The organism is Wenyingzhuangia gilva (assembly GCF_030519655.1).
GTDB classification, from domain to species: Bacteria; Bacteroidota; Bacteroidia; order Flavobacteriales; family Flavobacteriaceae; genus Wenyingzhuangia; species Wenyingzhuangia gilva.
In genome coordinates this window covers 1-57671 of the sequence record NZ_JAUMIT010000001.1, presented here as the reverse complement: position 1 = coordinate 57671, position 57671 = coordinate 1, and the positions used below count along the sequence as shown (strand labels likewise).

At 31.7% G+C, this 57671-nt stretch carries 46 protein-coding genes (1 of these 46 running past the window's edge); 19 read left to right on the top strand and 27 right to left on the bottom strand.

Translation table 11 applies throughout. From position 1 onward, the window contains the following. From QVZ41_RS00230 to QVZ41_RS00215, 4 genes are all read right to left on the bottom strand, one after another. Positions 1-603, bottom strand: the 5' end (the start) of a protein-coding gene (locus tag QVZ41_RS00230; RefSeq protein WP_302882548.1) for a prolyl oligopeptidase family serine peptidase. Its footprint begins 1218 nt before the window's first position; 603 of the gene's 1821 nt are visible here — the first part of the coding sequence; its start codon is at positions 601-603; the stop codon falls past the left edge of the window. Positions 604-721: 118 nt separating this feature from the next. Then, complete coding sequence (locus QVZ41_RS00225; protein WP_302882547.1) at positions 722-2089, bottom strand: glycoside hydrolase family 28 protein; 1368 nt, start codon at positions 2087-2089, stop codon at positions 722-724. A gap of 80 nt (positions 2090-2169) precedes the next feature. Beyond that, a complete protein-coding gene (locus tag QVZ41_RS00220; RefSeq protein ID WP_302882546.1) occupies positions 2170-3291 on the bottom strand; it encodes a glycoside hydrolase family 88/105 protein in 1122 nt (373 codons plus the stop codon). A gap of 27 nt (positions 3292-3318) precedes the next feature. Continuing rightward, positions 3319-6048: a glycosyl hydrolase gene (locus QVZ41_RS00215; RefSeq protein WP_302882545.1), complete on the bottom strand. Its 2730-nt coding sequence runs from the start codon at positions 6046-6048 to the stop codon at positions 3319-3321. A 388-nt stretch (positions 6049-6436) separates the two neighbouring features. On the opposite strand from QVZ41_RS00215, the gene QVZ41_RS00210 reads away from it, so the two are divergent. From QVZ41_RS00210 to QVZ41_RS00155, 12 genes are all read left to right on the top strand, one after another. Next, the gene (locus QVZ41_RS00210; RefSeq protein ID WP_302882544.1) at positions 6437-9589 is read left to right on the top strand and encodes a SusC/RagA family TonB-linked outer membrane protein; all 3153 of its coding nucleotides are present in this window, start codon (positions 6437-6439) and stop codon (positions 9587-9589) included. Positions 9590-9595: 6 nt separating this feature from the next. Continuing rightward, positions 9596-11140: a RagB/SusD family nutrient uptake outer membrane protein gene (locus QVZ41_RS00205; protein WP_302882543.1), complete on the top strand. Its 1545-nt coding sequence runs from the start codon at positions 9596-9598 to the stop codon at positions 11138-11140. A gap of 164 nt (positions 11141-11304) precedes the next feature. After that, positions 11305-12693, top strand: coding sequence for a sulfatase-like hydrolase/transferase (locus tag QVZ41_RS00200; RefSeq protein WP_302882542.1), 1389 nt, complete (start codon positions 11305-11307; stop codon positions 12691-12693). A 10-nt stretch (positions 12694-12703) separates the two neighbouring features. Next, positions 12704-13711 carry a family 43 glycosylhydrolase gene (locus QVZ41_RS00195; protein WP_302882541.1) on the top strand — a complete coding sequence of 336 codons (1008 nt, stop codon included), beginning with the start codon at positions 12704-12706 and terminating at the stop codon, positions 13709-13711. A gap of 2 nt (positions 13712-13713) precedes the next feature. Beyond that, a complete protein-coding gene (rhaM, locus tag QVZ41_RS00190) occupies positions 13714-14040 on the top strand; it encodes an L-rhamnose mutarotase (RefSeq protein WP_302882540.1) in 327 nt (108 codons plus the stop codon). Between the two features lie 23 nt (positions 14041-14063). Further along, on the top strand, positions 14064-14219 hold the full coding sequence (locus QVZ41_RS00185) for a hypothetical protein (protein ID WP_302882539.1): 156 nt from the start codon (positions 14064-14066) through the stop codon (positions 14217-14219). Positions 14220-14251: 32 nt separating this feature from the next. After that, complete coding sequence (locus QVZ41_RS00180; RefSeq protein WP_302882538.1) at positions 14252-14932, top strand: SGNH/GDSL hydrolase family protein; 681 nt, start codon at positions 14252-14254, stop codon at positions 14930-14932. Between the two features lie 371 nt (positions 14933-15303). Continuing rightward, entirely contained in the window at positions 15304-18438 is a 3135-nt protein-coding gene (locus QVZ41_RS00175; RefSeq protein ID WP_302882537.1) for a SusC/RagA family TonB-linked outer membrane protein, read from the top strand. A 40-nt stretch (positions 18439-18478) separates the two neighbouring features. Then, on the top strand, positions 18479-20359 hold the full coding sequence (locus tag QVZ41_RS00170) for a RagB/SusD family nutrient uptake outer membrane protein (RefSeq protein ID WP_302882536.1): 1881 nt from the start codon (positions 18479-18481) through the stop codon (positions 20357-20359). 19 nt (positions 20360-20378) lie between these two features. Next, on the top strand, positions 20379-21569 hold the full coding sequence (locus QVZ41_RS00165) for a DUF5000 domain-containing lipoprotein (protein ID WP_302882535.1): 1191 nt from the start codon (positions 20379-20381) through the stop codon (positions 21567-21569). A gap of 24 nt (positions 21570-21593) precedes the next feature. Then, positions 21594-22268: a DUF4998 domain-containing protein gene (locus QVZ41_RS00160; protein ID WP_302882534.1), complete on the top strand. Its 675-nt coding sequence runs from the start codon at positions 21594-21596 to the stop codon at positions 22266-22268. 138 nt (positions 22269-22406) lie between these two features. Continuing rightward, positions 22407-24845 carry a glycoside hydrolase family 31 protein gene (locus tag QVZ41_RS00155; protein WP_302882533.1) on the top strand — a complete coding sequence of 813 codons (2439 nt, stop codon included), beginning with the start codon at positions 22407-22409 and terminating at the stop codon, positions 24843-24845. Positions 24846-24902: 57 nt separating this feature from the next. On the opposite strand, the gene QVZ41_RS00150 is transcribed toward QVZ41_RS00155, so the two are convergent. The 5 genes from QVZ41_RS00150 to QVZ41_RS00130 form a co-directional block, all read right to left on the bottom strand. Next, positions 24903-29219, bottom strand: coding sequence for a hybrid sensor histidine kinase/response regulator transcription factor (locus QVZ41_RS00150; protein ID WP_302882532.1), 4317 nt, complete (start codon positions 29217-29219; stop codon positions 24903-24905). A gap of 156 nt (positions 29220-29375) precedes the next feature. Next, positions 29376-30896 carry a rhamnogalacturonan acetylesterase gene (locus QVZ41_RS00145; RefSeq protein ID WP_302882531.1) on the bottom strand — a complete coding sequence of 507 codons (1521 nt, stop codon included), beginning with the start codon at positions 30894-30896 and terminating at the stop codon, positions 29376-29378. Between the two features lie 15 nt (positions 30897-30911). Further along, complete coding sequence (locus QVZ41_RS00140; RefSeq protein WP_302882530.1) at positions 30912-33797, bottom strand: glycoside hydrolase family 2 TIM barrel-domain containing protein; 2886 nt, start codon at positions 33795-33797, stop codon at positions 30912-30914. Beyond that, complete coding sequence (locus QVZ41_RS00135; RefSeq protein ID WP_302882529.1) at positions 33787-35091, bottom strand: rhamnogalacturonan acetylesterase; 1305 nt, start codon at positions 35089-35091, stop codon at positions 33787-33789. The genes QVZ41_RS00140 and QVZ41_RS00135 overlap by 11 nt, the downstream gene beginning before the upstream one ends. A gap of 172 nt (positions 35092-35263) precedes the next feature. After that, positions 35264-36403, bottom strand: a complete 1140-nt coding sequence (locus tag QVZ41_RS00130; RefSeq protein WP_302882528.1) for a hypothetical protein — start codon at positions 36401-36403, stop codon at positions 35264-35266. A gap of 101 nt (positions 36404-36504) precedes the next feature. Here QVZ41_RS00130 and QVZ41_RS00125 point away from each other — a divergent pair, with 101 nt between their 5' ends. Beyond that, positions 36505-37089, top strand: coding sequence for a HupE/UreJ family protein (locus QVZ41_RS00125; RefSeq protein ID WP_302882527.1), 585 nt, complete (start codon positions 36505-36507; stop codon positions 37087-37089). A gap of 5 nt (positions 37090-37094) precedes the next feature. After that, a complete protein-coding gene (locus tag QVZ41_RS00120; protein ID WP_302882526.1) occupies positions 37095-37598 on the top strand; it encodes a DUF6702 family protein in 504 nt (167 codons plus the stop codon). 72 nt (positions 37599-37670) lie between these two features. Here the strand turns inward: QVZ41_RS00120 and QVZ41_RS00115 are convergent, their stop codons facing one another. From QVZ41_RS00115 to QVZ41_RS00100, 4 genes are all read right to left on the bottom strand, one after another. After that, the gene (locus QVZ41_RS00115) at positions 37671-38189 is read right to left on the bottom strand and encodes a YceI family protein (RefSeq protein ID WP_302882525.1); all 519 of its coding nucleotides are present in this window, start codon (positions 38187-38189) and stop codon (positions 37671-37673) included. 16 nt (positions 38190-38205) lie between these two features. Next, positions 38206-38919: a pirin family protein gene (locus QVZ41_RS00110; RefSeq protein WP_302882524.1), complete on the bottom strand. Its 714-nt coding sequence runs from the start codon at positions 38917-38919 to the stop codon at positions 38206-38208. Positions 38920-39022: 103 nt separating this feature from the next. Beyond that, positions 39023-39880 (bottom strand): AraC family transcriptional regulator, encoded by an 858-nt coding sequence (locus tag QVZ41_RS00105; protein WP_302882523.1) that lies wholly within the window; start codon positions 39878-39880, stop codon positions 39023-39025. A 38-nt stretch (positions 39881-39918) separates the two neighbouring features. Further along, a complete protein-coding gene (locus tag QVZ41_RS00100; RefSeq protein ID WP_302882522.1) occupies positions 39919-41022 on the bottom strand; it encodes a PAS domain-containing sensor histidine kinase in 1104 nt (367 codons plus the stop codon). 219 nt (positions 41023-41241) lie between these two features. Here QVZ41_RS00100 and QVZ41_RS00095 point away from each other — a divergent pair, with 219 nt between their 5' ends. Next, a complete protein-coding gene (locus QVZ41_RS00095) occupies positions 41242-41532 on the top strand; it encodes a rhodanese-like domain-containing protein (protein WP_302882521.1) in 291 nt (96 codons plus the stop codon). Positions 41533-41628: 96 nt separating this feature from the next. Here the strand turns inward: QVZ41_RS00095 and QVZ41_RS00090 are convergent, their stop codons facing one another. From QVZ41_RS00090 to QVZ41_RS00050, 9 genes are all read right to left on the bottom strand, one after another. Next, the gene (locus tag QVZ41_RS00090) at positions 41629-41922 is read right to left on the bottom strand and encodes a hypothetical protein (protein WP_302882520.1); all 294 of its coding nucleotides are present in this window, start codon (positions 41920-41922) and stop codon (positions 41629-41631) included. Positions 41923-42053: 131 nt separating this feature from the next. Continuing rightward, entirely contained in the window at positions 42054-42683 is a 630-nt protein-coding gene (locus QVZ41_RS00085) for a response regulator (RefSeq protein ID WP_302882519.1), read from the bottom strand. Continuing rightward, a complete protein-coding gene (locus tag QVZ41_RS00080) occupies positions 42676-44340 on the bottom strand; it encodes a sensor histidine kinase (protein WP_302882518.1) in 1665 nt (554 codons plus the stop codon). Before QVZ41_RS00080 ends, QVZ41_RS00085 begins: the two co-directional genes overlap by 8 nt. Positions 44341-44522: 182 nt before the next feature. Continuing rightward, the gene (locus QVZ41_RS00075; RefSeq protein ID WP_302882517.1) at positions 44523-45329 is read right to left on the bottom strand and encodes a TPM domain-containing protein; all 807 of its coding nucleotides are present in this window, start codon (positions 45327-45329) and stop codon (positions 44523-44525) included. 6 nt (positions 45330-45335) lie between these two features. Next, entirely contained in the window at positions 45336-46046 is a 711-nt protein-coding gene (locus QVZ41_RS00070) for a Bax inhibitor-1/YccA family protein (RefSeq protein ID WP_302882516.1), read from the bottom strand. Positions 46047-46051: 5 nt separating this feature from the next. Continuing rightward, positions 46052-46489: a TPM domain-containing protein gene (locus QVZ41_RS00065; protein WP_302882515.1), complete on the bottom strand. Its 438-nt coding sequence runs from the start codon at positions 46487-46489 to the stop codon at positions 46052-46054. A gap of 2 nt (positions 46490-46491) precedes the next feature. Then, positions 46492-47070 (bottom strand): LemA family protein, encoded by a 579-nt coding sequence (locus QVZ41_RS00060; RefSeq protein ID WP_302882514.1) that lies wholly within the window; start codon positions 47068-47070, stop codon positions 46492-46494. A gap of 72 nt (positions 47071-47142) precedes the next feature. Continuing rightward, the gene (locus QVZ41_RS00055; RefSeq protein WP_302882513.1) at positions 47143-47472 is read right to left on the bottom strand and encodes a MerR family transcriptional regulator; all 330 of its coding nucleotides are present in this window, start codon (positions 47470-47472) and stop codon (positions 47143-47145) included. Then, positions 47472-48443: a M23 family metallopeptidase gene (locus QVZ41_RS00050; protein WP_302882512.1), complete on the bottom strand. Its 972-nt coding sequence runs from the start codon at positions 48441-48443 to the stop codon at positions 47472-47474. Before QVZ41_RS00050 ends, QVZ41_RS00055 begins: the two co-directional genes overlap by 1 nt. 126 nt (positions 48444-48569) lie before the next feature. Between QVZ41_RS00050 and alaS the strand changes: the two genes are divergently transcribed. Genes alaS through QVZ41_RS00030 form a run of 4 tightly spaced genes read left to right on the top strand, consistent with a single transcriptional unit; the run spans position 48570 to position 53541 of the window. After that, entirely contained in the window at positions 48570-51179 is a 2610-nt protein-coding gene (gene alaS / locus QVZ41_RS00045; RefSeq protein WP_302882511.1) for an alanine--tRNA ligase, read from the top strand. 36 nt (positions 51180-51215) lie between these two features. Beyond that, positions 51216-51419: a YqaE/Pmp3 family membrane protein gene (locus QVZ41_RS00040; protein WP_302882510.1), complete on the top strand. Its 204-nt coding sequence runs from the start codon at positions 51216-51218 to the stop codon at positions 51417-51419. Positions 51420-51473: 54 nt separating this feature from the next. Then, entirely contained in the window at positions 51474-52424 is a 951-nt protein-coding gene (locus QVZ41_RS00035; protein WP_302882509.1) for a GSCFA domain-containing protein, read from the top strand. Further along, positions 52417-53541, top strand: coding sequence for an AMP-binding protein (locus tag QVZ41_RS00030; RefSeq protein ID WP_302882508.1), 1125 nt, complete (start codon positions 52417-52419; stop codon positions 53539-53541). The genes QVZ41_RS00035 and QVZ41_RS00030 overlap by 8 nt, the downstream gene beginning before the upstream one ends. Positions 53542-53570: 29 nt before the next feature. Here the strand turns inward: QVZ41_RS00030 and QVZ41_RS00025 are convergent, their stop codons facing one another. The 5 genes from QVZ41_RS00025 to QVZ41_RS00005 all read right to left on the bottom strand — a co-directional run bounded on the left by QVZ41_RS00025 (position 53571) and on the right by QVZ41_RS00005 (position 57466). Beyond that, entirely contained in the window at positions 53571-54977 is a 1407-nt protein-coding gene (locus QVZ41_RS00025) for a sialate O-acetylesterase (protein ID WP_302882507.1), read from the bottom strand. A 44-nt stretch (positions 54978-55021) separates the two neighbouring features. Next, positions 55022-55354, bottom strand: coding sequence for a hypothetical protein (locus QVZ41_RS00020; protein ID WP_302882506.1), 333 nt, complete (start codon positions 55352-55354; stop codon positions 55022-55024). Positions 55355-55372: 18 nt separating this feature from the next. After that, positions 55373-55738 (bottom strand): hypothetical protein, encoded by a 366-nt coding sequence (locus QVZ41_RS00015; RefSeq protein WP_302882505.1) that lies wholly within the window; start codon positions 55736-55738, stop codon positions 55373-55375. Beyond that, positions 55731-56018 carry a hypothetical protein gene (locus tag QVZ41_RS00010; RefSeq protein WP_302882504.1) on the bottom strand — a complete coding sequence of 96 codons (288 nt, stop codon included), beginning with the start codon at positions 56016-56018 and terminating at the stop codon, positions 55731-55733. The genes QVZ41_RS00015 and QVZ41_RS00010 overlap by 8 nt, the downstream gene beginning before the upstream one ends. 113 nt (positions 56019-56131) lie before the next feature. Further along, positions 56132-57466, bottom strand: coding sequence for a hypothetical protein (locus QVZ41_RS00005; protein WP_302882503.1), 1335 nt, complete (start codon positions 57464-57466; stop codon positions 56132-56134). Positions 57467-57671 lie beyond the last annotated feature (205 nt).

Sequence of the window (57671 nt, the reverse complement as noted above, 5' to 3'; positions counted from 1 at the left end):
GATTAAGATAGAAAAATCTGGTCTTGCACTTGTTTTATCTGATTTGTAAACTTCATCATTATAATGTGTAGAAAGGGTAGAAGCCAAGTGTCCTCCCGCAGAAAACCCAATCACTCCAATTTTATTTGGATTGATGTTCCATTCTTTTGCATTTCTTCTTACTGTTCTAATAGCTTCTTGTGCATCTTGTAAGGGACCAATGGTTTTGTCCTTCATAATAATATCTGTTGGCAACCTATATTTTAATACAAAAGCTGAAATACCAATAGAGTTAAAGTATTTAGCAATTTCAATCCCTTCTTTATCAAAAGATAAAACAGAATATCCACCACCAGGACAAATAATCACAGCTGTGTTTTCATCAGAACCATTATCAACTATATAAGGAGTAATGGTTGGATCTGTTACCTTTCTAATCCCTGTTCTGTTTCCATTTTTATCTAATCTAGGTTCTTCCTTATAGTCTTTGTTCTTTTTAGAGTTGGGAACTTTGTCCCATAAAGGAATTTGATTTTCTTGCGAAAATGTGTTTGTCGATATTCCTGCAAAGAGGGCTAAACTAAAAAGCAGTACTTTGTTAAGATTTTGGATTGTTTTTTTCATAATATTCTGGTATTACAAATAGTAATTGATTTTTTGCTATTAGTATGATTTTGTGTTTGTGTTAATTTTGAACGATAAATATAATTAACATATATTGGTTGATATTTGTTATCCATATTTATTTTATTTCATGAAAACCAATAAGATTCTCTTGAATATGTTTTTCGCCTTCAATCACCTCACATTTGATATTCTTTAAGTTGATATTTTTAATAGGCTCTTCTTTTTGTCCTTGAATATTGGTCACAAACTTTACATCCTTTGTTTCAAAATTTTCAAGATATATATCACTAATAGGTGTTAATCTTCTTTCGTAAGTTGGTACCAAATCTCTCCATTGATACAATACATCTGTTTCAATTCCTAAAACACCAAGGTCAATTTTACCGCATTTAATATTGGTAACATGAATGTTTTTAACATAACCACCTCTACGTTCATTGGTTTTAATAAACACCAAGTGACCTAACTTTGCACCATCAACAACTTCGCAATTGTCCATAAAAACATTTTCAATTCCACCAGAAAGTTCACTACCAATAGCCAATAATTGATGTCCGTTTTTTACCAATAAATTTCTAAGCACTAAGTTTTTGGTAGGTGTGTTTAAACGCCAAGCATCTTGGTTACGACCAGATTTTACTGCAATGGCATCATCACCTTGATCAAAAACACAATTTTCAATCAACATATTTTGAGACATTTCAGGATCTACACCATCATTGTTGTGTCCATGAGCATAAACCTTAATATTTCTAATCACCACATCTTTTGATAAATAAGGATGAATCGTCCAAAACGGACTATTTTCAATACTAATTCCTTCTAATAATATGTTTTTTGACCTGTTGAATTGTATGAATTGAGGACGTAAATGTGCAGTGTCATTTACCATTTGTCTTTCTTCAACCAAAGTGTTTTTAGCACATAGGTTGTATAAGCGTTTTAAACTATTCATATGTGGAGCAGGCCTTGCAAACCATTTTGTCCAAACATCCATTTTGGCTTTAAGTTTCCCTTCACCAGTAATGGCGATGTTCTCACATTCGTAAGCATAAATTAAAGGAGAATAATTGTAGCATTCCATTCCTTCCCAAGTAGTATGAACTGCTGGTAAGTAATCCTCAGGTTTTTCTGAAAAAAGTAAAGTTGCTCCTTTATTTAGATGTAAATTTACATTGCTTTTAAAATGTAATTTTTTGGTAATCCATTCTCCTTCGGGAATCACAACAATTCCTCCTCCAGCTTTATTAGCTTCCTCAATAGCATTGTCAATAGCCAAAGCATTTTTTTCTTTATCACCTTTAACTGCTCCAAAATCTACAATAGAAAAAGTTTCACAACTACTGAAATTAGGGATTTGAATGATAGGCATTTCAAAAGGAGCGTCCACTTTAATTTCATCCAAAGTTATGGCTGTTTTTTTGTGATTGCATGCGTATAGTAAAGTTAAAAAGGTTGTTAAAAGAAAAATAACTTTTTTCATAGTGAATTTGTTCATTGGGATGTATAAAAAAAACTACTACCGAAAACGTATCGATAGTAGTTTTTATATGAGTGATGTCATTATTTAATTCTGTAAACTTCAGCTCCTGCTAAAAGAAAACATCCTAAGCCGTAATCTTCAAAATCAGGAATCTTGTCATAAGATAAAGGTTGTCCATCTTTAGGTTCTTTACCTGTTGATTGTAAATATCCTAAAAATCCGTTTTTATGTAGTCCGTCTTCAATCATGGCATTCCAAGCTTTTTCAATTACTGGTAAATAAGTTTCTTTATCTAAAATTCCGTTATTTACACCGTAAGCCATACCGTAAACAAATAACGCTGTTCCAGATAATTCTTTTCCTCCATAATGTTTAGGATCGTGTAAACTTACGTTCCAAAAACCATCTTTTCTTTGGATTGGAACTAAGGCTTGTGCCATAGATTTTAAATCTATGATGTACTGTTCTCTGTGTGGAGCATTTTCTGGAATAATGGTTAATACTTTTGCCAAAGCAGCAATTACCCATCCGTTACCACGGCTCCAGTAAGAATCTTCACCATTTGGTTCTGTGTATGGAGGATCAAAGTCAGCATCTCTCCACCAAAGACCATCTTTAGGGTTGTAAAGTCCGTGATCTCCGTGTTTGTCTCTGGTATACATGTACATATCGTACATTTTTTCATAATAACGATCATCGTTTTCTAAAACTCCTAATTTAGCAAATACAGGCATTCCCATTTGGATGGCATCAATCCAAGACCAATCATCTAATTGAGGAGTGTTTAAAAGCATATTTATACATGCTTTTGTGTTTTTTAATTTTTTAGGATCAGGTTCTAAATTATATAAATCGATATAAGTTTGTGCAGCACAATAGTCATCAGCATTTCTGTTGGCATTTCCATTTCTAAATCCCCAGTCGTGGAATTCAGCCCAGTCGTATGCATATTTGTAATACTCTTCTTTTGGGTAAATTTCATACAAAGCCATTAATCCTTCATAATAAACGCCACGAGTCCAAATATTACTTGGGCGTTCTTTGTTGGTAATAATGGTTTTTCCTACATCTTGCCATTTGTTCATAAAGTATTCATTGGCAAGTTGCATTTTTTCTAAAACCTTCTTTTTGTCAGAAATTTGACTAAAAGCAGTTTGAAGACTCAGGACAGAAATACATACAAGTAAGAGGTGTTTTTTCATGTGATATGTTTTTAATATTTGTGTAATTTAATTTTTTGTTAATGGAGTTAAAGTGATAGGGCCTAACAAACCTGATGGCATTGGTTTCCATTTGGTAGCATCAAATTTGTTATAATCTTTGTCTACCATATTAATTTCATAGAAGTTTTTCCATTCTTCACCTCTCATTTCTTTAGCTCTAATTCTGTTTGCAGATAAGTTTGTCACTTCTAAAGTAATGATGTTTTCTCCTTTTTTAAGCGATCCAATATTTATTTCAAAAGGATTAGACCATAAGGCTCCAACGGATTTTCCGTTTACCCAAATTTTAGCACTTTCTCTAACATTACCTAATTTTAGTAACCAGTTTTGAACGTTTTCATCAGGATTTTGAATGGTGATTTGATATCTAGCTGTTCCAGAAAAACCTTCTGCTTCTTTGCTTAAAGTTGTCCAAGAAGTTAATTCAGAAACGGTTTCAGTTTTTGGTAAACTTGGCCCTCCTCTTAAGAATGAAATATCCCAGTCACCTTCAATTTTATAGGTTTTGTCAGTCGCTTTAAAATATGACCAATTTTTAATATCAGAAGTGTCTTCAGATTTTAAGAATAAAGATTGTCCTGGTTTTATTTGTACTTTAACCAATGTAATATTTCCTTGTTTTTTTGTTTGTGCTTTCCCGTAATCAGAAGTGTTAGGATTGAAAATAATCACTTCTTTGTTGTATATATTTACAGGGATATATTGATCTACTGCTTTGGCTGTGTGATTTACCAAATAGTAGATTTTATTTCCGTTGTCATCTCTTCTAATAAATTTCAATCCCGTTTCTACTAGTTTTTCAGGTTGAACATTTGCCTGTGTTAAATCAGCAAAAACATCATTGGTAGGGTAGATGATAGATTTATTTTTGACTAGTAATTTTTGTAGTTTTTTGTTTTCTTTTTGATAGTCATTAAATCCAGGAACAGAACTTGGTAAACCTTCAAAAATAATTTTAGCTCCTTGTTTTTTCAGATTTATTAATTTTTCTAATGTAGCTAATGGCATGTTGGTACAAGCTGGAATAATTAAAGTTTTGTAGCTTCCTCCAGGTAAATGAATCATTCCATTTTTAAAAGTTGCTTGTTTGATGAAGTTGTCAGAAATAAAATCCATTCCATAACCTTTGTCCATCAATTTTCTAGTAGTATCATAAAAAGAAGTTCCGTGTAACCATTTTTTTAAAGAGTGAATTTTAAACTCAAAAAATAAAGTTCCGTCTAAGTTTTTACCCCAAGTATCATAAATAGGCCAGTATAGTAAATTTTCGTTGTCTGGAGTTCCCGATTGTAATAAAGATTGACAATTAGCGATATAAGAAAATAATTGAGCTTCTTCTTCACCAATAGTCAGATTAGGGTTAAAGTTTACCGAGGCATAAAATTTCCAACCTGGCCAAGCAGCTCGCTTTGGAGAATAAGTAGTTCCGTGTAAAAATACATGGTTAATTCCGTTTAAAAGTAAATCTTCTACTTCTGGTTTACATTGAGAAACAGCAGTTTTAAAATGATCTCTTAGCCAAGTAAAGGTTTCTGATGAGGTTAAAGGTTTTCCTGAAATGTGTCCTGCCGAAGATGAAAATTTAAGCATTACAGGATCCGCATCTCCATCTCTGATATCCTCTTTTTCTCTACGTAAACCCGGAATGTCATAAGGCATAGAACCAAAAGTTTCACATTCTGGAATATCAGCAGAAGCGTACAAGTCGATTAAATTACCCGGAGAACCATGGGCTTGTAATTTAGATTTAAAACCTTTGTTATTTCCCCATGCAGTCCAATGATTGTCAAAGTTTTTTAACAAATCAGAAATGGTTTCTCTATAATCGCTTTTAATTCTGTTTCCTTCTTCGGTATCATTTTGATCCAACAACAAAGGAATGTGTGGTTTTAAATCGTAACCTCTAAACTTTTCAAAAGCTTCAAAGAATTTTGCAGTGTAATTAGTTCCGTATACTTCGTAACTATCGTTAAAAATAGATCTTATTTTTCCATCAAACCCAACCAAGGCATCATCAAAAGGTTTTACATATGTTTTTAAAGCATCAACTGAATAATGGTCAAGTGTAAATCCACTACCACCCGGAGCAGCTCTTTTTACTTTTTGTCCTGTTTTTCCTTCAAAAATGGCATAAATAGTATAATTGTCTTTTTTAGCTTTCCATTTTAAAGAGTTGTTTTTGAGTTCACAAGTTAAATCTATAAAGTCGCCCTTTTCGCCATATGCTAAAACGTATTGCAGGGTAGCGTTCTTTCTGTCTCTTTCGTTTGTGACTATAACATCTTGATTAAAAACAGTTCCTTTTTTAACTTCATACTTTTCAGTGACCAATTTAGTAGCTGCATATTGAGGTGTTACTTGTGGTCCTCCATAAGGCCAACCGGTTCCTAACGTTAAATCTACTTGCATGTCTAAACTATCAGCAATTTTAATGGTATAGTCTAGCATTTTTATCCATTTAGGAGATAAGTAATCAATAAAATTATCTTCCTCTCCTTTTACCCCATATATAGGGGCTATTTCTACTCCGCCAATACCTACATTATGTAAATCAATTAAATTTTGTTTCAAATTATCTTCATCAACGGCACTACCCATCCACCACCAACGCGTCCATGGTTTATTAATGTTGGTTTTTTCTGTCCAAGGAGTTTTAGAAACTGTTTCTTGACCAAAAGAATTAAAGGTGAAAAAGACTCCGAAAAGTAAAGGGATGTGGCTTAGTTTTATTTTCATTACTACTTTGATTTTTTTTATAAAAGATATGTTTTATTTAATAACAATTAAATAATTATATGGATAGAATAAGAATATAAAACTATTAAAGATAGTTTTATATCGTGTCCTGTTCTTACCTGTAGTTTAGTTTCTGAAATCATAAAAGAGTTGTATTGTCTATCTAAGATTTTTCACTAAAATGTTTTTATCGAATTATTTATTTTGTTAATTTTTATATAATATTATGTTGTTTTTTTTATTAATTATTCAGTGTTGAAACTGATTGTTTATCAAGTTAGTAACTGTGTAAGTGTGTTTTTAACACCGTTTTGTTACAGGTCAGTACGGGATACCCTACTGGTTTGTAAAAAATATTTTTGATGATTATTAACTAAAATTATATAATATGAAAAACAAAAAAACACTGTTTATGGGGGTATTAATGTATGTTTTGATACATACATTAGGCTATGCCCAGCAAAAAAAAGTTACAGGTATTGTTTCAGACTCCTCAAATCTTCCTATGATTGGGGTTAATATTGTTATTAAGGGTACAAATACGGGTACTGCTAGTGATTTTGATGGGAGATTTAGTATTGATGTTTCTGCTGGTCAAACATTAGTTTTCTCCTACATTGGTTATGAGGTTAAAGAGCAAGTTATAGGTGCTGCTAATGAATATAAAATTAAAATGAAGCCAAGCAATACGGCCTTAGATGAAGTTGTTTTGGTTGGTTATGGTACTCAAAAAAGAATTATGACTACAGGAGCATTATCTTCTATTAAGACGGATAATTTTGTTGAACGACCGATATCTCGAGTGGATCAAGGGTTGGTAGGTCAAATTTCTGGGGTAAGAGTTAAACAAACTACTGGTATGCCGGGAGAGCCGTTTAGTATAAATATTAGGGGTACAGGATCCATATCAGCGGGAAATGAACCTTTGTATGTTATTGATGGTTTCCCTATACATACAGAGGGAACTTCAAGTAGTGGAAGTTTTTCTAATGGAAGCCCGTTGGATAATATGAATCCTAATGATATAGCATCTATTGAAATTTTAAAAGATGCAGCAGCTGCTGCTATTTATGGTTCCAGAGCATCTAATGGAGTTGTTTTAATAACAACTAAAAGAGGAAAAACAGGAAAACCTAAGTTTACATTTAATACTTACTCAGGTATTTCCAAAGAAGTAAAAAGAGTAGATGTATTAACAGCAGAAGAGTGGATAGGTAGAGCTAAAACAGTTATTGATCAGCAATGGAGAACATCAGGGATTCCTGGAGCTTTAGATACACAAACCATTGATGAAAGAAGAGCTATATATAATCAAAATCAAACAGCAAATGGTAAGCCAATACTAGCTCCAGATGAGTTTAATACCTCATATATGTATGATCCTAGATGGGATATGCCTGGTCACCCGGGATTAGATTATGTAGATTGGCAGGATAGAATTTTTAGGCTGGGAGAATTTAATAATTATCAAATATCTGCTTCGGGGGCAACAGATATGATTAATTATTATGTTTCAGGAAACTATCAGAAGAATAAAGGATATGTAATAGGTACAGATTATCAGTTATTTTCAGCAAGAGCTAATATTGATGTAAAGTTGTCAGATAGGTTTAAAGTGGGTGTAAATATTGCTCCATCGTATTCAATTAAGAATAATCCAGGAGTTGAAGGTAAAGATAATACCTTGCATAAAGCACTTAGTGCAACTCCTGTTTTTGAAAGTACAACAAATGCTAGTGGAGATAAATATACTACTAGATATGCATGGGGAAGTAGTACAACAGATATGTTGTCTAGATTGTCTAGAAAAGGAGAAAATTCAATGTTTAGAAACATTATGTCAGCATATTTAAGTTATGATGTAATTAAGGGATTAACAGCAAAATCTACATTAAACTTTGATAATTCAGATAATACTACTGAAAATTACAGTCCAAGTAGTAATTTAAATAGTATTAGAGGTAGTTATAATACATATAGAAGACAAAACTTCGTAAATGAAAATACATTGAATTATAGTTTTAATATTGCTGAAGATCATCATTTTACTGCTTTAGCTGGTATGTCTTTCAATTCATATAAAATAACAAAAGCTAGTTTGTCTTCAGGTAATTTATATAACAGTTATACAATCGAAACTTTGCCTTCAGGTTCTTTGGGTAGTACTAACTCAGCTAAGAACACACAAGTTTCTTATTTCGGAAGATTACAGTATGATTATCAAGAAAAGTATCTTTTTTCAGCTAGTATGAGAAGAGATGGTTCTTCTAAATTTGGATCTCAGCAGAGATGGGGATCTTTTCCTTCTTTGTCTTTAGGATGGAGAGTAACTCAAGAAGATTTCATGAAGAGTGTAGATTGGTTAAGCGAATTAAAAATTAGAGCTAGTTATGGGGTAAATGGTAGTAATAATATAGGTAATTACGCTGCTTTTTCAACTCTTGGAACTTATAATTACGCTTTAGGAAATGGAACAGGTCAAGGTCAAGGAGTATCTGGTATACCGAATCCTTATTTACATTGGGAAGAATCTAAGTCTAAAGATTTTGGTTTAGATTTTGGTTTGTTTAATAATAGAATTACTGGGATATTTGATTATTATACTAAATTGAATAGTGATTTATTACTTCAAGTACCAGCACTAGCAGCTTCTGGATTTACAAGTTACCTGTCTAATATTGGAGAGGTTGAAAACAAAGGATGGGAGTTTGAATTAACTACGAGAAATGTTATTAGTAAAGATTTTGAGTGGAAAACATCTGCAAATATAAGCCATAATGAAAATAAAGTTTTGGCATTAGGACCAGATCAAGATAAGATTGAAATTTCTTCAAGTTATGGAGGTGGAGTTCCTTTTATTAAATTAGAAGTAGGAAAGCCTATGTACACTATTTTTACCGTAGTACAAGATGGTGTGGTTACTCAGGCTGATATCGATAATGGAGGGACTACTTTTGGAGGGAAACCTTTAGTGCTAGGGGACCCTAGATATGTTGATCAAAATAATGATAAAAAAATTAATACTGATGATCGTGTAGATGTAGGAAATCCATTGCCAAAGTATACTTGGGGAATTACAAATACATTTAAGTATAAAGATTTTGACTTAAATATTTTAGTTCAAGGTCAAAATGGTGGTTATGTTTATGGTTTGTTAGGAAGAGCTATTAACAGAACTGGTATGGGCTATGGAGAGAATACGATTAATCTTGATCCTGCGGTAAGAGGAAACTGGAAGACAAATTTCGGATATAAGCCTAATACAGACTGGTTGTATAAGTCAGACTATATTAGTGTTAGAAATATAACTTTAGGATATAGTTTAAACAAACTACTTGCTTCGGTGTCTAGGATTGATAACGCAAGAGTGTACGTAAGTGCAGAAAATTGGTTTTATTGGGATAAATACGATGGAGGATATAACCCGGAAGCGGTTAATGTGTCTGGAAGTAGTGATAGTAGGTTCCCAGTCCCTGCGGACTATGGAGGTACTCCATTGTCTAGATCACTTGTCTTAGGGCTTAATATTAATTTTAATTAAAAAAAGATGAAAAAGTATATAAAAATAATTGTCAGTGTTTTTGCTTTTTTAGCTTTGTTTTCTTGTGAAGATGAGCTAAATCAAATCCCTCTTTCTCAGGGAACAACAGAGAATTTTTATTCTACCGAGAATGATTTTATTCAAGCTAGAAATGCAACCTACTCCATAGCGTTTCATGGAACTGGGACTTATGGCTATGCAAACAGATTATTAAACTTAAGTGAAACAAGATCTGATAATCTATATGGTGTTACTCAGGCATCTAGAGCTTGGGAAGGGATAAATAATTTCTTTACCTCTATTAGTTCAAATTCTTTGGTTAAAGAGGCTTATGTTAGTAATTATAATGCTATTTATAAAGCTAATCAGTTGATAGAACAGATAGAGCTTAAAGGTGATGTTATTGTTGATGATAACGAGAGAGATAACATGAAAGCGGAAGCACATTTTTTAAGAGCATTTTGTTATTTTGATTTGATAAGATGGTTTGGTAAAGTGCCGTTGATTGATAAAACATTATCTCCACAGGAAGTTGCTACTATTGGTAGAGCAGATGTTTCAAAGATTTATGAATTAATTATTTCTGATTTGGAGCTCGCTATTGATAAACTTGCTCCGTCGTATCCAGATGCTGAATTCGGTAGGGTTACAAAATATGGTGCAAAAGGAATTTTAGCTCTTGTTTATATGACTCGCTCAAGTGATACGTATGCTATTGAGGGGGCTACATTAGGTTTAGATGAGTGGGATAAAGCTTATCAGCAATTGAATGATATTAAGAATAGTCAATTGTTTGAATTTGGGACTGATTATAATTCTATTTTTCGTGTAGAAGGAAATTTAAATAAAGAAAATGTTTTAACGATTCCATATGCAGAAGATACAGGTAATGGAGTTGGAGGTAATTTTATGATTGAAGTAGGTGATGATAATTATTTTCATTCGTTAGGGTTGAATGATCAGGGGTCTTTGGAGAGAAGGCCTGTTTCAGTAACTTTTAGAAATTCATTTGATGCAAATGATGAGCGTGCTAGTTTCGGAATAATAGATGATTTTGAGGTAACAAATGCTTCAAGTAAATATTTTGGTACATATACAGATAGAACATCGTTTATAAAGTATATTGATATTAACAGATATGGTAACGGAAGAGAAGACTGGGGAGTAGATTTTATGGTAATTAGATATACAGATGTTTTAATGTTAATGGCTGAATGTACATTACATGGAGGTGGTGGAACTCAGGCAGATGTTGATGATATTGTTAATGATGTAAGAGAGCGTGCTGGTTTAGCAAGAGATGCTAGCGGTGTTACATTAGAGCAATTGTTTGAAGAAAGAAGAAAAGAATTCTTTTCTGAAGGGTCAAGGTGGTTTGACTTAATTAGGTCAGGAAATGCAATTACAATTATGAATGACTGGAAGACAAATGAAGATTTGTCTAACAGTATTGGGGTTATAGATAAAAACTCATTGTTATATCCAATTCCGCTGCAAGAATTGTTAACAGCACCTGATTTGTATGAGCAAAATCCAGGATACGATAACTAAATCATTTTTAATAGAATTTATAAACGCTATGATATTTGTATCATAGCGTTTTTTTATGCAGTATGGTACAGGATACAACATTAATCCTATTAGTATAGTTTTAAACTCCTGTTTTAAGGTTTTATCTTGAAATAATATTTCTTAATTAAAATAATATAAAACATATGCTTAATATTTTAAGGAGTTTTAATTTTTTAGGTCTAGGTTCTATGATGGTTTTGATGTTTGCTTGTCAGCAGAAATCAAAAAACAACAACTCAATAATTTCTAAAAAAGGTCTAAATGTTTTGATTATTATTGCAGATGATGCAGGTTGGAACGATGTTGGTTACAATGGTTCTGAAATCAATACGCCTAATATTGATGCTTTAGCTGAAAAGGGAGTCAAATTGAATCGATTTTACGCAAACCCTACTTGCTCACCTTCTCGAGTGTCTTTGTTAACAGGAATGCCTTCTAGTAGAATAGGTATTGTAGCGCCTATTAGCGGAAAAAGTAATAAAACTTTGCCAGATTCAATTACTACTTTACCACAAGCATTAAAAAAATACAATTACGAAAATGCTTTGTTTGGTAAATGGCATTTAGGTTTGGATATTTCCAATGGTCCAAATGCTTTTGGTTTTGATTATTCTTATGGATTTCTTCATGGTCAAATAGATCAATATACACACAGATATAAAAATGGTGATGCAAGTTGGTATAGAAATAATAACATGATTGAAGAAGAAGGTCATACCACAGATTTAGTTACCAAAGAAGCCATTGATTGGATCACAAAAAAAAGAAATGTTACCAAAAATTTCTATATTCAGTTGGCTTATAGTGCTCCTCACTTTCCTTTGCAAGAAGAAGATAAATGGAAAGAACCGCATCTAAAAACAATAAAAAACGACTCTAGAAGAGATTTTGCAGCAGCCATGTCTCATTTAGATCATAGCATAGGAAAAGTATTAAAAACGTTAAAAGATCAACATTTAGAGGAAAATACATTAGTGGTTTTTATGAGTGATAATGGAGCTATGGAAAATTGGAATCCAACGTATCAATATGATGGTAAATTTAAAGCAAATGATGTGTTAGGAAGTAATTATCCCTTAAAAGACTGGAAAGCCTCAAATTATGAAGGCGCTATAAGAGTTCCTGCAATTGTGTATTGGAAAAATCATTTAAAGAATCAAGAAAATTGGAATTATATGTCTGTTAGTGATCTAATGCCAACGATTTTATCGCTTATTAATAAAGAGATTCCAAAAGATGTAGAAGGAGTCAATGTTTGGTCATCAATAGCAGATGCTAATGTTAAAACAAATCATGATATTTATGTAAGAGGTCATAAGCAAGAAAGTTTAATTCATCAACCTTATAAGATTGTTAGAACAAGACATAAAGATGGTTCTCCAGCTTTGTATCAATTGTATAATATTGATGAAGATCCTGAAGAAAAACAAGATGTAGTCAATAAAAAACCAGAGGTGCTGGCAAGGTTAAAAATATTATTGCAAAATCAATTTATAAAAGACGATAAAACAGTAAATGTTGAGCTTAAATAAGGTTTTTAAAATGTATAAAATATCATATAAAGTTACTTTGATGTTCTTGTTGTTGATGTCTTCTGTTTCAATACAAGCTCAGAGTCCTAAAAAAAATGTTGCCGATAAACCATTGTTTAGAGATCCTGTTTTTGATGGGGCAGCGGATCCTTCCATTATTTGGAGTGATGAAGAACAAAAATGGTTGATGTTTTATACCAATAGAAGAGCCAATGATACTTCTATTAAAGGAATTGATTGGGTTCATGGAACTAAAATTGGTGTTGCAGAATCTACTGATGGTGCGCACTGGACGTATAAGGATACTTGTAGTATTAATTATAATTTAAAAGAGGTTACTTATTGGGCTCCCGAGGTGATAACGTATAAAGATACATATCATATGTATTTAACCATTGTGCCTGGTATATTTAAAGATTGGTATCATCCGAGATATATCATTCATTTAACCAGTAAAAACTTAATGGATTGGGACTATCAATCAAAATTAACATTAGCTTCAGAGCGTTGTATAGATGCGGATGTTTTTCAGTTGCCTGATGGAATTTTTAGGATGTATTACAACAATGAAAATGATGGTAAATCTATTTATTATGCCGATAGTAAAGATTTGTATCGCTGGGTGGATAGTGGAGTAAAAGTAATTAAAGATAGAGGAGAAGGTCCTGTGGTTTTTACATGGAAAGGAAAAAATTGGATGATGAACGATGCTTGGAGAGGTTTGGGAGTTTATGCCTCAGATGATTTTGTTAATTGGAAAAGACAAGAGAAAAATATATTACAAACACCAGGAACAGGAAAAGATGATCAGGTAAAAGGAGGGCATCCAGATGTTATTGTAAAGGATGATAAAGCTTATGTTTTTTATTTTACACATCCTGGTAGAACTCACGAAAATGAAGGGGAAGATAATACAGAAACAAGAAGAACCTCTATTCAGGTAGCGGAATTAGAATATGTAAATGGAAATATTATGTGCAATCGTAATTTACCAGTACAAATAAATTTAAAACCATAAAAATGAAAAAAGATATTGTTAGGAATGCTTTTAAAATGAAGCTAAAACCGGGATTTGAAGCAGAGTATAAAAAACGTCACGATGAGATTTGGCCAGAATTAGAAACTTTATTGTCTGAATCAGGGATTCAAGATTATAGTATTTTTTTAGATGAAGAAACTTTAATTCTTTTTGCTGTACAAAAACTTAATAAAGACTTTGATACAAGTTTATTGCCAAACCACCCTATTGTAAAAAAGTGGTGGGCGTATATGGGAGATATTATGGATACAAATTCTGATAATTCCCCTGTAGAAAAACCATTAAAAGAGGTTTTTCATATGGATTGATATCTATAAGTGTTGACGAAACTATGCTTACCGCTGCAAGACAAAAAGATGGTAGTCTTCCATACATCAATAGTTTTAAATTATCTCCTAACAGCAAAGCACTTAATTTAGGTTTAGATATTGGTTTTCCTTTTTCGGGAATAGCACCAGACTTAGGATGTTTTGAACGAAAACACTAACTTTAAAAATTATAAAAAATCATAAAAAAAGAATGAAATTACAATTTAAAACACTTTTATTAATAGCCTTTAGTATTGGTAATTTTTGCTTTGCTCAAGAATTAAAATCTGTCTCTATTTTAGGAGATTCGTACTCTACTTTTGATGGATATATTGAGCCTAATACAAATAAAACATGGTATTTTAATAATACCTCCCAAAACACCGATGTTGTAAGTGTACAACAAACTTGGTGGCATAAGTTTGTGAAAGAAAATAATTATAAACTAGAAAAGAATAATTCTTTTTCAGGTTCTACTATTTGTAATACAGGTTATAGAAAAGAAGATTATACTTTTTGTTCTTTTATCACTCGTATGAAAAATTTAGGTTCACCTGATATGATATTAATTTTTGGTGCTACTAATGATGCTTGGGCAGGTGCTCCAATAGGAAATTACCAGTATGCAGATTGGAAAGCAGAAGAATTATACAGTTTTCGTCCAGCAATGGCTTATATGTTAGATTATATTACAAATAGACATCCGAATGTTGAAGTTTATTTTATTTTAAATTCTGAATTAAAAGAAGAAATTAACGAATCAGTAAAAACCATCTGTAAACATTACAATGTTGATTGTATTGAATTAAAAGATATAGATAAAAAATCGGGACATCCTTCTGTTAAAGGAATGGAACAAATTAATACACAAATTACAGCGTTTATTAAGTAGTAAAATAATTTAATACTATAAAAAAAGCTCTAATCGAAAGATTAGAGCTTTTTTTATTGATATAATTATAGTTGTGTGTTTTTGTTGATATATCTATACTTAAATAGTTATTTTGTTAAGGATTTGTACGTTTTTCCTGTTTATTAAGTACGATATTCTTTATTAAAAAAATCATTCTACAGTTAATTTGCTCTCATAACATTTTAATTATTTAACTAAAAACAAGAGTATGGAAAACAATGTAAATTTTTTCAAGGATGTAAAATTAAAAGCATTCAAACGTATCATGCTACAGTTTGTACAATAGAGTATAAATCAAATTAAATCTTGAATCAATAAAACAAACTAAAACTAAATTAAACAGATAAGGCATGAAATTAAAACAGAATATCAAGAGTTATTTCTTTTTACTAGGAGTGTTGTTTGCTTTGCCAATATACGCGCAAAGCAAGTCTAGTATAAAAGGAATTGTTACAGACAAAACAGGGATGCCCTTGCCAGGAGTATCCATAATTGTTAAAAACACATCTATTGGAACTACTACAGATTTTGATGGTAAGTATGAGTTTTTAGTTCCTGATGATGCAAAAACTATCACCTTTACCTATGTCGGAATGGTGAAGCAAGAAATTAATATTAATGGAAAATCTACCATTAATATTATCATGAAAGAAGACACAGAGTCTTTAAAAGAAGTGGTGTTGGTTGCTTTTGGTCAGCAGAAAAAAGAAGACATGATTGGGGCAGTGTCTACTATTAATGCTAAAGATTTACAAAAAATATCAACTAGTAACCTTACCACCGCTTTGGCAGGTCAAGTTGCCGGTGTAATTGCTTATCAAAGAAGTGGTGAGCCAGGAGAAGACAATGCAGATTTTTTTGTTCGTGGAATTACAACTTTTGGGTCTCAAGCCAATAGAAGTCCTTTGATTTTAATTGATGGAATGGAATTAACAACTACAGATTTAGCTCGTTTACAGAAAGATAACATCGAAAGTTTTTCGGTCTTAAAAGATGCAACAGCAACTGCTTTGTATGGAGCTCGTGGAGCCAATGGAGTAATATTGGTGCAAACAAAACAAGGGGTAGAAGGTCCTGCAAAAATTTCTTTTCGTATAGAGAATTCAACATCATCACCAACAAGAAATGTTCAGTTTGCAGACCCAATTACTTTTATGAATATGCATAATGAGGCTGTTGTAACAAGAGATCCTTTAGGGCAAACATTGTATTCTCCTCAAAAAATAGAAAATACTATTAGTGGCAGCAATAAATATTTTTATCCTACCAATGATTGGCAGCAATTATTGTTTAAAGATCAAACAAACAATAGACGTATGAACTTAAATGTAAGTGGTGGTGGAAAAGTAGCCAGATATTATGTTTCAGGTTCTTACAATACCGATAATGGTATTTTAAAAACACATAAGCGCAACAATTTTAATAGTAACATTAAATTGAATAGTTACACTTTACGATCTAACGTTAATATTGATGTTTCTCCATCAACAGAGTTGGTAGTAAGGTTAAACGGTGTTTTTGACGATTACACTGGTCCTTTAAATGGAGGTTCTGATGTTTATAAAATGGCAGTTCGTTCTAATCCAGTATTGTTTCCTGCTTATTATCCAGTGGATGAGGATCATAAATATGTAAAACATATTTTATTTGGAAATTATGGAGATGGAAATTACTTAAATCCCTATGCAGAAATGGTAAGAGGCTATAAAAACTATTCAAGATCAAGAATGTTAGCTCAGTTTGAAATGAATCAAGATTTATCGATGTTAATAGAGGGGTTAAAGTTCAACACCATGGTAAATACCAACCGTAATTCTTACTTTGACGTAAGTAGAATGTACAATCCGTTTTATTACGAAGCAGGAAATTATAATAGATTTAATAATACTTATACGTTAACTCAATTAAACCCTGATACGGGAACCGAAACTTTGGGAGAGCCTCAAGGAGGAAATAAAACAGTAAGTTCTACTTTTTATTTACAAAGTCAGTTTGTTTATAATAGAAATTTTAACGATAAACATCAAGTAAACGGTTTGTTGGTATATCGTATGCAAGAGAGTTTGACTAGTGATTTTAGTAGTTTACAAACCTCACTGCCTTCTAGAAATTTAGGAGTTTCAGGTAGAGCTACTTATGCATATGACAATCGTTATTTTGCAGAATTTAACTTTGGATATAACGGATCTGAAAGATTTCATCAATCTCAACGTTTTGGGTTTTTTCCATCAGCTGGTGCTGCCTGGACTATTTCTAATGAAAAATTTTGGCAACCTTTTAAAGAAGTGGTAAACAATTTTAGATTGAGAGGGTCTTATGGTCTTGTTGGTAATGATGGTATTGGATCTTCGGCTGATAGATTCTTTTATCTATCTGAAGTTAACTTAAATGATGGAGATAGATCAGCAACTTTTGGTAGAGATAATGGGTATAGTAAAAATGGAGTTCGTATAAGTCGTTATCCAAACCCCGACATCACATGGGAAATTGCTCGTAAATCTAATATAGCAGTAGAGCTAGGTTTATTTAATAAATTAACAGTTCAGGCAGATTATTTTAGAGAACGTCGTACTAATATTTTAATGGAAAGAGAAGCGATTCCAAGTACTATGGGATTACAAACTTCTATCAAAGCAAATTTAGGAGAGGCATCAGGAAGTGGAGTAGATTTATCAGCAGATTTTCGTCACAGTTGGAGCGATGGAACTTGGTTTTCTGCTCGTGCTAATTTTACATATGCTACCAATAAATTTGAAGTATATGAAGAACCGGAATATGATGAATATTGGCGTTCTAGAGTAGGAAAATCACTTCAACAAACCTACGGTTATATTGCAGAACGTTTGTTTGTAGATGATGAAGAAGCACTAAACTCTCCAACACAAAACTTTGGAGGAAGACCTGTTGGTGGTGGAGATATTAAATATACCGATATCAATAACGACGGTGAAATTACCGAAGCAGATAAAGTAGCTATTGGTAACCCAACGCTTCCTGAAATTGTATATGGTTTTGGATTTTCATTTGGATATAAAAGCTTTGATGTATCAGCCTTTTTCCAAGGTTTGGCAAACGAATCTTTTTGGATAGATCCAGTAGCTATATCTCCTTTCGTAGCTTCAGGAGGTGGAGAAAATCAAGTATTACAAGCGGTAGCCGATAGTTACTGGTCTGAAAGTAATAGAGATTTATACGCATTTTGGCCGAGGTTAGATACTGAGTTAAATGAAAACAATACACAAACTAGTACTTGGTTTATGCGTGACGGATCTTTCTTAAGATTAAAGCAGGTTGAAGTAGGGTATAATTTGCCAGAAAAACTTAAAAACACATTAGGGATGTCAACATTTAGAGTCTATTTAAACGCCTCAAACTTATTAACGTTTAGTAAGTTTAAAAAATGGGATGTTGAAATGGGAGGAAATGGTTTAGGATATCCTGTACAGAGAACCATCAATTTAGGAATGAATATCAGTTTTAACTAATAAACAACCATTCGTTTTAACTAATTAAAAAATGAACATAATGAAACATAATAAAATATGGAGTTTAGTTGTTGTTGCTTTTACCTTGCTTTGGTCTTGTGACAGCTATTTAGATGTAGTTCCAGACAATCTGGCGACTATAGACGATGCATTTAGTTTACGAGTAAATGCTGAAAAATATCTTTTTACTTGTTATTCTTATATGCCTAATCATTCCGATCCTGCGAGTAATTTTGGTTTGGTTGGAGGTGATGAAATCTGGGCTTTTAATTCAGCTCCAGGTTCTTCAAAAAACTTTGAGCATAGAATTTTTGATGTTGCCAAAGGAGGACAAACTAAAATAGATCCTATTGGAAATGAGATTTGGGATGAAATGTATAAAGCCATTCGTGACTGTAATATTTTCTTAGAGAATATAGAAATCGTTCCAGATATGGATGAATTAGAAAAAAGAGAATGGATTGCTGAAGTAAAATTCTTAAAGGCTTATTATCATTTTTATTTAATAAAACATTACGGGCCTATTCCTTTGGTAAATGAAAGTTTGCCCATTGATGCTTCTATCGATCAAGTTCGTGTTTCTCGTCAACCGGTTGATGATTGTTTTAATTTTGTAGTAAACCTTTTAGATGAGTCTATTCAAACATTACCTACAGAGATTACAGATCCTATTAGTTCTTTAGGTAGAATTACTCAACCTATAGCAATGGCTTTAAAAGCAAGAGTGCTATTGTTTCATGCAAGTCCTCTTTTTAATGGAAATAGTGACTTTGCAGCCTTGATTAATAAAGATGGAACACAATTGTTTAATCAAACTAAAGATGATACAAGGTGGGTTACTGCAGCTACTGCTTGTAAAGAAGCTATTGACCTTTGCGAAAGTTTAGGATATCAACTCCATGAATTTCAAAACACCATTGGAAAGCCTTTATCTGAAGCGACCCTTACTCAATTAACTTTAAGAACCGCGATTACTGAAAAATGGAACACAGAAATTATATGGGGAAATACGCAAAGTATGGTGAGTAGTTTACAACGTTTTGCAACGCCTTTTGTGGATGAAACAAATACTGAAAACTCGCAAATTAGACATGAGTTAGGTGCTCCTATAAAAATTACAGATTTGTATTATACCAAAAATGGAGTGCCTATTGAGGAAGATAATACTTGGGATTATACCAATAGATATGGTATAAGAGCAGCAACAGTTAATGATTATCCTAATGTTGAAACAAATTATGAAACTGCTAATTATAATTATGATAGAGAAAATAGGTATTACGCAAACATTGGTTTTGATGGAGGGATTTGGTATGGACAAAGAAAATATGACGAAGGTGATTTGTTTTATATAAGAACCAAACAAAGTCAACAAAACAACAGTAATGCAACAGGTAGTTATATTAAAAAATTAGTGCATTATGAAAATGTTCAGACCCCAGCAACTAGTTATTCTGTGAATGCTTATCCTTGGCCAGTAATTCGTTTAGCAGATTTGTATCTAATGTATGCAGAAGCTTTAAATGAAGCAGAAGGACCATCACCAGAAGTTAAACAATACATAGATAAAGTTAGAGAGAGAGCTGGTTTAGAAGGTGTAGACGATGCTTGGACTAATTTTTCAACCAACGCATCAAAGCCACAAACTAAGGAGGGACTTCGTTCAATTATTCATCAAGAAAGAGGAATTGAACTTGCTTTTGAAGGAAAACGTTATTGGGATATTCGTAGATGGAAAACAGCACCTACCATTATGAATAATGATGTGTTAACTTGGAATTTATCACAAGAAACAGCTGAACTATATAGTAAGCCAAGAGTAGTGTTTACTCAGCAATTTGGGATTAAAGATTACTTTTTACCTATTAAGGATAGTTATATTATTCGTAATAGAAATTTGGTGCAAAATTTAGGTTGGTAACCCACAAAAAAGACAAATTATGAAGAAAAATTTAATATATATATGCGTTTGCTTTTTGTTGATGGCTATTAGTTGTCAAGAAGAAGGACGAGAAGATTTAATTAGTAAATCTGGAGAAGCTCCAGGGGTTATAAATAATATTAATATAACACCTACACCAGGAGGAGGAATAGTGACTTATGATGTTCCTGATGAAGATAACTTTTTATACGTAAAAGCGGTTTACGAAGCACCTAAAGGAGAAATTAGAGAAGCCAAATCATCTAAATATGCAAATGAAATTGTTTTAGAGTGCTTTGGAGATACAGAACCACATAATGTAAAATTATACAGCGTAGGAAGAAATACCAAGGAATCTGAGTTTGTAGAAAAGAGTTTTACTCCTTTAGAAGCATCAATTTATAATGTTGCTGCATCTTTAGATATTAATGCAGTCTTTGGTGGAATTGAAGTTTTATATGAAAACAATGATGAGGCAAACGTAATTATAGAAGTGATGGTTGATACCATTGGAACAGCTAAAGAATATGTTCCTTATGATAAGTATTATACAAAGTTAAATAGTGGTAGATGGGTATTAAGAGGTTTTGAATCTGTGGAAACTAATTTTGCAATAACAGTGAGCGATCCTTGCGGAAATACTACAGAAACTATAAAAACAACTTTAACACCATTATTTGAAATAGAAATTCCTAAAGATGATTTTGCTGATTTAAGATTACCAAATGATTCTAGATCATTACGTTCTAAAAACCCTATTACACATTTATGGGATGGAGTTATTAATTCTAATAGTAACTTCTGGGCATCAGATCAAAATCAAGACCCTATGCCAAAATGGATTTCTTTAGATTTTGGTAAAAAGTATAAGTTAAGTAGGTTAAAACTATGGTTCCGTGGAGATGGAGAATATACAGATGGAAACTACCCAACTGATTGGGAAGTATATGGATCTAATGATCCTAATCCAGATGGGTCATGGGATAGTTGGACGTATCTACATCATTTTGGAGAACCATATAAACCATCAGGATTACCACATAAGCAACGCACTCAAGAAGATATTGATTATGCAAGACAAGGTATAGATTATGAGTTTATTGATATACCAGACGGTTACCGTTATTACAGAATTAAGTTTAATGAAACTACAGGTAAGGGGGCGTTTATTATTATTACAGAAATGACTTATTGGGGTAAAGAGGAATAGATGTTAAACTTAATGCAAAGTAAAATGAAAAATAAAATAAAAAATATAGTATTAGGAATGCTCGCATTATCGGTGTTTTCCTGTCAAGATCAAACGGAGATTTATGAAGGTTTTGTGAATGAATTTTCTGATAAAAATTATCCAGGAAAGGTTTTATATCCAGTTTCATATGCTGGTAAAAACAGAGTTAAAATAGGAGTTTTAACGCCTAAAGATCCGTCATCAAAAGAAATGAGAGTTTTTTGGAATTTTTATACAGATTCTATTTCAGTGCCTATTACGGCAACTAATGCTCTTAAAGAATTGATCATAGATAATTTAGATGAAAAAGCATATTCTTTTATCCTAAAAACGTACGATGATGAGGGAAATATATCTGTACCTGTTGAGGTTTTTGGAACTGCTTATGGAGCAAATTATCAGAAATTAATTTCTAATAGAGAATTAAAGAGTTCTAGTGTAGATGGAATAACAGGTGCGTTAACACTCACTTTTGGAGATGCTGATATTTCTAACGGAGCTGTGGAAACTAGAATAAGATATACAGATACTTCTGATGGTGAATCAACAGCTGTATTACCTGCTGCAGACAAAACAATTACAATTAGTGATTATAAATCTGGAGCAGAATATGCTACTTATTTTTTACCAGAAGAAACTTGTATTGACACTTTTAATACTGAGTGGGATGGTATTTAAAAAGTAGCTAAATACTTACTAGATATTAAAATTAAATTTTGGGTTTAATGGCATGGTAACTCATAACCATTAGGCCCATAATTTAATCTTTCAATTCTCTATTGATGAGAATATACATTTAACCCCTATGAAAAATATATGAAATATAATTATTTAATATTTTCTTGCTTCTTGTTTATTTTTACTAGCACAATACGTGCTCAAAAATCAATAGGTGATTATGAGAAAATACTTTTAGAAAAAGAAAATCAATTAACCATACAAACAAAAAATGCTTTAGTAATTATAGAGTTTTGTACTCCTTCTATCCTTAGGTTTAGAACTACCTGGAATGGTGTTTTTGAAAAAGAAGAACATTGGATGGTTTCTAATTATAATTGGAATCCGGTTAATTATCAATTAAAAGAAACAGAAAAAGAAATCAACATTAACACAACATTATTGCAAATTAATATTCACAAAAAAACATTTGCAATTCAAATTTTTGACAACAAAGGAAATTTATTGTCTTCTGAGTTTAATCAAAACAAGAAAAATTATTTAGGAGCTTATCAAGAAGATAAAAAAGTGGGAACTGTAAAACAATTACAGGAAAATGAACATTTTTTTGGTTTTGGAGAACGCATGGATTTTTTAGACAGAAGAGGAAAAAAAGTAACATTAAATGTAGGAAGAGGTATTGGAAGACCTCACATAACAGGTGCTTATAATGTTTTAGAGGCCAATTATAGTCCTATTCCTTTTTTTATGAGTACCAAAGGGTATGGCGTTTTTTTTCATAACGCATATCCAACTACGTGGGATATGGGAGCAAGTAATAATGAAATTTACAGTTTCCAGGCAGAAGGTGGAGCCTTAGATTACTATTTTATTTATGGGCCAACGTTTACAAGTATTTTAGATGGTTATACTTCTATTACAGGTAAATCACCTTTATTACCAAAATTTGCATTAGGCTTACATGTAGGAACATATAGTGGTGGAACTTGGGGACAAGAGAAAAATACTTCTACAGATTATGTGGTAAATCTTGCTAAAAAATTTAGAGAGTTACAAATTCCGCTAGACGTATTACATTTAGACTCTACTTGGCGAATTTTTGGTAAAAGTGGGGGAAAAGGAGCGACGACTTTTGAATGGAGAGAAACTTTTAAAAACCCAGAGAAAATGTTTTCAGACTTGTATGATTTAAATTTAAATATGGTAGGATTACATTTAAGACCGAGATTTGATAACGGAAAGGAATTACAATTGTTAGATGAAGCTAGAAAAAAAGGATTTGTATATCCAGAAGATGATAACCCCGGTGAATTTGTTAATTTTTTCGATCAAAAATCAGTAGACTGGTGGTGGGATAATGGTGTGAAAAGAGTTGCAGATCAAGGAGCCATGTTTTTAAAAACAGATGAAGGAAGCGCTTTTGGCCGTAAAGCAAATGAAAGTGATAAAGTAGGACCCAAGGGAGAAAATATAAAAGAATTACATAATTTATTTCCTATAGCTTATGCCAAAGCTCCTTATGAAAAATTTCAAGAGCACAATGGAATAAGAGGAATGAACCATACCCGAGAAGGGTATGCAGGTATTCAGCGTTATCCTTTTATTTTTGCAGGAGATTGGCCAAGTGAGTGGCAATATTTTGAACCAGTAATAAAAGCAGGTCTAAATATTGGGCTTTCTGGAGTAGGAAATTGGTCTCATTGCATGGGAGGATTTGAGCATGTGGCAGATCCTGAGTTATACATTCGTTGGTGTCAATTTGGATTGTTGAGCCCTATTGCACATTTGTTTGGAATGGAGCATCCTAGTTATAAAGAACCGTGGTCATATGGAGATGAAGCTCAACGTATTTTTAAGCAATATGATGAAATGCGTTATAGCTTAATTCCGTATTTATATAGTTATTCTTATGAAATGTATACCAAAGGAACTCCATTAATGAGAGCGTTGGTTTTGGCTTATCAGAATGATATAAACGTATATAATATTACAGATCAATATTTATTAGGAGAAAGTTTAATGATTTGTCCAGTAACACAAAAAGGAGCACAAACTAGGGTTGTATATTTGCCTGAAGGAATTTGGACAGACTATTGGACAGGAAAAACTTATGAAGGTAAAAAAGATTATAATGTTCTATGTCCTATTGATCAATTGCCAATTTTTGTAAAACAAGGAGCCATAATTCCAACCCAAGAACTTATAAATTATGTAGGAGAAAAAGAAATGACTCAGTTGACTTTGGATGTGTATCCAAATGCATCAAATACTTTTACGCTTTATAATGATGATGGTAAAACCTTAGATTATAAAAAAGGAAAATTTAATACAACTTTATTCATTTCAAAAATTTCGGAAAAAGAAATTGAATTTACAATAGAGGCTACTAAAGGAAAATTTAAAAGTACTGTATTAGATTATATAGTAAGGTTTCATTTAAAAGAAAAACCAAATTCTATAAAAGTAGATGATAAAATATATGAATTGGATTCTGATAAAATAGCATTTAAAGATGGTGTTTTATCAGTGTCTGTAGAGAGAAACAGTAAGGAAAAAACAGTAATAGTGGTTAAGTAAATAGTTAGTTTAATTGTTGACAATGGTTTTATGCGAAAGGATAAAACCATTGTTTTTTTATGACTGTGTTTTGTGTTCTACCTGATATGTTTTAGGAGTTTGTCCAAAGTATTTTTTAAAGATTTTAGAAAAATAATTAGCATCATTAAAACCACAAGTAAGGCTTACTTCAGCAATGGTGTAATTGGTGTTTTTAAGTAATAATGCTGCCTTTTTCATTTGAATGGTGCTAATGAATTCATGAGGTGTTTCTCCTGTAATCTCCTTCATTTTTTTATAAAAAACAGTTCTACTCAGTCCCATTTTAGACAAAATTAAGTTGATACTAAAATCTGCTTCTCCAATAGTTTCTTCTACAATCAGTTTTACTTGTTCTATAAACTTTTTATCCTCATCGGTATTGGTTAAAATATCCATAGATAGTTCAGGATTTTTACTAAAACTCTGAATAATAATATTTCTTTGATTAATAAGAGCATCAATTTTTAACTTTAAATATTTAAAATTAAAAGGTTTGGTAATGTAATCATCCGCTCCAATTTTTATTCCTTCTATTTTTTTATGTTCTGATGAATTTGCGGTTAAAAGAACGATTGGAATGTGACAGGTATTAAAGTTTTCTCTCAGTAATTTAATGGCTCCAATACCATCAACCAAAGGCATCATAAGGTCACAAACAATAATGTCTGGCACTTCTTTAATAGCCGCTTCAACACCTGTTTTCCCGTTTTCTGCTGTAAAAACATTAAAGTATTGTTGAAATTTTGTTCCTAAATAATCTCTCATTTCATCATTGTCATCAATAATTAAAATAGAGTATTGTTTGTTTGCGTTTTCTGTTTTAAAATCTTTTTGAACTTCTAGTTTAGGTTCATAAAAATTACTTTCGTTCACTACAATATCACTTACCTCAATATCTTCACCTTTATAATGTTTTTTATGTATTGGTAATAAAATATTAAAACAAGTACCTTGGTCTATTTCACTAGTAACTTCAATAGTTCCTTTATGACAGTTAACAAGTTCCTTTACATAGAATAGACCTATTCCCGAGCTGTTTTCGCTTTTTCCAAAACGCTCAAATAAATGTTTTTGATCTTCTTTTGAAATTCCTTTTCCTTCATCTTTTATTTTAATTTTGATGTACTCATTGTTGTTAATCAATTTTAAAGAAATTTTAATAGACTTGTCCGAAGGGGTAAACTTAATAGCGTTAGAAAGGAGGTTATAAACAATTTTTTTCAGCATTTTAACATCAATATGACCAACTATGTTTTCACTATTGGTTTTAAATGATAAATTTATTCCCTCTTTGGTAGCTAAAGGCATAAATTGATCATGGATGTTTTTAATAAAATCAACAATGTTTGTGTTGATTAATAAAAGCTTCATTTTTTCTTCTCTAATTTTTCTAAAATCTAGAATTTGCTCTACCAAATTTAATAGGTAAGTGGTGCTTTTTTGAATTTTTTTAGTACTTAACTTAGTTTGATTAGAAACTTCATTGTCATCAATAATATCTTGTAAATGACAAGAAATTAAAGTCAATGGCGTTTTAAATTCGTGAGATATATTGGTATAGTATACTAATTTTTTCTCGTTTAGTTTATCGGCAAAGACAATACTATTTTTTGCGGAAATTTGCCTTTTGTATAAATATAAAAAAGCAAAAAAGATACTTCCAAAAAACAAAACCATTAAGAAATAACCTAAATAAGATTTAAAAAAGGGTGGTTTAATATTTACATTAAACTTAAGTGTTTTTGGTAATTCAAGACCGTCACTATTGGTTGCTTTTAATAAAAATGTATAATTTCCATGTGGTAAATTTTGATAAATAGCGGTATTGCTAGTTAAAGGAGTACTCCAATTTTTATCAAAATGATCTAGTTTATATGAGTATTGAATTTTTTCTGGGTTTTTAAAATCTAAAACAGAAAAGTCAAAACGAATGGTATTTTGAGTATAAGATAATTCGACGTTGTCTATATATTCAATATTTTTTTGAATAATATCCGATTTTCTAGGTATTTGTTCATTTCCGTTTACAAAGAATTTAGAAAGTACTAATGGATATGCGGTAGTATCTTTGGTAATGTTTTTAGGATTAAACGTTAAAAAACCTTTGTGGTGTCCAAATAAAAAATCACCGTTATTTAGTTTGTTAACGCAGCCTTCAGTAAAATAATTTAAACCATATCCTTCAACAAAAAAATTCTCAAATTTATTGCGTTTTGGGTAATATTTGTTAAGTCCTAAACTGGTGCTAATCCATATGTTTTTGTCGATATCTTCTTGCATTGCAAAAATCTTATTAGATGACAATCCATTGGCCACACTTAAATGAGTAAATTTAAATTTTCGGTCCTTAAAATCACTATAGTTTAGGATGTTCATTCCGCCTCCCATGGTAGAGAGATAGATGCTATTGTCTGATGCTTGAAAAATGTGATCGACAGAATTATAGGTTAAAGATGAAATGCTGTTTTTGATATTTTTAATAGATATAAACTTTTTGTTTTTTTTGTTTAATTCATTAGACATTAAAAGATTAATTCCATCTGAGGTACCAATCCATAGGTTATGATCTTTGTCAAAAAATAAACAACGGATGTAATTACTTAGTAGTTGATCTGATGATTTTTTTTGAGTATAGGTTGTTATTTTAGGATTGTTAAAAGGGGTAGACATTTGTGCCAATCCGTAACCATGAGATCCAAACCAATAGTTTTTATTATGGTCTTGAATAATAGCATATACATCGTTTAAAGCTTTTGAATTCTTTGATTCTATATGGATTATTTCAAGATTTTTAGGAGCTGTATCGGTAATGCTTTTAATCACAAATAATCCTTTTCCTTTAGTACCTATCCACATGTTATTTAGGTGGTCTATATACAGGCTATATACATTAATGTTTTTGAATTTTTGTTGATTTTCTTTAGACAGGTCATCAGGAAAAGTGAATTGTAAATCATAATTTGAATAACAAAAAATTTTACCCCCTTTACTTCCTAGCCATAAGCGACCTTTTATATCTTCAACAGAGGCACGAATTTCATTTTCAAATATATTAATAGGATTATTTATGGGTTTGTGCCATATGAAGTTTTCATTGGTAAGGTTAATTTTGTTGATACCACCATACATGGTTCCTACCCAAAGATTTTTTGAGGAATCTTCAAAAATAGACAATACAATATTAGAGGAAAGACTTCCTATTTTTTCTTCGTTTGATTTAAATTTTGAAAAAGTATTGTTGTTTCTATTGTATAAAAACAAGCCTCCACCATGAATTCCAATCCATAAATTTTTATTACTGTCTTCTAGAATTTTTTGCTTATCAGAGTCTCCTAAAAAAAATCTTTCTTCGGCATCTAAATCATAATATTCTATTTTTTTTGATCCTATGGAGTATTTAAAAATTCCTCTTTTCTGAGCGATTAGCCAAGTGTTGTTAAAAGAATCATTGTAGAATTTAGAAATTCCATTAAAATTTTCATGATAAATCAATGAAGATTCATCTTTAGGAATGTTATATTCCAAAAGAAACTCATTAGAACCTAAAAGTAAAATATCATCGTTATATTGATTAATTGATATAACGGAATTGCTTTTTAGTTTTTTATTGATGCTAACAACCGGTATGAATTTATTTGTTTTTGGGTTGTATTTGATAATTCCTTTAGAAGTTGTTCCAAACCAAATATTATTTTTATGAGTATTAAAACTAATAAAGCTTGTGTTTTGATAATAGGTATTGATGATTTTTTCACCTTTAGAAAATTTTATTTTTACAAGACTGTTTTCAGTTCCTATCCACATATTTCCTAGCAAGTCTTCAAAAACAAAATGAACATCATTACTTGTTAAACCGTTCTTAGTATTAAATATTTCTGCTTTTAATTGATAAGAATTTTCTATATAAGATATTTTAGTGCAACCATTGTTTCCCCATGCCCACATATCTCCGTTTGAAGTTATTCTAAAGCCTTCAACAGGAAAATCCCTTTTAAGTAAGTGTTTATTTAGGTTTAACACTTCATTGGTAATAGGGTTTACTCTTTGTAGATTTAAGTCATCAGCCCAACACCAAATAAACCCTTTTTTATCTTCACTAATTTTAACCATTCTACTGTTGGTTAAACTAGTAGTGTCACCAGGAATAGAATTGTAGTTTTTAAAACTTTTTCCATCAAACCTACTAAGACCATTTAAAGTTCCAAACCATAAATACCCATGTTCATCTTGAATAATATCTCTTACAGAATTGTCTGGTAGTCCGTTTTTTATATCAAGTTTTTCAATATAAATATTTTGAGCATTTAAAAAGAAGGAAAGTAAAAAAAGTAGATAACAGAATTTATTTTTCATAGTATTAAACAATATTCTTTATTAGTTGATGTTGTTTGGGGTAATGATTTTTTGCAGTAAAGGAATAGTTTTATTTGTTGATAAAATATGACTAAAAAAGCCTTTTAAACAAGTCGTTTAAAAGGCTTTTTATAAAGTTTGTTTTTTTACATTAGCCTATTTCTCATAAAAACTATTGATAAAAAATCGCAATCCAATTTCTTTATTGTTTTTAAGATAATCTGCCAGGGTAGTGGCAATAAAAGTAGCTCCTTTGATATTTGTATGAGTATGATCTTGAGGAAAGAATTCTTTTACTTTTTCTTTTCCTAAAGCTTCATAACCTTCAGCTACCAAATTGTGTAAGTCAATGTAATAAGCACCTTCTGCTTCAGCAGCTTGTTTTGCCCAACCTACATAACTATCATTTCTCCTTTCTACTTTTCCGTTAGGCCATTCGTTTCTTGGGGTTAAACTTAAAACTATAGGAATGGCTCCTTTTGCTTTAACCTCCTTAATCATGTGTTTCATGTACCAACCATAGGTGTGTACAACTTCAACAAGACTGTCTCTATTTACTTCTTGACTTTCATCTCCCATTCCTTTTAAAGAACCTCTGTATTTGGCTTTGTCAATGTTTCCGGCATCATTATGTCCAAATTGAATAAAAACATAATCACCAGCTTTAAATTGTTTTTTAGCTGCTTCCCACAAACCTTCATATTCAAAAGTTCTAGTACTCCTACCTCCTCTGGCTTTGTTGTAAATATTCACACGCATGGTATCACACAAAGATGGAAATGCAACACCCCAACCGATGGTATTCGGATTACTACTTTCTGCCATAGTAGAATCTCCAATTAAATAAATATCTGTTTTCTTAGGAAGTTTTATGGTTGGATTTTCAAGAAAATATTGTTGGATAGAATTATCAGTTTTTTTTAATTCATTTACAATAATAGAAGCGGCTAAAGCAGCTCCTTTTGCTGAGGTATGTGTATGATCTCTTTTGTAAAAATAAGTTCCAGTTACTTTACTTTCTCCCAGTTTTTCTAGTTGAGACGCCATATTATCATTCAATTCAATAAATTGAGCTCCTGTTTTTTCTGCTACTTGTTTTGCCCATAAACCGTAAGATTCATTATTTCTTGGTATTTTACCATCTTTCCAATCGTTTCTTGGAATTGGAGACATAATAATTGGAATGGCTCCTTTTGCTTTGGTTTCTTCAATCACTTTGGTAATGTACCATCCATAAGAATGAACCGTTTCGTGTTTACCAGTAATCATGTTCACAATCTTTTCAGATTCGTTTCCAATTCCTTTAATGGTCCCTCTCGCTCTTTTATTGTCGTTTAGAGGACCATTATCGTTGTGACCAAATTGAATTAATACATAATCACCTTTTTTAAGTTTTGCTTCTACAGCATCCCACAAACCTAAAGCTTGAAATGTTCTACTACTAGTTCCTCCTAGAGCATGGTTTTCAATATTTACTTTGGTTTTGTCTAGATACTGACCAATAAAATCACCCCATCCCCAAAGACCGTTGTAACCATCTCCTTTACCATTTTTTACAGTAGAATCTCCTACTGTATAAACAGTGGGTTTGCCGTTTTTTGTTGTAGTTGTTTTGTCTGTTGATTTACAACTAGCAAATAAAGCTGATAAACAAAGTATTGTTAATAATTTTTTCATGTTGTATTTTTATCATTAATTATTTCTAAAATCGAACCATAAAGTCATTGGAATACCATGGTCACCACTTTTGATTCTGATATTTGTAGGTTGACTTTCTGGACCTTGATCACTTAAACTTTTAAAAGCTCTCATTCCTGGAATTTCATACATAAAAGAAATGTTTCCTTCAGGAAATCTAGGTTGAGGAAAAACTTTTGAAATGGCTTTTTTAGGTAAATCTGGCGTAAATAATCTTAAAAATAATTTATCAGATTCGCTAAAAAACTGAACATCTCCATTTTTTGTTCTAAGATTTGCAGCAATCATATTGGCATGATAACCTTTAAACTCTGGATATACCAAGTTTTCAAAACTTTCACCAGTAATGGTCTTGTTGTAGTCTTTTTCCCAAAGTCCCATTGTGGTTCCTTTAATTCTGTTTTTCCAAACATGGTAAGGTCCATTTCCAAACCATTTTATAGATGCTACACCTTCTTCTGGAAAATCAAAAGTAAGACCAAATTCACTAATAGCTCCTTGAATAAAAGCATCGTCAAAACCGCTACTTCTACCCGCATATTTTAACATTAATGCATCCATTTTAATTCTACCATCATTGTACATCGTCCAAGTAATATTGTCTAAACCTCCTGCGTATTTAATATAACAAACTGCTGAATCTTTGTATTGCTCTGTGGTTACTTTGTCAACTTCAAACTTCATTCCTACAGGTCGAGGACCATTGTTAAAAGGAACATTTCCTTTTTCGTTTTTAATACTGATGATTTTACCAGTTTTGTTATCTAATTTCAATGTCACTTTTTTACTACTTAAAGTAACTTCATTTTTAGATTGAGATACTTTTACCTTTTTTCTTTCTTTTTCTGTTTTGATGAATTTATTTGCAAAATAAGGAGCTTTGTGTATTGGCCATGACCATGTATAAATTTCTCTACCAAATTTATCATTTGCAGTAATTTCTAACCAATCTCCTTCAAAAAAATCATCAGGTAAATCAAACTTAATTTTTCTAGTTTCTCCTGGTTCAATACTTCCTGAATTAATAGTGTTAGAAGCAGTAATTACAGCTTTATCTTTGTTGTAAATAACATCATTACTAGTTTTTAACACACGATATTCAAGTTTACACTCATCAAGGTTTGTATAAATGTATTCGTTACTTACCATAAAAGAACCATCAAACATAGAGGTTACTTGTTTTGGTTGAAACTGAATTGGAGACCAAACTTCTTTTACAGTAAAGAAACTCCCTTCTTTTTCTCTATGAGGTCCTAAAACACCATCGGCAGCAAGGTTTCCTTTTGAATCAAATTTTTGTTCTCCTGTCCTGTCGGTACGCAATACAGCTTCATCTAACATCGCCCACATAAATCCACCAGCAAATAAAGGACTTTGCTTGTAACGATTCCAAAAATCTTCTAAACCAGCTCCAATACCATTGTCATAGGTTCCATGCATAAATTCGGTAGGAAAAAACACGTTTTCACCATTGTTAAATCTGTGCATTCCTGTTAAATAAGTAGGGTAGTGGTGTGTATCCCAACCATCAAAATCAGACCAAGGGTGAATGACAATTCTATTTTGAGGATCGTATTGGTGGAAAACGTGATCAATTTCGTAGTTCCATCCACCTTCATTTCCATGGTCCCAGATAATAACTGATGGATGGTTGACATCTCTCTGCACCGTTTCTTTAATTATTTTAGTTCCCGTTTTGGTATCATATCCGTTTTGCCAACCTGCAACTTCATTCAACACAAACAAACCTAAAGAATCACAAGCTTCTAAAAAATGAGTGTCAGGAGGGTAATGACCTCTAACTGCGTTCATATTCATATCTTTAATTAAGTTTACATCTAAAATACTAATGATTTTATCAGTACTTCTTCCAGACTCTGGCCAAATGGTGTGTCTGTTAATTCCTTTCATGATAATTTTTTTACCGTTTACGTAAATACCATCTTTTTTAAGGAATTTTATAGTTCTAAACCCGATTTTGGTTTTAGAAGTATGAAGTGTTTTTCCATTGTTTTTAAGTGATAAACTTAACGTGTATAAGTTTGGAGATTCTGGATTCCAGTTTTTTACACCGTCCCATTTTGCTTTAATGGTTTGTAAATCATCTTTACTGTTGATAGGCAAAGTGATTGCAGGGAATTTTTCATCACTTCCGATAGGATTGATTTTTGCTTCTATAATACTATTTTCTGGAATGTTTACCAATTCTAAATCAGCAGTTAAAGAACCATCCATTTGAGCATCAACCGCTACGTGTTTGATGTGAGAGCTTGGAGAAACTGTTAACCAAACAGGTCGGTAAATTCCGCCAAACAACCACCAGTCTGTTTTACGTTCTGCATTGTTTACCGTGTTGTTGCTAGAGTGTTTAGAAACATGTACTTCTAAAAGATTTTCAGCTCCGTAGTTTAACAAAGATGTAATGTCATATTTAAACTCATAAAATCCACCTTGATGAATGTCTCCAGCCGATTTTCCGTTGATTTTCACTTCGGTATCTGTCATTGCACCCGCAAAAACAATGGTTACATTTTTACCTTTGTAATCGGCAGGAATGTTGAATTTGTATTTATAAAAACCTTCTTCTTTACTTGGTTCTTTTTGATCTAATTCTTTGTACCATCTACCATAAGTATAAGTTCCAAATCCTTGTAATTCCCAGTTTGAAGGAACATCAATGGTTGTGCATTTTTTACTGTTATGTCCATCAGTACACATAAATTCCCATTTCACAGGGTTTTTAAAGTCTTTACCAGATAAGTATATTTTTTCTGATTCTTGGGCTACAGCATTGATACAATAAAGTAATGCAAAAGCAAATAGCGTAGCTATTTGCTTTGTTTTTGTTTTGTTAAAAGTCATATAATTATTAATTACCATCAGGTGTTTCTATTTCAAATCTTGTGCTCATTGGCACAGTCCAATCACTTAGTTGATTTGGATTTTCAGGATTGTATTTAGGAATGTTAGGTTTGATGTACTTAACAAGTCCTATGTTTAATTGTTGAATACCCAAGACTACAGATTTTGCAATTTCATTAGCTCCAAAACTATTGAAATGAGTGTTGTCTTCTAAAGCTTTTGATTGTCTAGGAAAGGTATTTGCAGGATATTGTACAAATGCTTTTCTAGAAGGTTCATCTCCCCAAGCTTCGTACATTTTGGTGGTCATTTTGGTAATGTCAATCAAAGGAACTTGTAATTCCTCGGCTACTTTTCTCATCGCAGCAGGATAATCACCATGTGTTGGTTTTAAAGTACCATCATTATTAAATGCTCTTCTTTGCGTTGGTGTACACAATACTGGTATTCCACCTTTATTCCTAGCTTCTTCAATAAATTCTTTTAATAGGTTGGTATATAATCCCCAAGCACCATTTCCTTCTCCCTTTATTTTTTCATCATTGTGACCAAATTCTATAAAAATATAATCCCCAGGCTGCATTAAACCTAGTATTTTCTTTAATCTTCTACCTCCTTTAAAAGATGGTAAAGATGCTCCTGATTCTGCATAATTTGCAAATACAACATCAGAGGTAAAATAATTGGTGATGAATTGTCCCCAAGAAGCCCAAGGCTCATGATCTTGGTCTGTAACGGTTGAATCTCCAGCTAAAAACACATTGATGACATTAGAAGCGGGAGTAATTTTTATGCTTTGTATAGCTGGCTCTCCTGAAAACTCTAAAGTTAGCTTGTTGTCCCAATTTAATTGTCCTTTATTACGATTCTTAACAGCAATATTAGTGTGTTCATCTATTTTAGGAGTTCTAACATTAACTGTAAATGATTGATGAACAAATTCTTTTTTGTCTGTCTTAACTTCTTTCAACATCAATCTTCTAGATTCTGCTTTTACAGACGTAATAGCACTTTTTTTTCCTCCTAAAACCACATCAATAGTATAGTTTCCTTCAGGAAGTTTTACAGAAAAGTAAATAGAAGTCTTACCTGAAATATTTTTCTTTTCAAATGTTACTTTTTCAGCAGATCGATAGTCAAATCCATACCCCGTTTTCTCATTGTAGCTAATAGGAGTGTTGATGTTTATTCCAGATTTTGATTTTATTGTTTTACCAAAATAGAATTCTTGGCTTTGTTCTTTTTGTTGTGCGTTAACATTTAAGATAGAAATCCATAAAAAAGCAGAAAAAAGATATTTAAAGTATTTCATTGAGATAATTTTTAGCAAACTAGTGTTAATGTTGCAAAAATCCATCCTGCACTATGATGCTATGTTAAGGTCTTTTTTACCAGAAACTTATGTTTAAATATAAAAAAAACAAGAGTATTGTGCTCCTGTTTTTAATACTATTTTAATATTGTATTTTATACAAACTAAATAATTACTTAGTAAAGTTATAGTTAGGGTTTGTAAAACTCTTTAAATTTTCAAAAGGAATAATTGACCAATAGGTATCATCACATTTTTTATTTGTAAGTGTTTTACTTTCTAAGTAAAGTCCTTTAGTGGTTAGCTTCCATATAGGAAACTGCCAAGCTTTAACACTGTTGTAGTTACATTTGATAGCTTCTGTAGGATTTATTTTTTCAGGATAAAGACTTGTTAAAATTTCTAATATTTTAGGTCCAAAAACTTTGTAACGGTACTGCATCCATTTGTATTCTCCAGAAGATAGTTGGGGCTGAGGTTGTTCACCAAACCAAAATAAATCTTCTAGTTTTGGAGCTATTCCATCAATCAATTTAAATGTATGGTACTCTGTGGCGTTACTTCCTTTAATACCAAAGCAAGATCTATTTGTGTTGGTTGTAAAACTAATAAAATCTTGATTTAAAAAAGTAACCTCATAATCAATCGAGTATTCCCCATTACTTCCTAAATAAACACATGAGTATTTTGTGTTGATCATTTTTAAGTGATTGGCTATTAGTTTATTATTGATACTGTCAGCCTGAATTTTATATTTACGACTATTTATAATTCTAAAAAAAGAAATTCCAGTTACTGGATCCGTCATTTTTCGGATACAAGCTCCTTTAGATATTTTTTGTTTTTTACCTTTTTTAAACTTAACGTCTTTTGTTCTATATGCAGTAAATGGATCTACTTCATATTTTTTAATCGCTTCAAAATATGGGTGATTTAACTTTTCTATATCAATTGGTTTTAAGCTAAAAGCAATTTTTTCTTTATTTTCATAAGTCCATGTTCCTGTCCAAACGTTTTTTTCTTTTTCAATTAATTGTACTGAGTCTTTGGTAATATTTTGTTTTTTTACGGGATCCCAATATTTTGATATCAAATTAATTTGGCCATTCTCTAATATTACACCTTCTAATAAATGATTGTATAAGTCGTTTTGAGTAAAATAGCTCGCAACACAGTCGTTTCCGTACTCATCAATTTTAATGGCAAGTTCTGTTTCCCCAACTTTTCCTTGTAAGTAATATGTTTTTTCTCGGTGTGCATAAATGTTGTGAACACATAGAAAAAACAAGATTCCAATAATGGTGTTTTTCATTTTTGATATAATCATTTAGATTTATAAATTGAAATAGAGTTTTATTTGGGGTAAAAAAAGAGTAATTTCCCCGCCAAATTAATTAAAATATTCGTAATTAAATGGATGGATTTGTCTTTTATTTAAAGCAGGGAGTAAATCATATTACAGATTTAGAAGGAATAGACCACATGGCGTTTATCATCACGCTTTGTGCTGTGTACAAAATAAAACAATGGAGGCAAATTTTGGTTTTGGTTACTGCATTTACCATTGGTCATACCGTAACTTTAGCGCTTTCGGGTTTAAAACTTATTTCTGTGAACCAAGAATTGGTAGAAACTTTAATTCCGGTAACCATATTATTAACGGCCGTTTATAATATTGTAAAAAAGACAGATCATTCAAAAGGGGGAATACAATTGAATTATTTATTAGCACTGTTTTTTGGCTTTATTCACGGTATGGGTTTTTCAAATTTTTTCCGTTCTATGATGATGGGAATAGATGATGAATCTATAATTTTTCCTTTGTTTTCCTTTAATGTAGGAATAGAATTAGGTCAACTAGCTATTGTGGCTTGTTTGTTGTTAATTAATATTATATTAACCACTATATTTTCTGTAAAACATCGAGATTGGAATTTAGTGATTTCTGGTGCAGGTGGGGGAATAGCACTTACGATGATTCTTAAACATTTGATTTAAAAGTTTTGAAAAATATTTTATTAGCATTTTTGGTTTTATTTGGAGTTTCCAATTTATGGGCTCATACCATAAAAATGACCACAGGAAAACTTGAGTTAAACACCCAAAATAAAACATGTAAGCTTACGCTAAACTTTTTTATTGATGATTTTGAAAGTGAATTAATCAAAATGTATCCTCAGCCTCCATTTGATTATAAAGTTCCAAACACTCAAATGCAAGAAACTATTGAAAGCTATGTTTTAAATAATGTAAGTATAGAGCTTAATCAGGTGTTGGTAAATTTAAGTATAACCTCTATTTATAAAACGGAAGATAATGTTTGTCAAGTAATTTTTAATGGACAATTAAACGAACATCAAGAATATGATATTGTTACTGTTAAAAACACGTTGTTGTTTTCTTCTTTTGATAAGCAATCAAACATTTTACACGTATATGTTGATGGAGAAAAAAAACAGATTTTTAGATTTTTTGCTGGAGTACCTGTAAGAACAGAGAGATTTTAACTTAACTTTTTTTATAAAAACAAAAGGTGATACCTTATGTAAGCTATCACCTTTTTGATATATGTACAATAATTATTGTTTAATAAATTGTGCATCAATCACAAGTTTTACTTTGTCAGAAACCACAACACTTCCAGCTTCTGTAACAGCACTCCATGTAAGGTTAAAATCTTTTCTGTTGATTTCTCCAAGAATTTCAAAACCAGCTTTTGTTTGTCCGTAAGGATCTACAGCCACTCCGTTAAGTTCTACGGCTAAAGAAACTTCTTTGGTAACATCTCTAATGGTTAAATCACCTATCAATGTTTCTCCGTCAAAAGACTTAGATTTAAAAGTCATTTCAGGATATGTTTCAGCATTAAAAAAATCATCAGATTTTAAGTGCGCATCTCTATCTTTATTTTTAGTATTGATAGATTCTATTTGAGCCGTAAAATTAAAATCGGCTCCTTTAAAATCTTCACTTTCTGTTTCTAAACTAGCATTAAAATTTTCAAAGTGACCTGTAACAGTTGAGATCATCATGTGTTTTACTTTAAATGCAACTTCTGAATGTGTTGGGTCAATAGCCCATTTTGTTAAATTTTTCATCTTAATTATTTTTTGATTAAATATTCATTGGTACTTCCATTAGTAATATTTGGGCATCTTTTGCTGCTGTTATTTTAATGGTTTCGGCATCCCATACTCCAAAACCATCTCTTCTTTCTAACTCCTGACCTTCAATGTTGGCTGTTCCTTCTAAAACAAAGAAGTAAACACCATTTTCTTGTTTATGAATTTTATATTCGGTCTTTGTTTGTTCATTAAATTTTCCAATACTAAACCAAGCATCTTGATGTAACCAAACACCTTTATCATTTTTATTAGGAGAAAGAATTTGATAAAATTCATTTACTTTTTCTAAATCTTTGGTAGATATTTGATCGTAACGAGGGTGTACTTGTTGTTGATTTGGGAATACCCAAATTTGTAAAAACTTTACATCATTTACTTTGCTTTTATTGTATTCGCTATGGAAAACTCCTGTTCCAGCACTCATCACTTGTACATCACCCTCTTTAATTACGGTGGTGTTTCCAATACTATCTTTGTGCTCTAAATCACCTTCCAATGGAATAGAAATAATTTCCATGTTATCATGCGGATGTGTTCCAAATCCCATTCCTTTAGCTACATGGTCATCATTTAAAACCCTAAGAACTCCAAAATTCATTCTTTCTGGATTGTGGTAATTTGCAAAACTAAATGTATGATGTGAGTTTAACCACCCATGATTGGCATGTCCTCTTGTATTTGATTTATGTAATATGCTTTTCATAACTGTATCTCTTTAACTCTTGTTATTTTCTATAACAAAGATCTGGAAACTATACAGTTTAGAGGATGTAAAAAAACGGGAAGGACTTATGAAAATCCGATATTTAATGATTTTCCTTAAATTTTGATGGAGAAATCCCTACTTGATGTTTAAAAAAAGCACTGAAATTTGCAGGTTCAGAAAAACCTAACTCAAAACCAATTTCTTTGTTACTTAGGTCTGTAAAATAAATCAAACGTTTTGCAGCCACTATAATTCTACTCTGAATGTGTTCTTTGGCTGTTTTTCCTGTTTGGGTTTTTACCAATCTGTTTAAATGATCGGGAGAAATGTTTAGTTGATTGGCATAATCTGTTGTGGCATGCCATTCTTTATAGTGTTGATTGATTAGGGTTTTAAACTTACGTAAGGTAGAATCTATACTTTGATAATAATCTGAGGGTAAGGAGCATGCATTGTTGCATGCTATTAAAATTAATTTTAACAAAGCTCCAATAGCTTCATTTTTATAGGTGAATTGGGAATTGTATTGGTTGTAGATTTCAGTTAAATAAAGGTTGATTTTTTGATGAATGTCCTTATTTAAAAACAAAGGAGGACTAGATCCAAAGTCGTTAAAAAGATTTAAATCGTCTATAAAAGAAACAGGAATATTATTTTCAATTAAAAACTGATTGGAAAAAACCAAAGCGTAACCGTAGGATTTTGAGGTTTCTATAATTTGATGAACCTGACCTGGAGCAACAAAATAAACTTGATTGGCTTCTAGATTAAATTCGTTAAAATCTATAAAATGTTTACCCTTAGCTTTATTGGTTACAATTACTGTAAAATAATCATGTCTGTGTGGCGTGTCGGGTTCTCCTTTTCTTTTGGTATAAATATCTTCCATTTTGGAAATTCCAAAACTTATGTGTTCGTCTTTTTTATTTATTTGATTGTATGTTTTTAATTGATTCAAATGAGATTTTTTATAAATATACAGAATCGTGTAGTGATTTATTCTTTAAAAGTTAACGTAAAAGTAGTTCCAACATTTATTTTGCTTGCTACCTCAATGCTACCTCCTAAACTTTCTAAGTGACTTTTTACCAAAAATAATCCAATTCCTTTGCTATCTGAATGATTATGAAAAGTTTCATGCAATTTAAAAATATCCCCCTTTACTTTGTCCATATCAAAACCAATACCGTTATCAGCAAAAATAATTTGAGTTTTTCCGTTTACTTTTTTAGAAGTAATAGATATGATAGGTTTTCTCTCTATATCTGAATATTTAATAGCATTTGAGAGGAGATTTAAAAAGATGCTTTGTAAATAAAATGAACTAAAAGTAATGCTAGGAACTTCTGAAAAATCAACAAGTAATTTTGCTTTCGAGTTTTTTATAGATTCACTAATAGATTCTTTTACAATATTTAAGGTGTTGTTTAGGTTTAGTTTTTGTAAATCTATGTTAATTTTTTTCTCTGTATTTAAAGTTTCTATATGCTTGTTTAAAGTCTGTTTTAAATTTAAAACAGAAGTGTAAAAAACTTCAATGTATTTAAGAGTTTGTTTGTCCTCAATTTTAGGAAAGTTCATCAAGCCAAACAAAGAAATAATATTGTCTATGGGAGATCTTAAATCATGTGAAGTTGTGTAAGCAAATTGTTTCAACTCAGTATTTAATCTCGTAAGTTCTATCAGTAAAGAATTTCTTTTTTCTTCTAATTCTTTTATTTGCGTAACATTTTTGGCAACAGCATATATTAACTCATCCTCTGGTTCGTATACAGAAGTCCAAGACAACCAAATTGTTTCACCGCCTTTTGTGATATACCGGTTGTCAAAATTAATCATGGGTATGTTACGGCTAATCTCGTGTCTTAATTTTGAAGTCAATTTTCTGTCATCGGGATGTATATAGGAACTAACTGATGTGTCTAATAATTCCTCTATACTATAGCCTAATGAATTAGCAAAAGAGGGATTTATTTTTTTTAGAATTCCTTCTGGAGATGCAATGCAAAGAATATCTGGAGTGATGCTGAAAAAACGTTCAAGATCAAATTCTTTTTTTGATTTTAATTCTTGAAAAGAAAAGTCGTGATTACTATTCATTGATGGTTGATATTGCTAAGGTTGATAACTAAAACAATTTATTAAAAAAAAGATAATTTTAATTTATAAAATCACAATAACTTTATATTAATGATTATTTCAATAAGACTAAGTATTTGTATGTGTGATATGTAAATCAATTTGTAATGTATGAAATTACATGGTGTTTATACTAAAACAATTATTAAATTTGTTTACGGAATTAAAAACAAAAAGATAATGAGTCAATTTGATAACGAAAAAATTCAAGAATATTTAAAAAATGGAGCAGTAGTATTAGATGTAAGAACAGATGAGGAATATGCAGAGGGGCATGTTGCTGGTTCAGAACACATTGTATTACAAACTTTGCCAGGAAAAGTAAATGTGGTAAAAGAGTATGCAAAACCTGTGATTGCTGTTTGTAGAAGTGGGGCAAGAAGCCAACAAGCTACAGATTTTTTAAAACAACATGGTGTAAATATTATTAACGGAGGTCCATGGGAAAATGTGGATCAATACGTAGGATAAAACATAACGGTTTTATATATAAAAAAGCTCTTTGATATAAAATCAAAGAGCTTTTTTTGCGAACTAAATCAACGTTTACTAATTATAAAAAAAATACTAATCTCTCCAAGGTTTGTAATTTTTTGCCTCTGGTCCTTGAAGTTTTCTTCTTTTGTTATCTGTAACAATTGCTATTGTTTCGGAACTTTTTTCATCTTTCCAAGGCTTAAAGTTTTTAGCTTCAGGTCCTTTTAAATCTTTTTTAGAACTTTTATTTACAACAACTGTAGCTTCAGTTTCGTACTTCCAAGGCTTGTAGTTTTTAGCCTCTGGTCCTTTCAATTCATTTTGTTTTTGAGCGTATACACTACTCCCAATCATCACTGCTAAAATCCATACTAAATTCTTCATAAACACTATCTTTTAATGATTTATCTATGATAAAATTACAAGCAATTAAAGGATTTTGAAATATGAGAAAAACGGTATTTTTATATGGTGTTTATACGTGGATGTTTGTACGTGTTTATACTTATTTTTTGTTATATAATACCTAAAGTACTGGCCTTGTTAATCAACTCAACTGTGTTTTTAACCTCTAATTTTTTAAGCATATTAGATCTGTGAGTTTCTACTGTTCTTGTACTGATGTATAATTTTGAGGCTATTTCTTTAGTGGTTAGTCCTTTTGATAATAACTCTAAAATTTCTAATTCTTTTTTGGTTAATTTTTTAATGCTTTTTACTTCAGCCATACTGTCTATCATTTTTTTAGACAATTCTTGGTTGTAGTATTTGTGACCGTTGTATACTTGTTTAATAGCATTTAAAACTTCCTCTTCATCGGTGTTTTTAAGCAAATAGCCATAGGCACCATTTTGTGCACATTTGGCAATATAGTTACCATCATCATGCATAGAAATAGCAATAGACTTGATGTCTTTATATTTTTTTCTTAAGGTTTTTAACACTTCAAATCCATTCATGTTTGGCATGGAAAGATCTAATAAAATAATATCAGGAATCATTCCTTCTTTTAAAACATTAATTAGTTCTAAACCATCTTCTACGTTGGTTAATACATTTAAAAAATCGTGTTTGTTTAACAAAGCAGTCAATCCATCTCTAAATAATTGATGATCATCTGCAACAATAAGATTGATTTTATTCATGAGTTAATGGAATTTCAATTTCTACATTAGAGTTTTGTGGTTCACATTCAAAACTAATAGAACCATGTAAAATTTCTACACGTTCTTTGATATTAATAATACCGGATCCTAAATTAACAGTTTCTGTGTTGTAACCAATACCATCATCAAAGTAAAAAATAGATAGATAATCATCAAACTCTGTAATAGAAATTCTGATTTTATCTGCATTGGCATGTTTTACGCTGTTGTTAATTAATTCTTGACTAATTCTAAAAATAGAAATGGCAATATTGGTGTTTATTTTTGAGTGTTTTGTTTTAATAGAGTTGTTAAAATCAATATCAATATTAGTCGTGTTCTTAATTAGTTTTACAAATGTTTTTAAAGTTTCACCCACTCCAAAATCTATTAAAGATGGTGGCATTAGAGCATAAGTCATTCTTCTAATTTCAGCAATGGTATGATCTATTAAGGATTTCATTTTTTCTTTTTCCTCAACTTCAATCTTCATGTTTTCTACAAAAAACCTAAGACTGGTTAATAAAGGACCAATTCCATCATGCAATTCTTGAGCCAATCTTTTTCTTTCTGTTTCTTGTCCTTCAATTAGAATTCTTTTTTTATTGGTGTTGGCTTGTGCCACTTTGGTTTGATATTCTACCAACTTATCTTTCATTTTAACCAATGAATTTCCAAGAATATCAGCATCGGATTTCGGTTTGTAATTGCTGTCCAACTTCATTTCTCCCACTTCTTGAGAAAAGGTAATGGCTCTGGTTAAAGATTCTTTTAAAGAGTTTAAAGCTTTTAAAATATCGTTAATTTCTTTAAAGTGCGTTTTTTTACCAATACTAACATTGTAATTACCTTCTGTCATAGCTAACAATTGAGTTTCCATGGTTTTTAAAGGTCTTGATAAAAATTGAGTAAAATAGATTCCAAGCAACAAAGCAATGATAAGAATGGAGCAAGCAATTAATAACAATTTCATTTTCATGTCTTGCAGAGGTAGCATGACTTCTGCAACATCCATTTCTGATAAAATAGCCCAATGGATATTAGAAATATCAATGCGATGATAGGCACTATAAACGGGAACTTCTCTATAATCTTTATAAATCCCATTTTTTAAAATATTGTTAAAAGCATTCTTAACACTTTTGGTGTTGGCTTTAATTTCATATGGTGGTTTGTTAGGTAAAAATCTAGAGGCAGATCTTAACTTATAATCAGTACCTACTAAATAGGTTTCTCCACTTTTCCCCATTCCGGTTCGCTCCAATAAAATTTGTTGAATATTGTCTCCAGAAATGATTTTTAGACTAGTAATAGCCTCCTTTTTAAATTTTACAAAACCAATGGTTAAAGTTCCGTTTTTAGAAATAGGTGTAAAGTCATACATCCCTGTTTTATCAATAGTAAAAGGAAGTTTTTTTAAATCATTTAGATCAACATTTTGTAAAGTATCTTCTCTTATTTCTGTAAAATGATACCATTCTGTATCTAAATATTTTTCAATTTGAACTCTTTTTAATCGTTCAATAGAACTTAATTGAGATAAAATTTTCTCATCCAAAGTTTTTTCAAACTGATTGTAAAATGATGCAGATAAAGAAATTACAACTACAAAAAGTAGCGAATTTATAATGATGATGATCCAAGTTCTAATGTTCATTATTGAATGTATTGGGAGGTAAATAAACAACTTTACGAATGTACATAAATTTAATATTTACCAAAGGAAGAGTTTTTTAAAACTAGGAATTTTTACAAGTTGAGGTGTATTGTACAATTTAAAAGCTCCTTAACTTAAATAGTTAAAGAGCTTTTAAAATTGTATTTTTTTGATGTATGATGTTACCAACCTCCGCTGGCACCACCACCTCCGAAGCCTCCGCCTCCAAAGCCTCCGCCGCCAGAGAAACCTCCACCGCCACCAAAGCCTCCAGAAGATCCTCCTCGGTAACCTCTGCTACTTCCTAAACTACCTAACAAGATAGCGGTAAAAATATCTGAAGAATCTAAACCACCTCCTCGGTTGTTAGAACCTCCGTTTCCTTTACCAGAATTATTCCCTCTACTCATAAAAAAAATGACAGCTCCTACAATAATAATAAGCGCAATAATGCTTCCTTTTCTGTTTTGTGTAGATTTTTGTTGATCAGCCTTATATTCTCCTGCCAATATTTTAATGATGACATCGGTAGCTTGATTTAAACCACTATAATATTGTTGTTTTTTAAAGTTTGGGGTGATAATGTCATCAATAATTTGTTTACTTAAATAATCAGTAAGTAAGTGCTCAACACCATAACCTGTGGCAATGTGAATTTTTCTTTCGTTTGGAGCAATTAAAATAAAAACTCCATTGTCTTTATCTTTTTGACCAACTCCCCATTCATGCGCTTTTTCAGTTGCCAACATGGCAATATCATTGCCGTTTAAACTTTCAATAGTGGCAACAACAATTTGTGTTGATGTTGTGTCTTTATAGCGAATTAACTTTTGCGATAAAGCTTGTACTTCTTGGTTTGATAAAATATGAGCATAATCGTAAACCCCTTTAAAAGTAGTTTCTTTTTTAGCCAAAGGCTCTTGTGCTTGTGTAAGTACTGTTGAAAAAAAAGCCAGTCCAAGGACTAGCTTTGTGATGTGTTTTAACATATAATTTTATTTTCTATCTCCAAACAAACGTAGTAAGAATAAAAATAGGTTGATGAAATCTAAATAAAGCGTTAAAGCTCCCATAACAGCTCCTTTTTTAGCATTCTCTTCAGAATCTAAATGGTTGGCCATTCTTTTTATTTTTTGAGTATCATAAGCAGTTAATCCTACAAATACCGCAACTCCTACATAGTTTAAAATCCAATATAAAGCTGGAGATTGTAAAAACATGTTTACTACCGTTGCAATAATAACTCCAATTAAAGCCATAAACAATAGGTTTCCCCAACTGGTTAAATCTTTTTTAGTAGTATATCCATATAAACTCATGGCTCCAAAAGTACCCGCTGTAATAAAAAAGGTAGAGGCAATTGAGCTTGAAGTGTAAATAATAAAAATGGATGACAGGGTTATACCATTTAGAATGGAGTATAACACAAATAACAAACTAGCTTTTTCAGCTGTCATTTGTTGAATTCTAGCAGAAATCCATACCACCAAACCTAATTCTGCTATTATTATCGCGTAAAATAACATATTAGGAATCATTCTTCCTTCAGGGTTGATACTGTATAAAAGTTGAAAAAATGCTGGAGTAGTGGCTGCCCACCATGATACAAATGCAGTAATTAACAAAGCACCACTCATCCAAGCGTATACTTTGTTCATAAATGCAGCCTCTTTAACCGAGCTGCTTTCAATAGTAAATGGGTTCATAATAATTATCCTTTTGATATTTGGTCAGACAATTCGTTGGTGTCATCACTTTGGTATTTAAAGTAGGTTTTTAATTGATTTCCTGCTTCTTCAATTCCATCGATCAATCCTTGTGCAAATTGTCCTTGTTTAAATTGATTAATAACTTTGTCTTTGGTAGTTTCCCAAAAATGATCAGGTACCACTTCGTTAATACCATCATCTCCCAAGATTACAAATTGTTTGGCTTCGGTGGCTACATAAAACAAAACACCATTTCTAGCATCTGTTTCAAACATTTTTAAATCGTTAAAAACGGCAATAGCTCTATCCATCACATCTCCTTCAAAAGTAGGTTCTATGTGAACTCTAATTTCACCAGAGGTGTTTTTTTCTGCTTTTTGAATGGCAGTAACAATTTGTTGTTCTTCGGTTTCGGTAAAAAACGGTTTGGTTTTACTCATCATTAAAATTTTACTTCAGGAGCTTTACTAGCTGCTGGATCTGATTTAAAGTATTCCATTTTATTAAAATCGAACATTTTAGCGGTAATGTTTTTAGGAAACTTTCTAATCATGGTATTATAGCTAATCACCATGTTGTTAAAACGGTTACGCTCTACATTAATTCTGTTTTCAGTTCCTTCTAATTGAGATTGCAAACCTATAAATTGTTGACTTGCCTTTAAATCTGGATATCTCTCTGAAACCACCATCAACTTATTTAAAGCACCACTTAAACCTTGTTGTGCTTCTTGGTATTTGGCAATGTTTGCAGCAGATAAATTGTTAGCATCAATCGTTACTGATGTTGCTTTAGCTCTTGCGTTAATTACTTCGGTTAATGTTTCTTTCTCATGGCTTGCATATCCTTTTACAGTCGCAACTAAATTTGGAATTAAATCGGCTCTACGTTGGTAAGAACTTTCTACGTTTGCCCATTGTCCTGTAGCAGCTTCTTGAGCGCTAACCATATCATTGTATCCGCAAGAACTCAAAGAGACTGCAGCGATACAAATCACTAAATATTTTACAATTTTTTTCATGCTCTAATTTATGAATTATAGTTTACAATAATGCATAAATGATACCAATATCTAAATATGACAGAATGTCTTTTATAGTTGGTTTTTAATTTTAATTAATTCAGTTTTGATGCTTTCTAACCTACTAATAATTTTAGAGTTGGTAATGGTTTCTTTAGGCTTTTCTCGTAATTTTTTACGAACGCCTTCTAAAGAATATCCTTGCTCTTTGGCTAAGTGATAAATAAGCTTAAAATTTTCAATATCAGTTTGGGTAAACATTCTGTCACCTTTGCTGTTTTTTTTAGGCTTAATCATGTCAAACTCCTGTTCCCAATAACGTATCATAGATGAAGTAACACCAAAAGCATTGGCTACTTCTCCTATTTTATAATACCTTTTTTTAGGGAGTTCTATATGCATTAGTCTAATGATTGATTTTCTTGTGAAGATAATACTAACATCGCTTCGTATTCTTCCGGAGTTAAATCATTATGATAAAAATAGACAGGATTTAATTTTTGATTTCCTTTTTTCACCTCGTAATGTAGGTGAGGAGCGGTAGAAGATCCTGTAGAACCCACCAAACCAATTAAATCTCCACGTTTCACTTTTTGTCCTGCACGTACATAAAAAGTACTCATATGTCCGTAGGTAGTTTCGTATCCAAACCCATGATTAATGACTACGTGATTTCCAAAACCTTTTCTAGATTTTTTAGCGGTTTTAACAACTCCATCACCAGTCGCATAAATATTAGTTCCTTGTGGAGCAGAAAAATCCATTCCCCAGTGCATTCTTCTTGTTTTATAAATAGGGTGAATTCTAATTCCGTAACCAGAAGCCATTCTTTTTAAATCTTTATTCGCTACGGGTTGTATTGCAGGAATAGAAGCTAGCATTTCGGATTTGTTTTTAGCTAATTTTACAATTTCATCTAAAGATTTAGATTGAATTACCAAGCGTTTGGCCAAAACATCCATTTTTTTAGTAGCTTCTTTTACAAGTTCACTATTTTTAAATCCATCTAAGTTTTTGTATCTGTTCACACCACCAAAACCTGCACTACGTTCATCATCAGAAATAGGTTTGGCTTCAAAAATAACCCTATATACGTTATTATCTCTTTGTTGAATTTCTTGTAAAATGGCATCAGACTCTTCCATTCTTTTTTCTAGCAGTTCATAATTAAACTTTAAATTGTTTAATTCTTTTAAAGTAGCTCTTTCCGAAGGTGATTTTAAAATAGCACTAAATGCCACAAAACCAATCAACCCCACTAAAAAAATAGCAAAGACATACAGAATGGTGTTTCTTAAAACTATTTTAGTATTCTTTTCTATCGGTTGATAAGAAAGGGTGTCAGAATCGTAATAAAATTTTGCTTTCGCCATGAATCTAAAATAACTATTTTTGTGACCTAATTAAATAAAAGCAATTTAATTGATGTTACTAACGTACAAATTTACAAAATGTTTTATTAAGGTAACTATTGATGTTTGCTTAACCCAATTTACTATATGAAATCTCAGGACATTAGAAAGACATTTTTAGAATTTTTTGAATCTAAACAACATAAATCGGTACCCTCTGCACCAATGGTGTTAAAAGATGATCCTACGTTAATGTTTGTTAATGCAGGTATGGTTCCGTTTAAAGAATTCTTTTTAGGTCAACGTAAAGTTGTAAATACTAGAGTAGCAGATTCACAAAAATGTTTAAGAGTTTCTGGAAAGCACAACGATTTGGAAGAGGTTGGAATTGATACTTATCACCATACTTTGTTCGAAATGTTAGGAAACTGGTCTTTTGGAGATTACTTTAAACAAGAGGCTATTGATTGGTCATGGGAATTGTTAACCGAAGTTTTTAAGATAGATAAGGACATTTTATATGTGACTATTTTTGAAGGAGATGATTCTGAAGGCTTAGCAAAAGACGCGGAAGCCTACGATATGTGGAAGAAACACGTTCCAGAAGACAGAATTTTATTAGGAAATAAAAAAGACAATTTTTGGGAAATGGGAGCGCAAGGACCTTGTGGACCTTGTTCAGAAATTCATGTTGATATTCGTTCTGCAGAAGAAAAAGCAAAAATTCCTGGAGCAGATTTGGTGAATATGGATCACCCACAAGTGGTAGAAATTTGGAATTTGGTATTTATGCAATTCAATAGAAAAGCTGACGGTTCTTTAGAGAACTTACCAAACCAACACATTGATACAGGAATGGGATTTGAGCGTCTTTGTATGGTTTTACAAGGAGTTCAATCTAATTATGACACTGACGTATTTACACCATTAATCCATGAATTAGAATCTAAGACAGGATTTGAATATGGAAAAAAAGAAGAAATAGACATTGCTATTCGTGTTATTTCAGATCACGTAAGAGCTGTTGCATTTGCCATTGCTGATGGACAATTACCATCTAGCACAGGAGCAGGATATGTAATTCGTAGAATTTTAAGACGTGCTATTCGTTATGGGTTTACGTTCTTAAATCAAAAAGAAGCATTTATTTATCAATTGGTAGAAGTGTTAAGCAATCAAATGGGAGCATTTTTCCCAGAGATTACCTCTCAAAAACAATTGGTGATGAATGTTATTAAAGAAGAAGAAACCTCATTTTTAAGAACTTTAGGTCAGGGATTAGGATTGTTAGACAATGTAATTGCTGAAACCAAAGGAAAAGAAGTTTCTGGAGACAAGGCTTTTGAATTGTATGATACTTTTGGATTTCCTATCGATTTAACTGCATTGATTTTAAGTGAAAAAGGATATTCTTTAAACGAAGCTGAATTTGAAGCTGCTTTAGAAAAACAAAAAAATAGATCTAGAGCTGCTGCAGAAATGGATATGGATGATTGGGTTATCTTAAAAGAAGATGCGGATCAAGAATTTGTTGGGTATGACTACTTAGAAACCAATGTAAAAATTACGAGATATCGTAAAGTGACTTCTAAAAAAGATGGAGAGTTGTATCAATTAGTATTTAACTTAACGCCATTTTATCCAGAAGGAGGAGGTCAAGTAGGAGATAGAGGATTTTTAGAAGCTAGTAATGGTGATGTATTACATATTATAGACACTAAAAAGGAAAATAATTTAGTAATGCATATTGCTAAAGATTTACCAAACAATCCTACTGATACTTTTAAAGCGGTGGTAGATGCTAAAAACAGAGAATTATCTAATAACAACCACTCTGCAACGCACTTATTACATTTGGCTTTAAGAACTGTTTTAGGGACGCATGTAGAACAAAAAGGTTCTTTGGTAAACGCAAAATATTTACGTTTTGACTTTTCTCATTTTTCTAAAGTAACAGCCGAAGAAATTGAAGAAATTGAGGCTTTTGTAAATGCTCGTATTCGCGAAAAATTAGCGTTACAAGAGTTTAGAAATATTCCAATGCAAGAAGCAATCGACAAAGGTGCAATGGCTTTATTTGGAGAAAAGTATGGAGATACCGTTCGTTTAATTCAGTTTGGAAACTCAAAAGAATTATGTGGGGGTACACACGTTGCCAATACAGGAAATATTTGGCATTTAAAAATTACTAGCGAAAGTGCAGTAGCGGCTGGAGTAAGAAGAATTGAAGCCATTACAGGAGATGTAGCTAAAGATTTTTTTACTACGCAAGACAAAGCTTTGGTAGAAGTAAAACAAACTTTAAAAAATGCAAAAGATCCTGTAAAAGCAATTGTAAGTTTACAAGAAGAAAATGCAGCTTTAAAGAAAGAAATAGAATCTTTATTAAAAGAAAAAGCAAAGAATATTAAGGGAGATTTAAAAGCGAGTATTAAAGAAGTGAACGGAATTAATTTCTTGGCCACGAGAATTGATATGAATGCCGGAGCCATTAAAGATATTGCGCATGAATTAGGAGGAGAAGTTGAAAACTTGTTCTTTTTTGCAGGAGCTGAAAATGATGGAAAAGCAACTTTAACTTCTTATATTGCTAAAAACTTGGTAGAAGAAAAAGGTTACGATGCAGGTAAAATTGTTCGTGAATTAGGAAAATACATCCAAGGTGGTGGTGGTGGACAAAAGTTCTTTGCTACAGCAGGAGGTAAAAATCCAGCAGGACTATCTGAAGCAATTGAAAAAGTAAAAGAATACTTATAACTGTTATAAGTACTTATTGATAAAAATATCTAAAGGATGATGTTAATAGCAGTTTTATTGCCTTGGTTATCTTTCTTTTTAAGAGGTAAAATAATTTCAGGTATCATCTGTGTAATTTTACAACTAACACTAATAGGATGGTTACCAGCTGCAATATGGGCAGTTGCCTCTAGGGTTGATGGTAAGAATAAAACGAGAATAGATAAAATGGAGAAAAGAATAATGAAAGCTCATAAATAGTTCTATAAAAGTTATTTTTAAGGGTTTATTAAATACTAAAAACCAACCGAAGGTTTGAAATTTAGAACAGAAATAAAATTAGCATCCCAACAACAAAATCAAATAGATTACAAGTCTAAGATTCTGTTGTTGGGATCTTGTTTTTCTGAAAACATTGGAAATAAACTTTCTTATTTCAAGTTTGATACTTTGGTAAATCCTTTTGGGACTTTGTTTAGTCCAACTGCCATTGCTAAAGTTTTAGAAGATACTATAATTGAAAAAAAACATTCTGCTAGTGACTTGGTAAAACAAGGAGATTTGTATCATTCATTACATCATCATTCTGATTTATCAGGGATAGAAACATCTGAAGTGATAGAGAATATTCATCAAGCTCAAAAACAATGTTTAGATCAATTAAAATCAGCTACACACGTCATTATTACATTAGGAACTTCGTGGGTTTACGGACATATTTTAACCAATCAGTTGGTGGCTAATTGTCATAAAATTCCACAAACAGAATTTGAGAAAAGGAATTTGTCATTCATAGAAATAGAAACTGTTTTAGAAGAGATTATCAAAAATATTAGAAAAGTAAATTCCTCTGCTCAAATTATTTTCACGGTAAGTCCTGTAAGACATCTTAAAGATGGGATGATAGAAAATTCATTAAGCAAAGCAAGTTTAATTACCGCAACACATAAAATTAAAGAAAGCCACGGTGTGGCCTATTTTGGAAGTTATGAAATGATGATGGATGATTTACGTGATTATAGATTTTATGAAGCTGATATGATTCATCCCAATCAAGTAGCCATTGATTATATTTGGGAACAATTTTCTAAGGTTTGGATTAGTGAAAATTCACAAAGTTATTTTAAAAGAATAGCCTCTGTACAGCAAAGTAAATTACACAAACCGTTTCAGCCAGATTCGCAATCACATCAGTCTTTTTTAGAAAAATTAAAGCTAAAAAAAACTCAGTTAGAACAAGAATTAAACATCCGTTTTGATGCATAAAAGTTTTAAACTTCAAGGAGAATCCTTCCAAAATCCGTTAGAATTAATATCGTTTTCCGAAACGATCTCAGAGGAATTATATTGGTTTTTACAAGAATGGTTTTCTGATGCAGAAACGTTAATTGTACAAACATCAGGTTCCACAGGAAAACCAAAATTAATTTCAATAAAAAAGGAGTTGATGCAAAACTCAGCCAAAGCCACTGGGACTTTTTTTGATTTAGGAATAGGAACCAAAGCCCTGTGTTGTTTGTCTGTAAATTACATCGCTGGTAAAATGATGGTCATTCGTGCCTTAACTTTAGGGTGGGAGTTAGATGTTATAGAACCAGTTGGTAATCCGCTAGAAAATGCTTTTGAGGAATATGATTTTTGTGCTATGGTGCCTATGCAAGTACAAGCTAGTTTATGGGATTTAAACTTGGTTAAAAAATTACTGATTGGTGGTGGAGTGGTCTCACAAACTTTACAAGAAGACTTACAAAGTTTGTCTACGGAATGTTTTGCCTCTTATGGAATGACAGAAACCGTGAGTCATATTGCCGTTAAAAAATTAAATCATTTTAACTCGACTCCTCTTGATGACGAGAACACTAAAGATTCCAAAAAAGAGGTTTTCGAGCGTAGTCGAGAAGTTAATTTAAGTGATGTTGAAGGAAATGGTCTTCGAGCGGAGTCGAGAAGTTTTTATCAGGTATTACCTAATATTACCATTTCTCAAGATAATAGAGCTTGTTTGGTCATTGATGCTCCTTTGTTGTCTGAGGAAAAAGTCATTACCAACGATGTTGTCAAAATGATTTCTGATAACGAGTTTGAATGGTTAGGTCGTTATGATCATGTGATCAATTCTGGTGGTGTAAAATTGCATCCCGAGCAAATAGAAAAAGAACTTTCAAAAATTATTGTAGAACGATTTTTTGTAACGGGAATTCCAGATGAAATCTTAGGAGAAAAATTAATATTGGTGGTTGAGGGAGAAGATAGAGTATGTGATTTTAGTTCTTTAGCTTTATCTAAATATCAAATTCCTAAACAAACTTATTTTATAGATCAGTTTGTAGAAACGGAGACCAAAAAAATCCAACGAAAAGCTACATTGAAGTTGTTGTTTTAGAGTCAATAGTATTCATAATTTAATCTTACCTACCAATTATCTGTTCTAAAAGAAGAGGCTGGTAAACCAGAAGTACTAAATAAAGTAGCTTTGGCACAATTGTTAAAGTTATAGCGAACAGCAACCGGAATTGTTATATGGGGAGAGGAAATTAATAAGGTGTTTATTTCCTTTCCAATGATGGCTATGGCAGGATAAAAAACTTGATCTTCTCCAGCAATTTCAAAACCAAGGATTTCTTTTCCAAAGCTAGTGATTCCCGTTTTACTACCACTAAAAGTTAGCTCTAAGGTTGTTTCATCAATGGATCTCATACTTTTGTAAACAGGTCCTGAGTATTCAACACTATTAAACGCATAATCTTTGGCAAGTGCTATGTAAGCCAGCCTAGTCCCAACAATCTTTTTTTCTGGAGGATGTATAGAGTCACATTGTGCAATGTCTAAAGTAATAGCCATTCCAGTATTTTTTAATGTTTGAGAAGTTTTTAATTGAGCCTCTCTTAAATAAGCTGAGTTGATGTAGGTTCCATTATTTCCATAACTTATAGGGGCTGTTTGTGTGGTGTAAAAAGGAAAATCTCCCTGATTCCATTTTTTTCTCCAAGACGTAACCATTGCATTTATCAATGCAGAATATTCCGAAGGCCTGTCTCTATTTGTTTCTCCTTGGTACCAAATACATCCTTTAATAGAGTAACCTAAAAGAGGGTGAATCATACCATTGTATAAGCTTGTTGGGGTTTGTTGAATTCTGTCTACATCAAAGCCTTCAGGAATGGTAATTGTTTTAAATTCTTTTAAAGTTTGTAAATCTGTCCAAGCTTCGGCAGAAGATCCTCCCCAGCAAGACACAATTAATCCAATAGGTACTTTTAAAGCACTTTCTAGTTTTTTACCAAAAAAATAAGCGACTGCACTAAAATCTGCTGTGTTATTTGGATTGGAAATTTTCCAATCTCCCGAAAGAGAATTTACTGGAGAAAGGCTGGGATTTCTTTTAACAGTATACATTCTGATGTTATTGTTTTTAGAATTCAATATTTCTTCCTGACTTCCTTTTACCGGTTGATTGTGAAATCCTTTTATTGGCATTTCCATGTTCGATTGTCCAGAACAAAGCCATACTTCTCCAATCATTACATCTTGTAAAGCAATAAGTTTGGTTCCGTTTATAAAAATTTTATGAGGCCCTCCAGCGCTTGGAGTCTGTATTTTTAGTTTCCATTTTCCTTCATTGTTGGTAATTGTAGAAACATTTACTCCCCAACTAGTCGTTATTTTAATAGGCGTGTTTGCTTTGTCCTCTCCCCAAATACTAACCTTTTGTTGCTGCTGCAATACCATGTGGTTTTTAAAAATAGGATAGAGTTTGGTTTGAGCTTTTGATAAAAATGCACTCAACAAAACAATTAGCAACATAGGTGATTTTAGCATAATTTTAAACGAGATATTGTTTAAATTAAAAAGAGTGTTTTCTATTATCTAAACAAAAAATCAACAGAAGCATGCGTATCTAAGGCATCAAAACCTTTTATGTTGTTTTTAATAATTAATGTGTTAATTAACTTACGTTTTACATTTTCATAAAAACTACTTTGGAATTTAGCAGGATTTCTTCCAGCCAAAGCTTCTTCTCCAATTTTATCAGATAACCACTCTACTGGGGTTTCATTCTTAAGTTTTTTAAAATCTAAAGTTGGTTGTAAAGTAGTTCTATCAATGGTCTCTAATGTAAATTCAATGTTCTCTGGATGAGATTCGTTTACATTAAAGTTTAAAATAAATTTCTTGTTAAATTCTTTAATATCCATGGTGATGGTTGTTTTAGGTTATTCAAATAAAAAGTCGATGTCTGTATTTATATCTAATACATCAAACGCTTCAATTTCTATTTTTTCAAAGAAAGCCAAAATAAGGTTTCTTTTTACGACTTCGGTAAAATGTTCTGTTAATTCTGATCTTTTACACTCATGATGTTCAATTCCATTTGGCAAAAAACTCATTCTATCAATTGAAGTTAAAGTACAAAGTACAGTATCTGTAGTTCTAAGATCTTTGATATTAAACAACATCATATTGGCTTTATGATATTCTTCAATGGTCATAATCCCTTCATCATGGTGATGATGGTGGTGGTGGTCATCATGATTATGGTCATGATCATGTTCGTGGTGGTGATGTTCGTGCTTACTCAAAATATTTATTGATTTCGTTTTCTGATAAATTAATGCCTGTTACATTATGAACTTGCAATACTTCTTCCAAGGCATCAATCTTAAACTTTAAAATAGCTTTGTTGATGTCTTTCCCTGCTAAAAACTGTTTAAAGCAAGTGTTGTTTTCGTTTTCTAAAACTTCATTCATTACCTGCATGCTGTTGCGGTCTAAAACAACTAGGCGGAATCTTTTACTTTTAGTCCCTTTTTCGTAACCAAAACCTAAAATATATTGTTCTCTAAATTCTTGTACAGTCATGTATATTATTTATTTGTACAAAGATACTAATTACCATATTTTGTTTAAAAAATAGAAGTCCCCCTTATCCAAAAAAGATAAAGAGGACTTTGTGGTATTTTATAATTTAAAAACTATTCAACTATACCAAGAGTAATCATTCTTTTCTTGATTAAACTTGCTAAAAGAGTTGATCCAGTCGTTGTGAAATGAACACCATCTCTAAGTAGTTGAGGAGGACATTTTCCTGAATTCATAGCGCTTAAATCTTCTTCAGTAGGGGTAAGTCCAGCATCTTCCAATCCATAAGTTGATAAATATTCTCTTAAATTAATATATCTAGCACCAAATTCACTAAGCATTTTTACTTCTAAACCATTTCTGTATGCTGCACTTTGTGTGTGTAAACCAATGACTAAATAGTTAGAAGAACTGCTAAAATCTACCATTTTTTTAATTTGATTTACTAAGTCATCATAACTAGAGTAGCCTCCATTTTGACCTACAAAAAATACATTAGCGTGGTAGTTTCTATGTTTTCTCATGGCTCCTGTAAAAACTATAGAGTTTTCAGTTGTTGTTCTCTCAATACCTTCGGTAATTCTAGTTAAAGTATATCTCCCATCTGGATCATTCCATGCAGTTCCTGTCCATCTAATTATACATTCTATGTCGTTAATCATACAATTGTTAACTGTAGAACTCCCTCCTTGTAATAATGGAGTTATACTTGAAGTATTATTATGAGTGGAAATGAAAGTGTTTGTTTTTTCTCCTAATACAATAGTCTCGGTGGTTGCAGGAATTATCACTCGGTTTTTTAAGTACATGGGGATTCCACCTTGTCTAGCTCCTATGGCTAAAGTATTTTCTCCTCCAACACCATTGTTAAGAATTCCATATTCGTCTGATCCTAGTAAGGATTGTAAAATAGCAGGAAAGCCTTGGGCAGTTAAACTGTCTCCCCAACAAGCAATTCTTTTAAAATCGATGTTAATTGGGGCTTCTATTATTGTGTCATCAGAAAATTTAAAAACAAAATGTGTCTCATTTTCTGTAATCTCTACAATATAGGGAGCATCTTTACCATCGATTCCATTTTGTCCATCTACTCCGTCTTTACCATTCACACCATCCTTGCCGTCCTCTCCGTTTTGTCCATCTACTCCGTCTTTACCATTCACACCATCCTTGCCGTCCTCTCCGTTTTGTCCATCTATTCCGTTGTTACCATCGGTTCCATTAGAGATTTCAATAAAGGTATTGTCAGAGAAATGAATTTTGTAACCAGTATCTAAAGTTTCTACAAAATTAATACTGTTACTTTCTTGTAGTAGTTGAATGTTTGTTTTATTGTTGTTTACTTCTTCCTTAAGTTGTTCTAAGTCATCTCTTAAACTCTCATCAACACATGAAGTTATTAATAAGTTTAGTGTTAATAAAATTAAAATCTTTAAAGTTCTTTTCATTTTAGTTTTTTTTGCAAAGGTATTTTTTTTGTTGATAAATGTTGTTTTTTTAGTTTTTTTTTAAAAAAAACCTCTGCTTTAATAGAGTGCCCCCAAAAAGTTAGACACAATTTGGGGGTATTTTTATGTCTAGAAAAGTAAAATACACATTAGACTTTAAACAAGAATGTGTAAGGTTGATTCTTAAAGGAGAACACTCTATAAC

Excerpts from the sequence above, each read along its gene's own strand:
- QVZ41_RS00225 (WP_302882547.1), bottom strand. The coding sequence starts at position 2,089 with ATGAAAAAAGTTATTTTTCTTTTAACAACCTTTTTAACTTTACTATAC.
- QVZ41_RS00220 (WP_302882546.1), bottom strand. The coding sequence starts at position 3,291 with ATGAAAAAACACCTCTTACTTGTATGTATTTCTGTCCTGAGTCTTCAA.
- QVZ41_RS00215 (WP_302882545.1), bottom strand. The coding sequence starts at position 6,048 with ATGAAAATAAAACTAAGCCACATCCCTTTACTTTTCGGAGTCTTTTTC.
- QVZ41_RS00210 (WP_302882544.1), top strand. The coding sequence starts at position 6,437 with ATGAAAAACAAAAAAACACTGTTTATGGGGGTATTAATGTATGTTTTG.
- QVZ41_RS00205 (WP_302882543.1), top strand. The coding sequence starts at position 9,596 with ATGAAAAAGTATATAAAAATAATTGTCAGTGTTTTTGCTTTTTTAGCT.
- QVZ41_RS00200 (WP_302882542.1), top strand. The coding sequence starts at position 11,305 with ATGCTTAATATTTTAAGGAGTTTTAATTTTTTAGGTCTAGGTTCTATG.
- QVZ41_RS00195 (WP_302882541.1), top strand. The coding sequence starts at position 12,704 with ATGTATAAAATATCATATAAAGTTACTTTGATGTTCTTGTTGTTGATG.
- rhaM (WP_302882540.1), top strand. The coding sequence starts at position 13,714 with ATGAAAAAAGATATTGTTAGGAATGCTTTTAAAATGAAGCTAAAACCG.
- QVZ41_RS00185 (WP_302882539.1), top strand. The coding sequence starts at position 14,064 with ATGCTTACCGCTGCAAGACAAAAAGATGGTAGTCTTCCATACATCAAT.
- QVZ41_RS00180 (WP_302882538.1), top strand. The coding sequence starts at position 14,252 with ATGAAATTACAATTTAAAACACTTTTATTAATAGCCTTTAGTATTGGT.
- QVZ41_RS00175 (WP_302882537.1), top strand. The coding sequence starts at position 15,304 with ATGAAATTAAAACAGAATATCAAGAGTTATTTCTTTTTACTAGGAGTG.
- QVZ41_RS00170 (WP_302882536.1), top strand. The coding sequence starts at position 18,479 with ATGAAACATAATAAAATATGGAGTTTAGTTGTTGTTGCTTTTACCTTG.
- QVZ41_RS00165 (WP_302882535.1), top strand. The coding sequence starts at position 20,379 with ATGAAGAAAAATTTAATATATATATGCGTTTGCTTTTTGTTGATGGCT.
- QVZ41_RS00160 (WP_302882534.1), top strand. The coding sequence starts at position 21,594 with ATGAAAAATAAAATAAAAAATATAGTATTAGGAATGCTCGCATTATCG.
- QVZ41_RS00155 (WP_302882533.1), top strand. The coding sequence starts at position 22,407 with ATGAAATATAATTATTTAATATTTTCTTGCTTCTTGTTTATTTTTACT.
- QVZ41_RS00150 (WP_302882532.1), bottom strand. The coding sequence starts at position 29,219 with ATGAAAAATAAATTCTGTTATCTACTTTTTTTACTTTCCTTCTTTTTA.
- QVZ41_RS00145 (WP_302882531.1), bottom strand. The coding sequence starts at position 30,896 with ATGAAAAAATTATTAACAATACTTTGTTTATCAGCTTTATTTGCTAGT.
- QVZ41_RS00140 (WP_302882530.1), bottom strand. The coding sequence starts at position 33,797 with ATGGTAATTAATAATTATATGACTTTTAACAAAACAAAAACAAAGCAA.
- QVZ41_RS00135 (WP_302882529.1), bottom strand. The coding sequence starts at position 35,091 with ATGAAATACTTTAAATATCTTTTTTCTGCTTTTTTATGGATTTCTATC.
- QVZ41_RS00130 (WP_302882528.1), bottom strand. The coding sequence starts at position 36,403 with ATGAAAAACACCATTATTGGAATCTTGTTTTTTCTATGTGTTCACAAC.
- QVZ41_RS00125 (WP_302882527.1), top strand. The coding sequence starts at position 36,505 with ATGGATGGATTTGTCTTTTATTTAAAGCAGGGAGTAAATCATATTACA.
- QVZ41_RS00115 (WP_302882525.1), bottom strand. The coding sequence starts at position 38,189 with ATGAAAAATTTAACAAAATGGGCTATTGACCCAACACATTCAGAAGTT.
- QVZ41_RS00110 (WP_302882524.1), bottom strand. The coding sequence starts at position 38,919 with ATGAAAAGCATATTACATAAATCAAATACAAGAGGACATGCCAATCAT.
- QVZ41_RS00100 (WP_302882522.1), bottom strand. The coding sequence starts at position 41,022 with ATGAATAGTAATCACGACTTTTCTTTTCAAGAATTAAAATCAAAAAAA.
- QVZ41_RS00095 (WP_302882521.1), top strand. The coding sequence starts at position 41,242 with ATGAGTCAATTTGATAACGAAAAAATTCAAGAATATTTAAAAAATGGA.
- QVZ41_RS00090 (WP_302882520.1), bottom strand. The coding sequence starts at position 41,922 with ATGAAGAATTTAGTATGGATTTTAGCAGTGATGATTGGGAGTAGTGTA.
- QVZ41_RS00085 (WP_302882519.1), bottom strand. The coding sequence starts at position 42,683 with ATGAATAAAATCAATCTTATTGTTGCAGATGATCATCAATTATTTAGA.
- QVZ41_RS00080 (WP_302882518.1), bottom strand. The coding sequence starts at position 44,340 with ATGAACATTAGAACTTGGATCATCATCATTATAAATTCGCTACTTTTT.
- QVZ41_RS00075 (WP_302882517.1), bottom strand. The coding sequence starts at position 45,329 with ATGTTAAAACACATCACAAAGCTAGTCCTTGGACTGGCTTTTTTTTCA.
- QVZ41_RS00070 (WP_302882516.1), bottom strand. The coding sequence starts at position 46,046 with ATGAACCCATTTACTATTGAAAGCAGCTCGGTTAAAGAGGCTGCATTT.
- QVZ41_RS00065 (WP_302882515.1), bottom strand. The coding sequence starts at position 46,489 with ATGAGTAAAACCAAACCGTTTTTTACCGAAACCGAAGAACAACAAATT.
- QVZ41_RS00060 (WP_302882514.1), bottom strand. The coding sequence starts at position 47,070 with ATGAAAAAAATTGTAAAATATTTAGTGATTTGTATCGCTGCAGTCTCT.
- QVZ41_RS00055 (WP_302882513.1), bottom strand. The coding sequence starts at position 47,472 with ATGCATATAGAACTCCCTAAAAAAAGGTATTATAAAATAGGAGAAGTA.
- QVZ41_RS00050 (WP_302882512.1), bottom strand. The coding sequence starts at position 48,443 with ATGGCGAAAGCAAAATTTTATTACGATTCTGACACCCTTTCTTATCAA.
- alaS (WP_302882511.1), top strand. The coding sequence starts at position 48,570 with ATGAAATCTCAGGACATTAGAAAGACATTTTTAGAATTTTTTGAATCT.
- QVZ41_RS00040 (WP_302882510.1), top strand. The coding sequence starts at position 51,216 with ATGATGTTAATAGCAGTTTTATTGCCTTGGTTATCTTTCTTTTTAAGA.
- QVZ41_RS00030 (WP_302882508.1), top strand. The coding sequence starts at position 52,417 with ATGCATAAAAGTTTTAAACTTCAAGGAGAATCCTTCCAAAATCCGTTA.
- QVZ41_RS00025 (WP_302882507.1), bottom strand. The coding sequence starts at position 54,977 with ATGCTAAAATCACCTATGTTGCTAATTGTTTTGTTGAGTGCATTTTTA.
- QVZ41_RS00020 (WP_302882506.1), bottom strand. The coding sequence starts at position 55,354 with ATGGATATTAAAGAATTTAACAAGAAATTTATTTTAAACTTTAATGTA.
- QVZ41_RS00010 (WP_302882504.1), bottom strand. The coding sequence starts at position 56,018 with ATGACTGTACAAGAATTTAGAGAACAATATATTTTAGGTTTTGGTTAC.
- QVZ41_RS00005 (WP_302882503.1), bottom strand. The coding sequence starts at position 57,466 with ATGAAAAGAACTTTAAAGATTTTAATTTTATTAACACTAAACTTATTA.